General features: G+C 73.4%; 50 protein-coding genes, 1 tRNA gene and 2 pseudogenes (1 of these 53 cut by a window edge). 35 read left to right on the forward strand and 18 right to left on the reverse strand.

Annotation, left to right across the window (positions count from 1 at the left end; translation table 11 throughout):
* Positions 1-66: 66 nt before the first annotated feature.
* The 3 genes from HK417_RS12225 to HK417_RS12235 all read right to left on the reverse strand — a co-directional run bounded on the left by HK417_RS12225 (position 67) and on the right by HK417_RS12235 (position 4,756).
* On the reverse strand, positions 67-678 hold the full coding sequence (locus HK417_RS12225; RefSeq protein ID WP_222266782.1) for a hypothetical protein: 612 nt from the start codon (positions 676-678) through the stop codon (positions 67-69).
* A gap of 273 nt (positions 679-951) precedes the next feature.
* Positions 952-2,205: a hypothetical protein gene (locus HK417_RS12230; protein WP_222266783.1), complete on the reverse strand. Its 1,254-nt coding sequence runs from the start codon at positions 2,203-2,205 to the stop codon at positions 952-954.
* 331 nt (positions 2,206-2,536) lie between these two features.
* A complete protein-coding gene (locus tag HK417_RS12235; protein ID WP_222266786.1) occupies positions 2,537-4,756 on the reverse strand; it encodes a DUF5353 domain-containing protein in 2,220 nt (739 codons plus the stop codon).
* Positions 4,757-5,037: 281 nt separating this feature from the next.
* On the opposite strand from HK417_RS12235, the gene HK417_RS25350 reads away from it, so the two are divergent.
* The 3 genes and pseudogenes from HK417_RS25350 to HK417_RS12245 all read left to right on the forward strand — a co-directional run.
* Positions 5,038-5,166, forward strand: a complete 129-nt coding sequence (locus HK417_RS25350; protein ID WP_261326480.1) for a hypothetical protein — start codon at positions 5,038-5,040, stop codon at positions 5,164-5,166.
* Between the two features lie 187 nt (positions 5,167-5,353).
* A pseudogene (locus tag HK417_RS26935) lies at positions 5,354-6,046 on the forward strand (helix-turn-helix domain-containing protein); the annotation flags it as partial.
* Positions 6,047-6,110: 64 nt separating this feature from the next.
* Positions 6,111-6,503: pseudogene (locus tag HK417_RS12245) on the forward strand (integrase core domain-containing protein); the annotation flags it as partial.
* Between the two features lie 48 nt (positions 6,504-6,551).
* On the opposite strand, the gene HK417_RS12250 reads toward HK417_RS12245, so the two are convergent.
* Positions 6,552-6,636: transfer RNA gene (locus HK417_RS12250), tRNA-Leu, on the reverse strand.
* Positions 6,637-6,723: 87 nt separating this feature from the next.
* Between HK417_RS12250 and HK417_RS12255 the strand changes: the two genes are divergently transcribed.
* Entirely contained in the window at positions 6,724-8,052 is a 1,329-nt protein-coding gene (locus HK417_RS12255) for a M20/M25/M40 family metallo-hydrolase (protein ID WP_222266790.1), read from the forward strand.
* Positions 8,049-8,831: an SDR family oxidoreductase gene (locus tag HK417_RS12260; RefSeq protein ID WP_222266792.1), complete on the forward strand. Its 783-nt coding sequence runs from the start codon at positions 8,049-8,051 to the stop codon at positions 8,829-8,831. Before HK417_RS12255 ends, HK417_RS12260 begins: the two co-directional genes overlap by 4 nt.
* A 4-nt stretch (positions 8,832-8,835) precedes the next feature.
* Here the strand turns inward: HK417_RS12260 and HK417_RS12265 are convergent, their stop codons facing one another.
* Complete coding sequence (locus tag HK417_RS12265; protein ID WP_308123539.1) at positions 8,836-9,912, reverse strand: PP2C family protein-serine/threonine phosphatase; 1,077 nt, start codon at positions 9,910-9,912, stop codon at positions 8,836-8,838.
* 136 nt (positions 9,913-10,048) lie between these two features.
* Between HK417_RS12265 and HK417_RS12270 the strand changes: the two genes are divergently transcribed.
* On the forward strand, positions 10,049-11,005 hold the full coding sequence (locus HK417_RS12270) for an NADPH:quinone oxidoreductase family protein (RefSeq protein WP_222266794.1): 957 nt from the start codon (positions 10,049-10,051) through the stop codon (positions 11,003-11,005).
* A 6-nt stretch (positions 11,006-11,011) separates the two neighbouring features.
* Here the strand turns inward: HK417_RS12270 and HK417_RS12275 are convergent, their stop codons facing one another.
* Both HK417_RS12275 and HK417_RS12280 read right to left on the reverse strand, forming a co-directional pair.
* Positions 11,012-12,625 (reverse strand): M20/M25/M40 family metallo-hydrolase, encoded by a 1,614-nt coding sequence (locus HK417_RS12275; RefSeq protein ID WP_222266796.1) that lies wholly within the window; start codon positions 12,623-12,625, stop codon positions 11,012-11,014.
* A gap of 366 nt (positions 12,626-12,991) precedes the next feature.
* Positions 12,992-13,195, reverse strand: coding sequence for a DUF5703 family protein (locus HK417_RS12280; protein WP_222266798.1), 204 nt, complete (start codon positions 13,193-13,195; stop codon positions 12,992-12,994).
* Positions 13,196-13,345: 150 nt separating this feature from the next.
* Here HK417_RS12280 and HK417_RS12285 point away from each other — a divergent pair, with 150 nt between their 5' ends.
* Complete coding sequence (locus HK417_RS12285) at positions 13,346-13,600, forward strand: hypothetical protein (protein WP_222266800.1); 255 nt, start codon at positions 13,346-13,348, stop codon at positions 13,598-13,600.
* Positions 13,601-14,015: 415 nt separating this feature from the next.
* Here HK417_RS12285 and rpsD read toward each other — a convergent pair whose 3' ends face one another.
* Positions 14,016-14,618, reverse strand: coding sequence for a 30S ribosomal protein S4 (gene rpsD / locus HK417_RS12290; protein WP_222266802.1), 603 nt, complete (start codon positions 14,616-14,618; stop codon positions 14,016-14,018).
* Positions 14,619-14,686: 68 nt separating this feature from the next.
* Between rpsD and HK417_RS12295 the strand changes: the two genes are divergently transcribed.
* The gene (locus HK417_RS12295) at positions 14,687-15,481 is read left to right on the forward strand and encodes a DUF2470 domain-containing protein (protein ID WP_222266804.1); all 795 of its coding nucleotides are present in this window, start codon (positions 14,687-14,689) and stop codon (positions 15,479-15,481) included.
* A gap of 36 nt (positions 15,482-15,517) precedes the next feature.
* Here the strand turns inward: HK417_RS12295 and HK417_RS12300 are convergent, their stop codons facing one another.
* Genes HK417_RS12300 through HK417_RS12310 form a run of 3 tightly spaced genes read right to left on the reverse strand, consistent with a single transcriptional unit; the run spans position 15,518 to position 18,832 of the window.
* On the reverse strand, positions 15,518-15,793 hold the full coding sequence (locus HK417_RS12300) for a GlsB/YeaQ/YmgE family stress response membrane protein (protein WP_222266806.1): 276 nt from the start codon (positions 15,791-15,793) through the stop codon (positions 15,518-15,520).
* A 45-nt stretch (positions 15,794-15,838) separates the two neighbouring features.
* Positions 15,839-17,848, reverse strand: coding sequence for an AAA family ATPase (locus tag HK417_RS12305; protein WP_222266808.1), 2,010 nt, complete (start codon positions 17,846-17,848; stop codon positions 15,839-15,841).
* A gap of 3 nt (positions 17,849-17,851) precedes the next feature.
* A complete protein-coding gene (locus tag HK417_RS12310; RefSeq protein ID WP_222266810.1) occupies positions 17,852-18,832 on the reverse strand; it encodes an aldo/keto reductase in 981 nt (326 codons plus the stop codon).
* 158 nt (positions 18,833-18,990) lie between these two features.
* Between HK417_RS12310 and HK417_RS12315 the strand changes: the two genes are divergently transcribed.
* The 8 genes from HK417_RS12315 (at position 18,991) to HK417_RS12350 (ending at position 27,967) form a co-directional block, all read left to right on the forward strand.
* Positions 18,991-19,809 carry an undecaprenyl-diphosphate phosphatase gene (locus HK417_RS12315; RefSeq protein WP_222266812.1) on the forward strand — a complete coding sequence of 273 codons (819 nt, stop codon included), beginning with the start codon at positions 18,991-18,993 and terminating at the stop codon, positions 19,807-19,809.
* A 73-nt stretch (positions 19,810-19,882) separates the two neighbouring features.
* Positions 19,883-20,584 (forward strand): histidine phosphatase family protein, encoded by a 702-nt coding sequence (locus HK417_RS12320; RefSeq protein ID WP_222266814.1) that lies wholly within the window; start codon positions 19,883-19,885, stop codon positions 20,582-20,584.
* A gap of 22 nt (positions 20,585-20,606) precedes the next feature.
* Positions 20,607-21,158, forward strand: coding sequence for a DUF3090 family protein (locus tag HK417_RS12325; protein WP_222266816.1), 552 nt, complete (start codon positions 20,607-20,609; stop codon positions 21,156-21,158).
* Between the two features lie 16 nt (positions 21,159-21,174).
* On the forward strand, positions 21,175-21,975 hold the full coding sequence (locus tag HK417_RS12330) for an SCO1664 family protein (protein ID WP_222266818.1): 801 nt from the start codon (positions 21,175-21,177) through the stop codon (positions 21,973-21,975).
* 45 nt (positions 21,976-22,020) lie between these two features.
* Complete coding sequence (locus HK417_RS12335; protein WP_222266819.1) at positions 22,021-22,452, forward strand: VOC family protein; 432 nt, start codon at positions 22,021-22,023, stop codon at positions 22,450-22,452.
* Between the two features lies 1 nt (position 22,453).
* Positions 22,454-23,728, forward strand: coding sequence for a cysteine--1-D-myo-inosityl 2-amino-2-deoxy-alpha-D-glucopyranoside ligase (gene mshC / locus HK417_RS12340; protein WP_222266821.1), 1,275 nt, complete (start codon positions 22,454-22,456; stop codon positions 23,726-23,728).
* Positions 23,729-23,730: 2 nt separating this feature from the next.
* On the forward strand, positions 23,731-24,807 hold the full coding sequence (locus tag HK417_RS12345) for an HD domain-containing protein (RefSeq protein WP_222266823.1): 1,077 nt from the start codon (positions 23,731-23,733) through the stop codon (positions 24,805-24,807).
* Positions 24,808-25,003: 196 nt separating this feature from the next.
* The gene (locus HK417_RS12350; protein WP_222266825.1) at positions 25,004-27,967 is read left to right on the forward strand and encodes a serine/threonine-protein kinase; all 2,964 of its coding nucleotides are present in this window, start codon (positions 25,004-25,006) and stop codon (positions 27,965-27,967) included.
* 343 nt (positions 27,968-28,310) lie between these two features.
* Here the strand turns inward: HK417_RS12350 and HK417_RS12355 are convergent, their stop codons facing one another.
* Complete coding sequence (locus HK417_RS12355; protein ID WP_222266827.1) at positions 28,311-29,171, reverse strand: PAC2 family protein; 861 nt, start codon at positions 29,169-29,171, stop codon at positions 28,311-28,313.
* Positions 29,172-29,384: 213 nt separating this feature from the next.
* On the opposite strand from HK417_RS12355, the gene metH reads away from it, so the two are divergent.
* A complete protein-coding gene (gene metH, locus HK417_RS12360) occupies positions 29,385-33,179 on the forward strand; it encodes a methionine synthase (RefSeq protein WP_222266829.1) in 3,795 nt (1,264 codons plus the stop codon).
* An 8-nt stretch (positions 33,180-33,187) separates the two neighbouring features.
* Positions 33,188-33,862, forward strand: a complete 675-nt coding sequence (locus HK417_RS12365) for an HAD family hydrolase (protein ID WP_308123540.1) — start codon at positions 33,188-33,190, stop codon at positions 33,860-33,862.
* A 7-nt stretch (positions 33,863-33,869) separates the two neighbouring features.
* Here HK417_RS12365 and HK417_RS12370 read toward each other — a convergent pair whose 3' ends face one another.
* Positions 33,870-35,066, reverse strand: coding sequence for an amidohydrolase family protein (locus HK417_RS12370; protein WP_222266831.1), 1,197 nt, complete (start codon positions 35,064-35,066; stop codon positions 33,870-33,872).
* Positions 35,067-35,162: 96 nt separating this feature from the next.
* Complete coding sequence (locus tag HK417_RS12375; protein WP_222266833.1) at positions 35,163-36,095, reverse strand: RecB family exonuclease; 933 nt, start codon at positions 36,093-36,095, stop codon at positions 35,163-35,165.
* 85 nt (positions 36,096-36,180) lie between these two features.
* Here HK417_RS12375 and HK417_RS12380 point away from each other — a divergent pair, with 85 nt between their 5' ends.
* Together HK417_RS12380 and arc are read left to right on the forward strand one after the other, a co-directional pair.
* The gene (locus tag HK417_RS12380; protein ID WP_439957922.1) at positions 36,181-37,146 is read left to right on the forward strand and encodes a tRNA (adenine-N1)-methyltransferase; all 966 of its coding nucleotides are present in this window, start codon (positions 36,181-36,183) and stop codon (positions 37,144-37,146) included.
* A gap of 131 nt (positions 37,147-37,277) precedes the next feature.
* Positions 37,278-39,056: a proteasome ATPase gene (gene arc, locus HK417_RS12385; protein WP_222266835.1), complete on the forward strand. Its 1,779-nt coding sequence runs from the start codon at positions 37,278-37,280 to the stop codon at positions 39,054-39,056.
* 105 nt (positions 39,057-39,161) lie between these two features.
* Here the strand turns inward: arc and HK417_RS12390 are convergent, their stop codons facing one another.
* A complete protein-coding gene (locus HK417_RS12390; RefSeq protein WP_222266837.1) occupies positions 39,162-40,019 on the reverse strand; it encodes a hypothetical protein in 858 nt (285 codons plus the stop codon).
* A gap of 44 nt (positions 40,020-40,063) precedes the next feature.
* Here HK417_RS12390 and dop point away from each other — a divergent pair, with 44 nt between their 5' ends.
* Complete coding sequence (gene dop / locus HK417_RS12395) at positions 40,064-41,569, forward strand: depupylase/deamidase Dop (RefSeq protein ID WP_261326482.1); 1,506 nt, start codon at positions 40,064-40,066, stop codon at positions 41,567-41,569.
* On the opposite strand, the gene HK417_RS12400 is transcribed toward dop, so the two are convergent.
* Positions 41,556-42,113, reverse strand: a complete 558-nt coding sequence (locus tag HK417_RS12400; RefSeq protein ID WP_306433811.1) for a 2'-5' RNA ligase family protein — start codon at positions 42,111-42,113, stop codon at positions 41,556-41,558. The two genes, dop and HK417_RS12400, sit on opposite strands and share 14 nt — an antisense overlap.
* Positions 42,114-42,225: 112 nt before the next feature.
* On the opposite strand from HK417_RS12400, the gene HK417_RS12405 reads away from it, so the two are divergent.
* The 6 genes from HK417_RS12405 to HK417_RS12430 all read left to right on the forward strand — a co-directional run bounded on the left by HK417_RS12405 (position 42,226) and on the right by HK417_RS12430 (position 47,148).
* Positions 42,226-42,435, forward strand: coding sequence for a ubiquitin-like protein Pup (locus HK417_RS12405; RefSeq protein WP_222266841.1), 210 nt, complete (start codon positions 42,226-42,228; stop codon positions 42,433-42,435).
* 95 nt (positions 42,436-42,530) lie between these two features.
* Entirely contained in the window at positions 42,531-43,178 is a 648-nt protein-coding gene (locus HK417_RS26940) for an endonuclease domain-containing protein (RefSeq protein WP_368858524.1), read from the forward strand.
* A complete protein-coding gene (gene prcB / locus HK417_RS12415; protein WP_222266845.1) occupies positions 43,175-44,023 on the forward strand; it encodes a proteasome subunit beta in 849 nt (282 codons plus the stop codon). The genes HK417_RS26940 and prcB overlap by 4 nt, the downstream gene beginning before the upstream one ends.
* A gap of 3 nt (positions 44,024-44,026) precedes the next feature.
* Positions 44,027-44,953 (forward strand): proteasome subunit alpha, encoded by a 927-nt coding sequence (gene prcA, locus HK417_RS12420; RefSeq protein WP_222266847.1) that lies wholly within the window; start codon positions 44,027-44,029, stop codon positions 44,951-44,953.
* A gap of 73 nt (positions 44,954-45,026) precedes the next feature.
* A complete protein-coding gene (pafA, locus tag HK417_RS12425; RefSeq protein WP_222266848.1) occupies positions 45,027-46,385 on the forward strand; it encodes a Pup--protein ligase in 1,359 nt (452 codons plus the stop codon).
* A gap of 13 nt (positions 46,386-46,398) precedes the next feature.
* Positions 46,399-47,148 carry an SDR family oxidoreductase gene (locus tag HK417_RS12430; protein WP_222266850.1) on the forward strand — a complete coding sequence of 250 codons (750 nt, stop codon included), beginning with the start codon at positions 46,399-46,401 and terminating at the stop codon, positions 47,146-47,148.
* A 16-nt stretch (positions 47,149-47,164) separates the two neighbouring features.
* On the opposite strand, the gene HK417_RS12435 is transcribed toward HK417_RS12430, so the two are convergent.
* Positions 47,165-48,283, reverse strand: coding sequence for a DUF3866 family protein (locus HK417_RS12435; protein WP_222266852.1), 1,119 nt, complete (start codon positions 48,281-48,283; stop codon positions 47,165-47,167).
* An 84-nt stretch (positions 48,284-48,367) separates the two neighbouring features.
* Between HK417_RS12435 and HK417_RS12440 the strand changes: the two genes are divergently transcribed.
* From HK417_RS12440 to HK417_RS12475, 8 genes are all read left to right on the forward strand, one after another.
* Positions 48,368-49,345, forward strand: coding sequence for a helix-turn-helix transcriptional regulator (locus tag HK417_RS12440; RefSeq protein ID WP_222266854.1), 978 nt, complete (start codon positions 48,368-48,370; stop codon positions 49,343-49,345).
* Positions 49,342-50,307, forward strand: a complete 966-nt coding sequence (locus tag HK417_RS12445; RefSeq protein ID WP_222266856.1) for a helix-turn-helix transcriptional regulator — start codon at positions 49,342-49,344, stop codon at positions 50,305-50,307. Before HK417_RS12440 ends, HK417_RS12445 begins: the two co-directional genes overlap by 4 nt.
* Positions 50,308-50,357: 50 nt before the next feature.
* On the forward strand, positions 50,358-50,564 hold the full coding sequence (locus HK417_RS12450; protein WP_222266858.1) for a hypothetical protein: 207 nt from the start codon (positions 50,358-50,360) through the stop codon (positions 50,562-50,564).
* 108 nt (positions 50,565-50,672) lie between these two features.
* Positions 50,673-50,987 (forward strand): Sec-independent protein translocase subunit TatA, encoded by a 315-nt coding sequence (gene tatA, locus HK417_RS12455; RefSeq protein WP_222266860.1) that lies wholly within the window; start codon positions 50,673-50,675, stop codon positions 50,985-50,987.
* A 25-nt stretch (positions 50,988-51,012) separates the two neighbouring features.
* A complete protein-coding gene (gene tatC / locus HK417_RS12460; protein WP_261326484.1) occupies positions 51,013-51,957 on the forward strand; it encodes a twin-arginine translocase subunit TatC in 945 nt (314 codons plus the stop codon).
* Positions 51,958-51,968: 11 nt separating this feature from the next.
* Positions 51,969-52,841 carry a diacylglycerol/lipid kinase family protein gene (locus HK417_RS12465; RefSeq protein WP_308123542.1) on the forward strand — a complete coding sequence of 291 codons (873 nt, stop codon included), beginning with the start codon at positions 51,969-51,971 and terminating at the stop codon, positions 52,839-52,841.
* An 88-nt stretch (positions 52,842-52,929) separates the two neighbouring features.
* Positions 52,930-55,776 carry a DEAD/DEAH box helicase gene (locus tag HK417_RS12470; RefSeq protein WP_222266862.1) on the forward strand — a complete coding sequence of 949 codons (2,847 nt, stop codon included), beginning with the start codon at positions 52,930-52,932 and terminating at the stop codon, positions 55,774-55,776.
* A 93-nt stretch (positions 55,777-55,869) separates the two neighbouring features.
* The gene (locus HK417_RS12475; protein WP_222266864.1) at positions 55,870-56,553 is read left to right on the forward strand and encodes a DUF4333 domain-containing protein; all 684 of its coding nucleotides are present in this window, start codon (positions 55,870-55,872) and stop codon (positions 56,551-56,553) included.
* Here the strand turns inward: HK417_RS12475 and HK417_RS12480 are convergent.
* Positions 56,532-57,355, reverse strand: the 3' portion of a protein-coding gene (locus HK417_RS12480) for a 5'-3' exonuclease (protein WP_222266925.1). It continues 118 nt past the right edge of the window; only the last 824 of its 942 coding nucleotides appear in the window; its start codon lies beyond the right edge, outside the window; the stop codon is at positions 56,532-56,534. The genes HK417_RS12475 and HK417_RS12480 overlap by 22 nt on opposite strands.

The following is a 57,355-nucleotide window of genomic DNA, read 5'->3' on the forward strand; positions in this document are numbered from 1 at the left end:
CGGTTCGATGCTGTCGCATCGACTGCACCCTGCCGCCGTCCGACCCCAAGATCCGTCAGACACGCCCTAGTCCCGTATGGACACAGTGACCTGGTGGAACGTCGGCAACCATGCGTGGTCCACATGGGCTGGAGCGAAGAAGACGAGGAGTACCGGAGTGGGTCCCTCCATCAAGTACAAGTGCAGGTGCAGCACCTCGCCCGGGGTCAGTTGCAGACTCCCGTCGAAGGTGCTGGTGTCGCGGCCGGCTATCTCGGTCTGGTCGCCGGGTGGAGAGATCGTGCTGGAGGGCAAGGACGCCCGGATCTGCTCTCCCTGCTCCACTGGGTTGCTCGCGTTCAGCAGGGGCTTCTCGGCGATGTACAGGCCGACCACCGACCCGGGTTCCCGCTGAGCCGCGATGGCCGCTTCGCTCGATGTGCCCGGCTCGCCGAGGAAGATCCCGGACCAGTCGACCGGGGCGAACACGGTCTGACCCTCGATCCCCGGCCGGCGCCAAGGTTCCCAGTCGCGCGGAACGTCCGCCGAGTACCCGCCGACCTCAAGCTGCCGCGTGACCCGGTCGGGCTCCCGCTCCCACGGTCGCCAGAGCACGAGGAGCACCACGGCGGCCACCAGCAGAACCGCCCCGACGACGACCCACAGCGGCCACCGGCGTCGCTGTCGGGCGGGTGCCACCGGCTCTCCGGACGGCTCCGAGGAGGGGGCGGACGGCGTGCTGACCGGAGCAGCGTCCTCACGAGGTGGAGTCGAGGCCTCCCGGCGGGGTGCCCTCCTGTTGGCGAACGGATACACCTCCGCGGACGAACCCTCGTCGGCGCTCACGGCCGCGGCCTTTTCCCCGACCGGTCACGGCACGACGCCTGCCACTGGGTCGCCGTCGTCCGCAGCGGAGCGACGTCCATGTCTTCCCACACGACCGGGGAGCCTCGTTCCCGGACGGAGGGTGTCTTACCGGTCAGCATCTCGCGGGCCAGCGGACGCGTTCCCTGCGATGGGCGCTGATCCATCCGTCGGGCCGGACGTCCCGACGACATGGTGCTCGGCGTCGCCGGGGCTGTGGCCGGCCCCCGAGGGAGGTGCGGGCCTGTCGTCAGAGCCGGCAGGGCGGCGACGTCGTCCGATCAGCAGCCCCGCGGTCAGCGCGCCGAGCACGAGAAGCGCCACCACGCCCCACATCCACCACGGGATGCCCCCGTCGTCGGGCGTGGGGTTGCCCACGGGGTCGTCCTGGGCGGCGGCGTTGTCCTGGGCGAACGTGAGGTAGTCGCGGGCGAGAGCCGAGTCGAAGTAGGTCGTCGCCGTCTGCAGCCGCTCGGCAGCTGCCGCGTACTCCCCCCGGTTGATCTGTGCGAGCCCGTCCGCGAAAGCAATGTCGAAGCCGGATCGCGTAGCCGTGACGCCGGCGCCGACCAGCGCGGCCTGGATGCTGGCGGCCCCGACCGCGGAGACGACAAAGGACGGGTCGCAGTCGGCCAGGGCGAGCACGCCGCCGGTGGCCCGGTCGATGACGGGTCCGCCGTTGAGCCCACCGGCGAGCGAGCTCGTCAGGGTCTGGCCCCCTGTCAGCCTGCTGCCGTCCAGCCGCACCGGTTCGCCTGCGGGCTGCAGGGTGCGCGTGGCCGGATCCGACTGCGACACCTCCCATTCGAGTCCGGCGACCGCCGCGTCATCGACGGGCTCCTGGGTCGGGGTCAGGCTGGCGGTCGGCAGGCCTCCAGCGCCGATGCGCAGGAGCGCCACGTCGGTCGGGCCTGACGGTTGGTTGACGAGCGTGGCCGGCACGGGGTCCTGCGTGTCCGCGCTGAGCAACACGACCTCATAGCGTTCGTGGGGGACGACGATGCAGTGCTCGACCCGCCGGTAGCAGTGCTGGAGATGCTCGTCGATCGCGGGATCCGTCGCGTGTGTGGGGCCGGTCGTGTCGTTTCCATCCACCAACTGCGCGCCGATCTGCTCGACGAAGAGTCGGTTGGCGGCCGGGACGGTCACCGTGTCCAGGTCCTCCCGGAGCAGCCGGTACAGCGTCGCGACGACGCCGTCCCCGGTCACCAGCACCCCGGTCGCCTCAGCTTGGGGCACCTCATAGGTTTCTTGGTGGATGACCACGTCGCCGGTGGAGTGGTTGACGTGGGCGATGGTCACGTCCGCGATCACATTGATGCGCACGAGCGCGGCCTGTGTGCCCACCAGCTCGGTGTCCACTGTGACCGGCTCGTCGTCGGCCGGACTCGCCTGAGCCGCCGGTATCAGGGCGAGGAACGCGACGAGGACCGCGGCGGCGGAGCCGATGCGGCGGATGAGCGTTGTTGACATCGCTGCCCCCCAAGGGGTTCCCGCCGGTCGGAGCGGCCACCGCGTCCGGTGACCGCAGGTTCGGAAGAGGCGGATCCAGAGCCCTAGCGAGCACCGGAGCCGCACATGTCGGCACTACGTACTTGCAGCGTGTCGGTACGCCCTGCACCGAGCCCGGGTGTCGTGCGACCTCGCCCGGTGGCCGGGCAGTGTGCCGTCCGCCCCGGACGGTGTCCCGCTCTCAACGGCATGTCACGAGCCACTCGTCGACCACCCCCTCGGCGCGTTGGTGGGCCTGCACGGCCTCCGTCCCGCGCTGGACCCAGGCATCCGTCGGCTCGGCCTCCCGCAGCGCACGACCGACGTCCTGGGCGTACCGCAGGGCATCGATCTTGGCGGCCGCGGCCTGGGGGCACGAGGCCGCAGGGGTGTCCTCCGGTGCCTCCAGCTCACTGCAGGCCAGGAGCCCGCTGTTCGCGATATCGACGTACGCGTCGAGGACATCAGCTGACTCGACACCCTGCTCGAGCGTCGGCGCGCCACCCGTCCCGTCGGGAGAGGCCCCACGCAGCTCGCCGACACGCCGGTCGAAGGCGCTCTGGATGTAGGTCCCGTAGAAGTCCGTGAGCGTTTTCGCGTACTGCAGCGCTGGTTCGCACTGCTGGAAGACATCGCTGGGAAGGTGGTGGAAATCCGTCGAGGGGGGCATCGTGGTCGCGGCGGCCGCTGCCTCGGCCTCGGTCTCGGTCGTCAATGACACCACGTCCAGCGACCCGGTCTGAACGAGCCCGTAGAAGTCCGCCATGTCCTCCCCGTACTTGGTCTTCTCCTGGTACAGGCGCTCGTAGGAGTTCGCCACGCGGCCCTCCTCGTCGGCGAGGGAGTACCACGTACCGGGGCATACCGCGGTGGGGTCGCGTCGGATCTCGGAGTCCTCGGCCTTGCCCTCCAACGTGCCGGCGGGACTGATGCACGTGGCCATCCCGGACCGCTCGACCTCCGTGAGAGGAACCAACTTCGCGGGGTCGTACAGCCGCTCGCTGAGCACCTGGACCGTGTTGACGACGTGGGACCCCCAGACGAGTCGATGGAGGGTGCTCAGGTCCTCGATCGGCCACTCGACCACGGTGTAGCGGTGGGGGTAGTAGCGGGGTGACCTCGCCTGCTCGGCTTCAGGAAGCGGAGGAGCTTCGTCCGAACTCCTCGGCATGGTGAGTTCCTCGTAATACGCGTCCCGGCGTCCGATGTCCACTTCGACGGTGCTGTCAGGCTCGGTGGTGGTGTCATCAGCGCTCCCGTGGGCCTGCGCTCCGCCGGGCTGGACTGCGTCCTCGGCCGCCTTGTAGTCCCGGTACTCCTCGTTGCTCACGACCGCCTGCGGCACCATCTCCGGCCCGTGGCTCGGGACCCGCTCGAGTACCAGTCGCGATCCCTGGGCGACGGCCAGTTGTGTCCACAGTTGCAGCTCCTCCAGGCCGGGGGACCCGCTGGGTTCCTCGTGTTCCGGCACGTGGACCACCAGGTTGTGCTGGAACGTCTCCTGGGGCTCCAGCCAGGAACCGTCACGGACGACCTGTCCGAGCTGGAGTATCCGGAACGCCGTCGGCTGGCTGGTGCGGGAGATGGGGTAGACGTCCTGGGCCCTCCGGTCCCCGGCGCTGAACTGGCCGTACCGGTAGATGTGGGGCTGGTCGCACTCCGGGTCGGTCACGGGCGCCAGTTCCTCGAGGAAGCAGGCCACTTGCTGCCGTTCCCGGTCGACGTCGTTGATGCCGTCGATCTCGCCACGGAGGCCGTGGGTGACCGCCGTGACCTCGTAGAGGGAGCTGACGATCAAGACCTTCGTGGAGCTGACGTTCTGCACGGTGATCGTGCCCTCGAACATGTGCGGGTCCGACGACTCGCCGGCGTTCTCACCCGCCGTTGCCGGAGCCGGACTCAGCTCGGTCGTGACGGTCAAGGCCGCCGCGATCGTGCCCGGCTGGTACTGCTGCGTGTACCACCACTGCACCCCGCCGAAGAGCACCGTGACGGACAGCCCTCCGGCGAACAGCCGTCCACCGACCGCAGTCCAGGTCAGCTGCTCGGCGGCGTGCGCCCTGGTGCTCCACCAGCCGAGGACGGCCGCCGCCAGCGACACCACCACGATGGCGGCCCACGGCACCCACGCCGGGAACGGCGGCAGGCGACGGGGCGAGAGGCCAGGCGCCCGGTACTGCATGAGGAGCAGGTAGCCGCCGACGAACACCCCGGCGACGCCTGCGGCCACGGCCGCGACCCGGCCCCGCTTCCGCCGCCACGGCTCCCGCGCGATTACCGCGCTGCCCGCGAGCAGCACCAGCCCGGCCACCGCGAACGCAAGCCCGATCAACTTGTACTGCAGGTTGGCGGCGGACAGGAAGTCCAGCAGGCCCACCCAGGCGGCGAACACGCCGATCGCTCCGAAGAGGGCGGCGGCCACCCAAGCCACATTCGGCTGCAGAGGACGGATCAGCGCCATGGACCGTCACCACTCGGCATCATCGCCCGGACATTGCGGGCGCTACTCGGGACAGTAGGTCTAGCCCCGTCACGGCGCCGTCACCGTCTCGTCAATGCGACCCGAACTCGTCCGGCAGCATGCGGGCTGGTCGTTCGCCGACTGCATCCTCCAGGCGCGCAAGGCACTGGGGGAGGGCGACTGCCGGTGACCCGGCTGCACGACCTCCGCCACACCCACGCCACGCTGCTCGCCGACGGCGTTTGGGTGACGGTCGTCCCAGGGCTGCTGGGCACGCCAACGTCACCATAACGCTCACCGTCTACCAGCACGTGCACCCCGGCATGGGCCGCCAGGCGGCCGCCCGCTTCGCGGCGCTGCTCGAGGGCTGATCGGAGGCGCGGAGTATCACGCGGGTATCACGCGGGCCACAGGGACCCTGACAGAGAAACACCCGGGCTCCTGAGCTGCAGGAACACCGGGGTGAGGTTGTGTCCGAGGGGGTGTCTGAGTTCAGGACATCGTGCACACCTGTCTCGGGACATCGTTCACACCTGAGCCCGGGGGTGGACGATGGGGATGCCGCAGCTGGTGGTCACCGCGGTGCTGGTCGAGGGTCGGAGCAGAAGTGAGGTGGCCCGGGACTACGGCGTCTCCCGCCGCTGGGTGATCACCCTGGTCCAGCGCTACCTGGCCGAGGGCGAGGCGGGTCTGGAGCCCCGCTCCCGACGGCCGCTGCGGAGCCCGACCCGGACCGCCGACGCGCTCGAGGACGAGATCGTCGCAATCCGCAAGGACCTCGACCGGCACGAGCACGAGGCCGGCGCGGCCACCATCGCCGCCCAACTGACCCGCCGGCACGGCGCCAGCCCGGCGGTCTCCACCATCTGGCGGATCCTCACCGCCCGCGGCTTCGTCACCCCGCAGCCGCACAAGCGCCCCAAGAGCAGCTACGTCCGGTTCGAGGCCGCCCAGCCCAACGAACGGTGGCAGACCGACATCACCCACTGGCCGCTGGCCGACGGCACCGATGCCGAGATCTGCAACTGGCTCGACGACCACTCCCGCTACTGCCCGACCAGCACCGCCACCCGGCGGTTCACCACCCCGACCATCGACGCCGGCTACCGGGCCCTCGTCACCGAGTACGGAGATCCCGCCGGCGTGCTCACCGACAACGGCGCCGTCTTCACCGGCCGCTTCCGCGGCGGCGGCCGAGTCATGCTCGAGGTGACCCTGCACGCCCGCGGCGTGCTGCTCAGCCACTCCCGGCCCTACCACCCGCAGACCTGCGGCAAGGTCGAACGCTTCCACCAGACCCAGAAAAAAATGGCTCGCCAATCAGCCGATGGCCGCCAGCCTGACCGATCTGCAGCAGCTGCTGGATCAGTTCCGCGACTACTACAACACCGTCCGGCCACACCGGGCCCTGGGCCGCCGCACCCCGGCCGAGGCCTACGCCGCCCGACCCAAGGCCACCGCCACCGGCATTCCGCTGATCGACGGCCACTTCCGGATCCGCCACGACAAGATCGACACCAACGGCAAACTCAGCCTGCGCCACAACAGCCGGCTACACCACATCGGCCTAGGGCGCCGCCACGCCGGCACCACAGTGCTCGTCCTGGTCCACGACCTGCACATCCGCGTGCTCAGCACCAGCGGACGGCTCCTCCGAAACCCGACCCTCGACCCGACCCGGGACTACCAGCCACAGGCCCGAACGTGAACGATGTCGCGGGACACCTGTGAACGGTGTCCCACGACATCGCAGCTGTGTCCGAGGGGGGACTTGAACCCCCACGCCCGATAAAGGGCACTAGCACCTCAAGCTAGCGCGTCTGCCATTCCGCCACCCGGACAAGGTGGACGCACCGGAGCACGTCGGGGATGAGCATAACCGAGGCCGCCCCCGGCTCGGGACGCGGTCCGGTGGCAGGATCGTCGGCATGTCCCAGCCGACCCCCACGCCCCTCGCCGGAGCCCAGCAGGAGGTCGCCGACCTGCTGTCGGAGCTCATCCGCATCGACTCCACCAACACCGGGGACACCGCCACCAGCGCGGGGGAGCGGGCCGCCGCGGAGTGGGTCGCCGGCAAGCTCGACGAGGTCGGGATCAGCAGCGTCATCCACGAGTCCGAGCCCGGCCGGGCCAGCCTGGTCGCCCGGATCGAGGGGACCGACCGGAACCGCCCGGCACTGCTGGTGCACGGGCACCTCGACGTCGTCCCCGCCGACCCGTCGGAGTGGAGCGTCCACCCGTTCAGCGGCGAGCAGCGGGACGGCTACGTCTGGGGCCGCGGCGCGGTCGACATGAAGGACATGGACGCGATGACCCTCGCGCTGGTCCGCGACTGGGCGCGCACCGGCGTGCAGCCCGACCGGGACATCGTGCTCGCGTTCGTCGCCGACGAGGAGGCCGGCGGCCGCAAGGGCGCCCATTTCATGGTCGACCACCACGCCGACCTCTTCGAGGGCTGCACCGAGGCGATCAGCGAGGTCGGCGGGTTCAGCATCACCGTCCGCGACGACCTGCGCCTCTACCTCGTGCAGACCGCCGAGAAGGGCCTGGCCTGGATGCGGCTCACCGCCCAGGGCAAGCCCGGTCACGGCTCGTTCGTGCACGACGACAACGCCGTCACCCGGCTCGCCCAGGCCGTCTCCCGGATCGGCTCCACCCGGCTCCCGACCGTGATCACCCCGCCGATGCGCCAGTTCCTCGCCGAGGTCGGCGAGGCCTACGGCGTCCAGATCGACCCCGATGACCCGGACCAGGCGCTCGCCCGGCTCGGCGGCATCAGCCGGATGATCGGCGCGGCGCTCCGCAACACCGCCAACCCCACGATGCTCGACGCCGGCTACAAGACCAACGTCATCCCCGGCTCCGCCAGCGCGGTGGTCGACGGCCGGTTCCTCTACGGCCAGGAAGCCGAGTTCGAGAAGCAGCTCGACGAGGCCATCGGCGAGGGCGTCACCCGCGAGTGGATCACCTACGACCAGGCCGTGCAGACGACGTTCGACGGGCCCTCGGTCGACCTGATGGTGGAGGCGCTGCGGGCCGAGGACCCGGCCGCCCGCGCCGTGCCGTTCACCATGAGCGGCGGCACCGACGCCAAGAGCTTCGAGACCCTCGGCATGCGCTGCTTCGGCTTCTCCCCGCTGAAACTGCCCGCCGACCTGGACTTCGCCGCGCTGTTCCACGGCATCGACGAGCGGATCGCGGTCGACTCGCTGCACTTCGGCATCCGCGTGCTCGACCGGTTCCTGCGCAAGGCGTGACCCCCGTGCCGGGCAGCGTCGCCCTGATCACCGGCGGGACCGGCGGCTTCGGCCGTGCCCTGGCCCGCCTGCTCGCCGACCGCCACCTCACCGTCGTGCTCGCCGACCTCGACGGGAACCGGGCGCGGCAGACCGCCCGGGACCTCGGGGTGCACTTCCTCCCGCTGGACGTCACCGACCGAGCCGCCAACGCCGCGGTGGTCGCGCAGGTGGAGGCCGACCACGGCCGGCTGGACGTCGCCTTCCTCAACGCGGGCATCGCCGGCCGGTCACCGGACGCGCTGGACGTCGACGAGTTCCTGCGCGTGGTGGACGTCGACCTCTTCGGCGTCGTGTACGGCACCGAGGCGGCGCTGCCGGCCCTCCGCCGCGCCGGCGGGGGCTCGATCGTGGTCACCGCGTCCCTGGCCGGGCTGTCGCCGATGACCACCGATCCCGGCTACAGCGTCGCCAAGGCCGGCGCGGTCGCGTTCGTCCGGTCCCTCGGGCCGCGGCTGGCCGGCGACGGCATCACCATCTCCGCGATTTGCCCGGGCTTCGCCGACACCGCGATCATCGACCCGATCCGGGCCGAGTTCGAGGTGGCCGGCTTCCCGGTGCTCTCCGCCGGGGAGGTCGCCGAGGCCATGCTCGCCGCCTGGATGGGTGCCGAGCCGGGCGCGGCCTACGTCGTCCAGCCGGGGATCGGCGCGGTGCCCTACCGCTTCCAGGGCGTGCCGAGCGCGAAGACGGCGAGCGGGGAGACCGCCGTCGTCCCCGAGGCGCTGCGGCGGCGCTGACGGATCAGCAGGTCCGGACGGCGAGGACGGCGATGTCGTCGGGCACCCGGCCGGCCATCCCCTCCAGCAGCGCGTCGCACAGCACCTCCAGCGGCTGCCCGGCCAGCCCGGCGAGCGCTTCCGCCAGCCATGCAGTGCCCTCGTCCAGCGAGGCGCCGCGGCGCTCGACGAGCCCGTCGGTGTACAGCAGCAGGGTGTCGCCGCGACCCAGGTCGATCTCGTGGTCGCTCCGCACGACCGGGCAGCCGGTGCCCAGCAGCATCTCCGGCCGCCGGTCCAGCACCCGCACCCGGCCGTCGGCGCACAGCAGCACCGGCGGCGGATGGCCGGCGTTGGACCAGCGCACCCGCGCCGGACCGCCGGGGCCGGGGCGCACGGTCGCCACGGTGGAGGTCAGCACCGGGGACACCTCCAGCCGCTCGAGGGCGAGGTCCAGGGAGCTCAGCACCGCGGCGGGGGAGCCGGCGACCGTCTGCGCGATCCCGCGGAGCACGCCGCGGGCCTGGGCCATGGTCGCGGCGGCGGCGACGTCGTGGCCGGCGACGTCCCCGATGACCAGCATCGTCGTGCCGTCGGGGACGGGGAAGGCGTCGTACCAGTCACCGCCGACCTGGGCGTCCTGGACGGCGGGCAGGTAGCGGACGGCGATCTCCAGCCCCGGCACGGTCGGCGGGTCGGTGAGCAGCGCCCGCTGCAGGGTCCAGGCCATCCGGACCGCGCTGCGGGTCTCCGCTGCCTCGGCGCTGAGCCGGGTGAGCATCTCCTCCCGGCGCAGCCGCAGCGTGCAGGCGAACAGCGCCAGGCACCCGCCCACGGTCACACCCAGCAGGCGAAGCGACTGGGCGACCACCAGGCCCGCGGTGTACTGGTCCCCGACCACACCGATGAGCGCGGCGAGCACCACCGCCGCGACGGCGTACACGGCGGTCGCCCGCCGCCCGAGCACGATGGCGGCCACCAGTGGCGCCATGGCGAAGACCCCGACGACCACCTGGCCGCGTTCGCTCACCAAGTTGAGCACGCCGCAGAAGACCAGGACACCCAGGGGCAGCAGATGCCGCCTGCTCAGTGCCCGACCCACCCGCGTCCTCGCAATCTCGAGCCGGTGCCGGGGACGCGCTGGACCCACACGACTGCCGGGAGCCTAACCTCCGCCGCCCGGCCGGCGACCCGACCCGCCGGACCCGCGGGCCCGCTACTCTGGCAGATTCCCGGCCATGCGCGCATGGCGGGTCCACTCGCTCGGCGACCCGGCCGAGGTCATGTCCCTGGACGACGTCGACCGGCCCGAGCCGGGCCCGGGGCAGCTGCTGGTGCGGGTGCGGGCGGCGGGTCTGAACTTCCCGGACGTGCTCATGACGCGGGGGCAGTACCAGGAGCGCCCGCCGCTGCCGTTCACCCCCGGCGTGGAACTGTGCGGCGAAGTGGTCGGCACCGATCAGCGGGTGCTCGGGTCGCCATCGGGCGGGCCGGGCGCGTTCGCCGACTACGCCCTGATCGACGCCGCCGCGGCGTGGCCGGTGCCCGCGGACATGTCCGACGAGCAGGCCGCGTCGCTGTACCTGACCCACCAGACCGGGTACGTGGGGTTGCACCGCCGGGCCGGGCTGCAGGCGGGGGAGTGGCTGCTCGTGCACGCCGGCGCCGGGGGCGTGGGCTCGGCGGCGATCAAGCTCGGCAAGGCCGCCGGCGCGCGGGTGATCGCCACGGCGGGCGGGGAGCGCAAGACCGAGGTCTGCCGGCAGCTGGGCGCCGACCACGTCATCGACTACACGGCCGAGGACTTCGTGCCGCTGGTCAAGGAGATCACCGGCGGGCACGGTGCCGACGTCGTCTACGACCCGGTGGGCGGCGACGTCTTCGACGGGTCGCGCCGGTGCATCGCGTTCGAGGGCCGCATCGTCGTCGTCGGGTTCACCAGCGGGCGCATCCCCCAGGTGCCGGCCAACCACGCGCTGGTGAAGAACTACAGCGTCGTCGGGCTGCACTGGGGGCTGTACCGCACGCACGACCCGGCGCGGATCGGGATGGTGCACGAGGAGCTGTGCCGGTTGTTCGCCGACGGGGCGATCGACCCGCTGGTCGGGTCCGTGCTGCCGCTGGCACAGCTGCCGGCGGCGATGGCGGCGATCGCCGACCGGAGCACCGTCGGCAAGGTCGTCCTGCGCCCCTGACAACCCCTACCCGGTGGTGACGAAGGTGCCCCGCGGCCCCTCGGGCGCCGGCAGCTCGACCGCCGGGCCGGGGACGGCGCTGCCGGCGACACCGTTCACGGACTCGGTGGAGAAGGCGTAGGTCAGCACCGCGAAGGCGATCAGGTCGCTGTTGCGCTCCAGCGCGTCCTCGTTCACGTTCTCGGCGGTGTCGCAGGCCAGGTGGTAGCAGGGGTCGAACTGCTGCCCGGCCGTACCGCCCCAGATCGCCACCTGCGCGTCGGTCTTGACCCTCTCCGCGCCGGTGAAGACGCCTCCCGCGGGGATGCCCCGGTCGATGAACGCCTGGTAGTCGCTCCGGCCGTCGAACGCCTTGTCGTCGTACGGCTCCCCGACGAGCGTGTACCAGGACTCGAAGAGGTCCTCGATCGCGGCGGACCCCGGTGGGATGGTCACGCCGGTGTCGGCGGAGGGGAAGGTGGTCTCGTCGGCGTCGTAGATCATCGAGACGTGGTTGGGCGACCCGACCATGTCGAAGTTCAGGTACAGCGCGATGCGGTCGAGGTCGGCCTGCGACAGCCCGCCGACGTAGTCCGCGGAACCGAGCAGCCCGATCTCCTCGGCGGCCCAGAAGGCGAAGCGGACGGTGTTCTGCGGCTCCGAGCGCGCGATCATCAGTGCGGTCTCCAGGAGCGCCGCCGTCCCGGAGCCGTCGTCGTTGATGCCGGGCCCGTCGGTGACGCTGTCCAGGTGCGCGCCGGCCATGACGACGTTGTCCGCGTTCGTGCCGGGCAGCTCGGCGACCACGTTGTGGTCGGTCCGCCGCTCGGTGGGCAGCACCCGGACGAAGGCCGTCGAGCCCGGGGCGGAGAGGGCCTCCCCGTCGGCGAAGGAGGCCCCCACGACGGGGATCGCCGCGTCGAACGGGATCGTCTGCTCGAGGTCCAGGAACGTGACGTCGCCGACGAACACGCCCTCCCGTTCGGGGGTGTTGCCCTGGTTGAACACGATGACGGCCTCGGCGCCGGCGGTCTGGGCGTTCTGCACCTTCAGGCCGAAGGTGCAGGTGCCGCGCTGGATCAGCGCGATGTCGCTGGTCCCGCCGAGGTCCAGCCCGGTGAAGTCCTCGGCCTCGCAGCCGCTGGTCGACGCCCGATCCCCGGTCAGGTTGACGTCCACCGGGACGAGCCGGCCGGTCAGCTCGCCGGGCTCGCTGCCGGTGAAGGCGCCGGTCTCGAGGTCGGACTCGGCCGGGGTGACCTGGCGGAGCACGGCCGGGAACATGAAGTCGAACTCGACCGGGTCCAGCGTCACCTCGTACCCGGCCTCCTCCAGCAGCTCGGCGACGTGGTCGACGCTGTCGGCGTGGCCGTCGGTGCCCGCGGCCCGGCTGCCGGGGTAGTGCGGATCGGTGCTGTCCTCGGCGATCTCCTGCAGCTCGAGCTGGTGGGCCCGGACCCCCGCGAGGGTCACGCAGTCGAGCAGCTCCTCGTAGGTGTCGTTGCCGCGGTCCGCGCACCTCGGGTCGGCGGCCTGGGCGCCGGACACCGGCAGGAGCGCGGCGAGGAGGCCGACGGCCGTGCCGACGGTGACGGCTCGTGGCCCGGTCCTGGCCGTGGGCCTCGTCGAGTGCTGGCGCATGTCGTCCCCCTACGTCCCACGACCGGGTCCGTCCCGGACCCGGTGCTGCTGAGCGTGGCCCGGCCCGGCCGGGGGAGCACAGCCGGAGCCGGGTCGAGGGCCGTCGCCTGCCGAGCCGACGACGGACCGTGCTCGGCTTATCACTCAGCGGCACCGGTGGGGCGGTGGGAGGAGCCGGCCCCGGATCAGTGCGCGGGCGCCCGGCCGGGCCGGGCCACGGCGGAGTCGGCGACCAGTTCCACGAGGTGCAGGGCGCGCTGTACCGACTGGCTCAGCGTCGGCCCACTGGGGTGCCCGCCCATCTCCGCCTCTGCGATCAGGGGCAGACCATGGCAGACCGGTGGCGTCGGGGGCAGGTGTGCACGCTCAGATCATCGGGCGGGGGAGGTAGGACAGGCGCATCCGGCGGCGCATGATGATCTTGCGGGACCCGTCGGCGTGCAGCTGGAGACGGGCCAGCTCCCAGCCACCGGTGTCGGCCTGCATGCTCATCAGCTGGGCCGCGGCCGCGCGTGAGGTGTCGGCCGGGATGCGCAGCGGGGCGTACTCGTACTCGCCGGCAGCTGACACGCGCACGATTGTGCATGCCCACGGCCCCCTGGTCACGTGCCGGATCGCGCGTGATCATCGGCCGGGGTGTCACGGGACCGACATCCGGGCAGGTGGGAACGGCGAGCACCGGCGGCGAGGGCCGGGCTCCCTGACGGGAAGGAGACGGCCGTGACCGAGCCGAACGCGACCGAGGCCGACCGGCAGGAGCAGGAGGAGCTCGTGACCCCGGGCGCCCCGGAGCTCGCCGACGAGGCGACCCCGCCGGGTGACGGGGTGCCGGAGGCCGATGCGATCGAGCAGCAGCTGTCCGCGGTGCCCGGCAGCTCCGGCGGCTTCCGCGGGACCACGGCGGAGGCCGACGAGTACGACGTCCTCGAGCAGCAGGCCGTCGTCCCGGTGGACGACGAGGACCTGCGCGAGTGAGCTCCCCGCGCCGGTGACCTGCGCAGATCCTCGATCCGCGACATGATCACCGGCGTGTTACTCGCCGGGGGCTTCTGCGCCACCGCGCTCGGCTGGTGGTGACCGGCCGACCGTCCTGGCCACGGATCGCGCACGGTCGCAGGTGACCGCGGGACCGCCGCGTGGGTGGTCATCGGGGTGCTGGTCCTCGGGCTGCCGCTGCCGGCCTGATGGGTGGCGGGCGGGTCTCTGATCCCCGGCGTCGCGGCGGCCATGTCCGTCGTCCTCGAGGACGACTGGGGCGAGGTCTCCGGCACTTGTGGATGCCGGCGCTGTCGGGGCTCCTCCTGTCCCGCAGGGGCAACGCCCCCGGCTGGGCACTGCGGCTGAACAGCGGACCGGCGCCGCCGTCCGCGGACGCCGGCGCCGGGGTAGGTCAGCGGGAGTAGTACTCCACGACCAGCTGCTCCTCGCAGACGACCGGTACCTCGTCGCGCCGCGGCTCGCGCAGCACGCGGCAGACCAGGTCGGCGATAGAGACGTCCAGGTAGCCCGGGGCGACGGCGTGCGCGCCGGAGGCGGCCACCTGGAACGGCGGCTTCTGCTTGCTCTTGTCGGCGATCGCGACGACGTCACCGGCGCGCACCTTGTAGCTGGGCCGGTCGACCCGCTGCCCGTTGACGACGACGTGCTGGTGGCTGACCACCTGCCGGGCCTGGTAGATGGTGCGCGCGAAGCCGGCCCGCAGCACCGTGGCGTCCAGCCGCGACTCCAGCTGGGTGATCAGCTGCTCGCCGGTCTTTCCGCCACCACGCTTGGCCCGGTCGAACGCCGAGCGCAGCTGCGTCTCGCTGATGTCGTACTGCGCCCGCAGCCGCTGCTTCTCCAGCAGCCGGGTCTTGTAGTCGCTGGTGGTCTTCCGCTTGCGGCCGTGCTCCCCGGGCGGGAACGGGCGCCGCTCGAAGTAGCGGACGTCCTTGGGGGTGAGCGGGATGCCCAGCGCACGGCTGCGCCGGACCTTGGGGCGGGACTGGTTCACGCGGCCTCCGAGTTGGGTTAGGCTCACCTTACCCGGCGGAGAAGTCGGACCGGCAGCGGAGGAACCAGATGACGCGCTCTTTCCATCCCCAGGTCCCGGGACCGGTGTCGGACGCGCTGCGGCCCTCGATCGCCGAGCGGGCCCGCACCGTCGCCGCCCGGCCGGGCGCCGCCGTCCGCGCCGCCGGCCTCGACGGCTGCCGGGTGCTCGCGCACGCGGTGACGGGCGAGGCAGGCGTCCTGCTGGTCGTGCCCACCGACGGGGAGCTGGCCACCGCCGTGCGGCACGCTCCCGAGGGGGACCTGGCCGCCCTGCTGATGGTGACCGACCACGCGCCGGTGCGGCTGCGGGACCCGGTGCGCGCCCAGGTGTGGCTGTCGGGCTGGCTGACCCCGGTGTGGACCGGGGAGGAGCGCGCGGCGGCAGTGGCGTTCGCCGAGGTGGCGCCGGTGGGTGACCTGCTCGACGTCGGCCGGGGCACCACGCTGCTGCGGATGGACCTCGCGGAGGTCGCGCTCGGGGAGGGCGGCACGGTCGCCGAGCTCACGCCGGAGGCGTTCCTCGCCGCGGACCCCGACCCGCTGGTCGAGGTGGAGGCGGCGGTGCTGCAGCACATGGACGCGGAGCACCGTGCGGAGCTCGCGCTGCTGCGCGGCCGCATCCCGGCGTCGCAGCTCGACACGTCGGACGTCGTCCGCCCGCTGAGCCTGGACCGATGCGGGTTCCAGCTGCGGATCGAGCAGCCGCGGGGTCACCAGGACGTGCGGGTGCCCTTCGCGGCACCGATCTCGGATGCCGAGCAGCTCGCGCCCGCGGTGCACCGCCTGCTGTGTGCCGCACGCGGCGGATGCCCGGGGCACTGACCGTCGGTCAGTGCCCCGGGCGGGAACGGCCGGGCGTCAGTGACGCACGGAGCGGCGACCGCCGCTCATGCCCTCCGCGACACCGATGAGCAGGACCGCGGCGACGATCGCCACGATCGCCCCGAGGATGTTCAGCTCACCGAAGTTGCCGGTGCCCAGCGCGCTGGCGACCAGCCCGCCGATCAGCGAGCCGACGACGCCGAGCGCCAGGGTGGCCACGATGCTGAGGTTCTGTCGACCCGGCTTGATCAGCCGCGCGAGGGCCCCGACGATCAGGCCGAAGACGAGGAAACCGATGATGCCAGTGATCATGTGACCGTCTGTGCCCTCAAGATCAACGGCTCAAACGCATCGTGATCAAGTCGCTATCTCCGCGAGCAGCCGCGCCAACCGGGTGCGCCGTGGCCGCACGTCGACCTCCCGCACCGCGCGGGCCAGCGCCGCGCCACTGGCGTGCACGATCGACAGGTGCTTCTGCGCGCGGGTGAGCGCGGTGTAGACCAGCGGCCTGGACAGCATCCCGCCGGCCTCCGGCGGCAGGACGACGACCACCCCCGGCCACTCCGACCCCTGCGCGCGGTGCACGGTGATCGCCCAGCCGTGCCGCAGGTCCGGCAGCGCGTTGCCGGTGACCGTGACCGGCCCGGAGCTGAAGTCGACGTTCAGCGAACCCTCGCCGGTGCCGGTGACCACGCCCACCTCGCCGTTCGCGAACCCGATCGGCTCGAGGTCCAGGTGGTTCGCGGTCGCCACCACCCGGTCGCCCACGTCGAAGCCGAACACCGTGCCGTCGCCCGGGTTCAGCTGCGCCTTCAGCGCCTTGTTCAGCTCGATGGTGCCCGCCGGCCCGCGGTGCACCGGGGTGACGACCTGCACCGCCGCCGGGTCGATGCCCAGGGCACGAGGGATCGAGTCGGTGACCAGCTGCACCACCCGCCGCGCCGCCTCGGCGCTGCCGGTCGCCGGCACGACGACGACCTCCCGGTCGGGGGAGTCGACCTGCGGCAGCTCCCCGGCCCGCACGCCGGTGGCCAGCCGGGCGATGGCGCCGCCGGCGGCCTGGCGGTGCAGCGTGGTCAGCTCGGTGACCGGCACGCCGCCGGAGTCGATCAGGTCGCCGAGGACGTGTCCCGGGCCGATCGAGGGCAGCTGGGCCGGGTCGCCGACCAGCAGCAGGTGCGTGCCGTCGGGGCAGGCCTCCAGGAGGGCGGCGGCGAGCTCGACGTCCAGCATCGAGGCCTCATCCACGACGACGACGTCGGCGTCCAGCGGCCACTCCTCGTTGCGGGCGAACCCGCCGGTCATGCCCTGCGCGCCGAGCAGCCGGTGCACGGTCACCGCCGGGTGGTCGGTCAGCTCCTCCAGCCGCTTGGCCGCCCGACCGGTCGGCGCGGCCAGTGCCACCTCCGTTCCGCGGGACTGCAGCAGCTGGACCAGGGACGCGACCGTGCGGCTCTTGCCGGTGCCCGGCCCCCCGGTCAGCAGCGAGACCCCGGCGCTCAGCACGCCGGCCACCGCGGCCTGCTGCGCCGGGTCGAGCCCCTTGGACACCTTGCGCACCGACGCTGGGTCGGCGATCCGCTCGGCGGTGGCCATCAGGCGGTGCACGTTCTCCGCGACGGCTTCCTCGGCCATGCCGAAGCGGGCCAGCGACAGGGTGCGTGAGGCCTCGGTCGGGGTTCCCTCGCGAGCTTGCGAGTGGAGGGCGGACCGAGGTCCTTCTGCCGGCTCGGGCAGCTCGTCGTCCGGGCCCAGCGCGTCCTCGTCGACCCCGGGCTCCGGCGGGTCGTGCTGGAGCACCTCGCCGGACTCCACCGCCGACACGATCGCCGCCGCCGGGTCGGCGATGCCCTCGGCGCGCAGCGCCGCGACCACCAGGTCGACGGGCAGCACGGTGTGCCCGTCGCGGGTGGCGGTGCGCAGCGTGAGCGCGACGATCGCCCGCCCCCGGCGGGAGTCCTGCCGGTCGGCGCCCCTCAGGACGGCGATCGCCAGTCGGTCGGCGTCGTGCAGCGCCACCCCGGTCAGGCTCAGCAACGCCCACGGGTCGTCGCGCAGCCGGCGGGCGGCGTTCGGGCCCAGCGCGTCGGCGGCGTTCGTGGCCAGCTTCGCCTCCAGCCCGGCGCCGACCAGCAGCTCGACCACCTCGTAGGTCGGCTGGGCGGCCAGGAAGGAGGAGAACAGCCGCTCGGCGCGCTGCCGCCCGACGCGCGGCAGCTTGAGCAGACGGTCGGCGGTGACGTCGTCCGGGCTGGTGATGCCGGCGGCCGGCAGCTCGGCGGCGGCGCGTCTGCCGAGGCCCGGCCAGAGACCGGCGGCGGCGAAGGCGGCGAAGACCGGGTCGCCGGTCGGCGCGGGCGTGCTCATGGGTCAGTGCTCCGGGCGGTGCTCGGGATAGGAGAAGTGCGGCGCGGATACGTCGTCCAGCGCCGTGGTGATCGCCGAGGGCAGCCGGACGCCGACGGCGTCCAGGACGGCCTGCAGCTGGTGCGCGGTGCGCGCGCCGACGATCGGCGCGACGACGCCGGGTCGGTCGCGCAGCCAGGCCAGCGCCACGCCCAGCGGAGTCGTGCCCAGGCCCTCGGCGGCGGTGATCACCGCCTCCACGACGCGGTCGGCCGCCGGCGAGCGCAGCTGGTCGATGAAACCCTGCCACTGCGGGGAGGCGCCGCGGGAGTCCGACGGGGTGCTGTGCCGGTACTTGCCGGTGAGCAGCCCGCGGCCCAGCGGTGACCACGGCAGGATGCCCAGGCCCAGTGCCTCGGCGGCCGGGGCGACCTCACGCTCGATGCCGCGCTGCAGCAGCGAGTACTCGACCTGCGTGCTGACCACCGGCGCGCGCCCGGGCCAGGCCCGCTGCCAGGTGGCCGCCTGCGCGGTCTGCCAGCCGGTGTAGTTGCTGACGCCGACGTAGCGGGCCCGCCCCGAGGAGACCGCGGTGTCGCAGGCGGCGAGCGTCTCCTCCAGCGGCGTCGCGTCGTCCCACGCCTGCAGCTGCCACAGGTCCACGTGTTCCAGGCCCAGGCGTTCCAGCGAGGCGTCCAGCGCCGCCAGCAGGTGGCCGCGGGAGGAGCCTCGGCCCATCGGGCCGGGGCCGGTGCGCCCGACGGCCTTGGTGGCGACCAGCACGTCGGACCGGGGGACGACGTCGGCCAGCAACTGGCCCAGCACCCGCTCGCTCTCGCCCTGCGCGTAGACGTCCGCGGTGTCGATCAGCGTGCCCCCCGCGTCGACGAACGCCGTCAGCTGCATCGCGGCCTCGTCCTCGTCGGTGTCGCGGCCCCACGTCATCGTGCCCAGGCCCAGCCGGGAGACGACCAGACCGCTGCGTCCGAGCGCCCGCTGTTCCACGACGGACCAACCTACCGCCGGGGTGTGACGTCGCCCGGGACGCGCGGCGCACCGGGAGTCGTCCCCGGGGGTCACAGCACCGACACCTAGGGTTCCTGCGTGCAGTCGTCGACCGGACACCCCGACCGTGCCCCGGCCGAACGGTCGGGGCGCTGACCGTGGGATGGCTCGAAGCCGTCGTCCTGGGTCTCGTGCAGGGCCTCACCGAGTTCCTGCCGATCTCCTCGAGCGCCCACCTGCGCATGGTCGGCCAGCTGTTCGGCTGGGAGGACCCGGGCGCCGCGTTCACCGCCATCACGCAGATCGGCACCGAGGTCGCGGTGCTCATCTACTACCGCCGGAAGATCGGCCAGGTCATCGGCACCTGGCTGCGCTCACTGCGCGACCCGGCGCTGCGCAAGGACCCCGACGCCCGGATGGGCTGGCTCATCATCGTCGGCAGCATCCCGATCGTCGTCCTGGGCCTGCTGTTCCAGGACCGGATCGAGACCACTTTCCGTGACCTGCGCATCATCGCCATCGCCCTCGTGGCCTTCTCGCTGATCCTGTACTGGGCCGACCGGATGGGCCGCACGGACCGGGACCTGGACCACCTCACCGTCAAGCACGGGCTGCTCTACGGGCTGGCCCAGGCGATGGCGCTGATCCCGGGCGTCTCCCGCTCGGGCGGCACGATCACGATGGGCCGGTTCCTGGGCTACTCGCGCTCGGCGGCGGCCGACTACTCCTTCCTGCTGGCCATCCCGGCGGTGCTCGGCTCGGGCTTCTTCCAGATCGCCTCGTCGCTGGACGGCGGCATCGCCTGGGGCCCGACCGCCCTGGCCACCGTCATCGCCTTCGGGGTCGGGTTCGTGGTGATCACCTGGCTGCTGCGGTACCTGGCGCACGGCAGCTTCACGCCGTTCGTCGTCTACCGCGTCGTGCTCGGCCTGGTGCTGCTCGCCCTGGTCGGCTCCGGAGTGCTCGAGCCCACCTGACAAAAGACCCCGCTGCCCCCGCCACTCGCGAGCGCGCGGCGGGACCCCGCACCGGGGCCATAGGGTCGGCGGCGTGACCACCGTCATCCTGCTGCGGCACGGCCGGACCACGGCCAACGCCTCGGGCGTGCTCGCCGGCTGGACCCCCGGGGTGCAGCTCGACGACGCCGGGCAGGCCCAGGCGCAGGCGGTGGCCCAGCGGCTGGCCCCGGTGCCGCTGGCGGCGGTGGTCAGCAGCCCGCTGGAGCGCTGCCGGCAGACCGCCGGGGCGGTGCTCGCCGACCGGGACCTGGAGCTGCGGACCGACGACCGGCTCGGTGAGGCCCGGTACGGCGACTGGACCGGCCGGCCGCTGAAGCAGCTGGCCAAGGAGCCGCTCTGGAAGGTCGTGCAGCAGCACCCGTCCGCGGCGGTGTTCCCCGGACCGGAGGGGGAGGGGCTGGCGCAGACGCAGGCCCGCGCGGTGGCCGCCGTCCGGCAGTGGAACGCGGAGCTCGGGCCGGACGCCGTCTGGCTGGCGTGCAGCCACGGCGACGTCATCAAGGCGGTGCTGGCCGACGCGTTCGGCCTGCACCTGGACCAGTTCCAGCGGATCGTCGTCGACCCCGCCTCGATCTCGGTGGTGACCTACACCGAGACCCGGCCGTTCGTGGTGCGGGTCAACGACACCGGCGGCGACGTGGGCGCGCTCGTCCCACCGAAGCGGAGGCGCAGACGGCGGACGGCGGACTCCGACGCGGTCGTGGGTGGGGGTGCGGGCGACGGCCCGGCGTGATCCGCCCGCGTAACCTGAGCACGTGCCCCGTCAGGTCTACCTCTTCGACCGTCCGACCCGGTTCGTCGCCGGCACGGTCGGCCAGCCCGGCGACCGCACCTTCTACCTGCAGGCCACCGACGAGGCCGGCCGCACGATCAGCGTGGCGCTGGAGAAGTCACAGGTCCAGGTGCTCGCCGACCGGATGAGCGAGCTGCTCGACGAGGTGGCCACCCGCGCCGCCGTCGTCGTCCCGCCCGAGGCCGACATCGACGACCTGGAGCCCCTCACCGCGCCCGTGGACGAGGAGTTCCGGGTCGCCGCCATGGGACTGGCCTGGGACGGCGAGACCGACGCCGTCGTCGTCGAGGCCGTCGCCGCCTCCGACGAGCCGATCGACGAGGACGCGATCCTCTCCGACGCCGACGAGGGCCCCGACGCGCTGCGCGTGACGATCACCCCGTCCGCGGCGCGCGCCTTCGTCGCCCGGGCCCGCCGGGTGGTCGCCGCCGGGCGGCCGTCCTGCCCGTTGTGCTCCCTGCCGCTGGACCCGAGCGGCCACGTGTGCCCACGCCAGAACGGCTACCGTCGCTGAGCCGGCGCACCCGCTGATGAGCGAACAGCCGGACGAGCTGGACGGGGACGGCGAGGTCCGCGCGCTGGACCTCGGCGCCTTCGACCACGGCGACCGCCGCGCCCCCGACGGGCCCGCCGAGGCCGCGACCCTGCTGCGCGACGGCGAGCTGGACCTCGAGGGCCGGCTGCTGGACGCCAGCAACGTCACGCTCATCGGCGCGATCCGCACCGACACCCTCGCCGCCGGGTGCGTGTACAAGCCGGTGGCGGGGGAGCGGCCGCTCTGGGACTTCCCCGACGGCACCCTGGCCGGCCGGGAGATCGGCGCCTACCTGGTGTCGGAGGCGACCGGCTGGTCGATCGTGCCGCCCACCGTGCTGCGGGACGGCCCGTTCGGCACCGGCATGGTGCAGCTGTGGATCGACGGCGACCCGACCGTCGACCTGCCGCACTTCGTCCGCCGGGACGTGCCGCAGCTGCGCCGGATCGCCGTGTTCGACGCAGTGGTCAACAACGCCGACCGCAAGGGCAGCCACCTGATCCCGATGCGCGACGGCCACGTCTACGGGGTCGACCACGGCATCTGCTTCGCCACCGAGCCCAAGCTGCGCACCCTGCTGTGGCGCTGGGCCGGCCAGCCGCTGCCGGTCGAAGCGCTCACCGTGCTCGAGCGGCTCACCGACGACCTGCTCGGTGACCTGGGGGAGCAGCTGCACGAGCACCTCACCCGGCGCGAGGTGCGGCGGACCCAGCAGCGGGTGGCCGAGCTGCTGCGCACCGGGGTGCACCCGCAGCCGAGCGGGGACTGGCCCGCGCTGCCCTGGCCGCCCTTCTGAGGGAGGACCCCGCCCGACCTCGCCGGTCCTGCCAGGATGCGCCGCATGCCGCACCGCAGCCGACTGGCGATCCTGCTGCTCGACCTCCCGCCGGAGCACCACGCCGCCGGCCGTGACTTCTGGTCCGCGGCGACCGGGCTCCCGGTCCAGCCCGACGACACCGACCAGAACTGGTCCTCGCTCGGCTCCCTCGCCGACGGCTTCCACCTCGAGGTGCAGCGCACCGGGCCGGGCACGCCGCCCCGGTGGCACGTCGACGTCGAGACCGACGACATCCCGGCCGAGGTCGCCCGGCTGGAGGCGCTGGGCGCACGCCGGCTGGCCGACATGGGCCGCTTCTGGCAGATGACCGACCCGGCCGGGCTGGTCTTCTGCGTCGTCGGCGTCCAGACCGGGGACGACTTCGAGCGGCACGCCACGACATGGCCGGACCCGGGCGGCGTGCCGTCCCGTCGGTGGCCCGTCCTAGGCTCGTGACGTGCTCTCCTGGCCCGCTCCGCTCCTGCCGACCCTGCCCGGGTCCGGCTCCGCGCTACGGCTGCACGACACCGCGCGCGGTGAGGTCGTCGAGACGCAGCCGGGCCGCACCGCCCGGATGTACGTCTGCGGCATCACCCCCTACGACGCCACCCACCTCGGCCACGCCGCCACCTACCTGGCCTTCGACCTGGTCAACCGGGTGTGGCGGGACGGCCGGCGCGCCGTCCACTACGTCCAGAACGTCACCGACGTCGACGACCCGCTGTTCGAGCGGGCCGACCGGGACGGCGAGGACTGGATCGTGCTGGGCATGCGGGAGACCGCGCTCTTCCGGGAGGACATGACCGCCCTGCGCGTGCTCCCCCCGGAGGACTTCGTGGGCGCCGTCGAGGCCATCCCGCGGATCGTCGGCCACGTCGAGGCGCTCTGGGACGCGGGCCTGGCCTACCAGCTGGACGACGGCACCAGTGACGTCTACCACGACATCTCCCAGGCGCCGGGTTTCGGCAACGAGTCCGGCTACGACGAGGAGACGATGCTGCGGCTGTCCGCCGAGCGCGGCGGCGACCCCGACCGCTCCGGGAAGCGGCACCGCCTCGATCCACTGCTGTGGCGCGGCACCCGGGACGGCGAGCCCTCCTGGCCCGGCCCGCGCGGGGTCGAGGGCCGCCCCGGCTGGCACATCGAGTGCGCCTCCATCGCGCTGGACACCATCGGCATGGGCTTCGACGTGCAGGGCGGCGGCAGCGACCTGGTGTTCCCGCACCACGAGTACTCCGCCGTCCACGGTGAGGGGCTGACCGGCAGCAAGCCCTTCGCCCGCGCCTACGTGCACGCCGCGATGATCGGCCTGGACGGCGAGAAGATGAGCAAGAGCCGCGGCAACCTGGTCTTCGTCTCCCGGCTGCGCGGAGAGGGCATCGACCCGATGGCCATCCGGCTCGCCCTGCTCGCCGGGCACTACCGCACCGACCGCGCCTGGACCCCCGACCTGCTGGCAGCCGCCGAGCAGCGGCTGGCCACCTGGCGGCGCGCGGTCGAGCTGCCCGTCGGCCCACCCGCCGGCCCCGTCCTGACCGGGGTCCGGGAGCGGTTGTCCGACGACCTGGACTCCCCGGGGGCGATCGCGCTGGTCGACGCGTGGGCCGCGGCCGCGATCGCGGAGGCGGAGTCCAGCGGCGTCCCGGCGGCCCGGGCCGGCGACGACTGGGACGAGCAGTCACCCGCCGTCGTCCGCGACGTCGTCGACGCGCTGCTCGGCATCGCGCTCTGACCATGGCCCAGCACGAGGAACCCAGCAGGGCACGACGGGCGTTCCTCCGGGTCGACCGGACGGCCCGGGAGGCCGCCGAGGAGTTCCAGGCCGCCGCCGCGACCCGGTCCCGCGCCACCCGGGGCCGTACCCGCCCGGAGCCGGAGGACCCGCTGCGCACTTGTTGGGAACTCGACCGGGACCGGATCCTGCACGCCAAGGCCTTCCGCCGGCTGAAGCACAAGACGCAGGTCTTCCTGCACCCCGACGGCGACCACTTCGTCACCCGGCTCACGCACACGCTGCAGGTCACCCAGGTGGCCCGGTCGCTGGCCCGCGCGCTGGGGCTGCACGAGACCCTGGCCGAGGCCATCGCGCTCGGCCACGACGTCGGGCACTCGCCGTTCGGCCACATCGGCGAGGACGCGCTCGACCCGTACGTGCCCGGCGGCTGGCACCACGCCGCGCAGGGGGTGCGAATCGTCGAGGTGCTCGAGGACCTCAACCTCACGTGGGAGGTCCGCGACGGCATCCGGGCGCACAGCTGGAAGATCACCCCGCCGCCGGCCACCCGGGAGGCGGAGTGCGTGCGGTTCGCCGACCGGATCGGCTACCTGTCGCACGACGCCCTCGACGCCGTCCGGGCCGGAGTGCTGCGTCCCGGGGACCTCCCGGCCCGCGCCCTGGCGACCTTCGGGCCGCCCGGGGGTCCCATGGTGGGCGCGATGATCGAGGCCGTCGTCGAGGGCACGCTCGCGGCAGACGCCGCCGGCGAAGAACCCGCCGTCCGGATGGACCCCGAGGCGCTGGAGGCGATGCACGAGCTGCGCGAGTTCATGTTCGCGCGGGTCTACGAGTCCGACGTCGCGGCCGGGCAGAAGCACGTGGCGATCGACGTCATCCGGCGGCTGGTCGACCACCACCTGGCCCATCCGGAGCTGATCCCGGCCAGCTACCGCGACACCGAGGCCGACCTGGTCACCCAGGTCGTCGACCACGTCACCGGGATGACCGACCGGTTCGCCCTCGCCACCCACGACCGGCTCTTCGACGACACCGCGTCGATGCGGATGCGACCGCTGCTGGGCATCACACGGTGACCCGCGCGGCAGCGTCCGGGTCCCGGCCCACCTTGGTGGGCAAGAACGACACCTGACGAGGTCCGCGATCACCCCTGCGGTACCTGCTGCGGCACCTCGCTGCGGCCCACCCTGTGGTGGACGGATCCCCGGACACGCAGGTAGGTAGCCCAGTGCCCAGCTCATACCGCGTCCAGCAGAGCGCAGGCGGTCGGCCATGACGACCCAGCAACCGGGCGTCGTGATCGCCGGCTACCGGATCGAGTCACTGATCGGTCGCGGCGGGATGGCGGTCGTCTACCGCGCCGAGGACATGCGGCTGGGCCGCAAGGTCGCGTTGAAGCTGCTCAGCCCCCAGCTGGCGGACAACGAGCAGTTCCGGCAGCGCTTCGTCATGGAGTCCCGGCTGGCCGCATCGCTGGACCACCCGAACATCGTCCCGATCTACGAGGCGGGGGAGTCCGCCGGGCAGCTGTTCATCGCGATGCGCTACGTCGTCGGCAGCGACCTCAAGGCGCTGCTCACCGCGAGTGGTCCGCTGACCCCGGAGCGGACGCTGCAGATCCTCGGCCAGGTCGCGGACGCCCTGGACTCCGCCCACGGGGCCGGGCTGGTGCACCGGGACGTTAAGCCGGGGAACGTCCTCGTGGCGGCCGGCGCGGAGCGCCCCTGGCAGGTCCGCGGCGACCACGTCTACCTCACCGACTTCGGCCTGACCAAGCGCACCGCCGGGCTGTCGAGCGGGCTGACCGGCACCGGGCACTTCCTCGGCACCGCCGACTACGTCTCACCCGAGCAGATCCAAGGTCGGCCCGTCGGCCCGGCCACCGACATCTACGCGCTGGGCTGCGTGGCCTACGAGTGCCTGACCGGGCAGCTGCCATTCCGTCGCGAGGAGGACGCCGCGCTGCTGTGGGCGCACCTGGTCGAGCCGCCGCCGCCGGTCACCGCGGCCCGGCCAGAGGTCCCCGCGGCGGTCAACGCGGTGGTGGCCCGGGCCATGGCCAAGGAGCCCGCGGACCGGTACGGCTCCTGCGAGGAGTTCGTGGACGAGCTGGAGCTGGCCCTCGGCGGGCACGCCTCCCCGTCCGGGCCTGCCGAGCCGCGGGTCCACGGCGGCGCAGCGGCCGTTCGCCCCGACACGGCGTCGGACCGCTCCGGTCCCTTCGCGCCCATCTCCGCGTCGGTGGACCACCAGCCCGACCTGGTGGACGACGCCGGGTCGGACCGGGACGACGACGACCGAGGCGCCGGTCGGGCGCAGGAGCCCGTCGCTGCGCCGGCCGCGCTGACGGACTCGGACGACCTCCCCACGGTCGTCGGTGTGGCCGGTGCGACCCCGTCGGACGTGACTGGGGATCCGCGGCCGAGCGGCTCCCCGCGGCGTCGTCTCGCCCCGCGGATGGTCGCAGTCGGCCTGCTCACCCTCGCCCTGGGAGCCGGTGCGGTCGTGGTCGGCATGCCCGAATCGGGCAAGGCCACGGCCGTCGTGGCCGAGCCCGCGGACTCTCCCGGGAGCTACGCGTTCACCGAGCCACCCGCGCCGGGCGCCGCGGCAGCGGAGTTGACGGCGGCGTCGGTCGTCCCGGCGGAGGGCGGTGACCCGGCCGGCTCCGCCGGCGCGGTCGTGACGGTCTCCGGGGACACCGTCGGACTCTACGGCGGCATGGGTGCCGAGGCGTGCGACGCCGACGGCCTCGCCACCTACTTCGAGACCCATCCGGACCGGGCGGAGGCCTGGGCCGGTGCCCAGGACATCGAGACCGGGCAGATCCGCGACTTCCTGGCGTCGCTCACCCCGGTGGTCCTCCGCACCGACACGGCCGTCACGAACCACAGCTTCCGGGACGGCAGCGCGCAGCCCTACCAGGCCGTCCTGCAGGCCGGGAGTGCTGTGCTCATCGACGAGCGGGGCGTGCCCCGCGTCCGGTGTGCGTGCGGCAACCCGCTCCGCCCGCCAGCCGAGCTCGAAGCCGTCGAGTACACCGGCGAGCCATGGCCTGAGCTGGAGAGCAGTTCCGTGACGGTCGTCCAGCCGGCCCCGGCCACCATCCAGACCTTCGTCCTGGTCGTCGAGCAGCAGGACACGGCCGTGGTCGTCGACCGGCCGCGGGGCAGTGACGGTGCGTACGACCAGCCGGCTGCACCCGAGGTCGTCGAGGCCGCGCTGACCTTCTCCGCCGAGAACCCGGCGAGTGCCGTGTCGAGCGGCAACACATCGAGCGGTGACCAGCCCGCCGGGGAGTCCACGTCGTCGTCGACCACCAGCACGGGTGAGGACACGGACCCCGGTACGGACCCCGGGACGGGCGAGGGCACCAACCCCGGCGCGAACTCGGGTACGGACCCCGGGAGTCGTGAGGGCGCCAACTTCGGCACGGGCACCGACCCGGGTACGGGTGAGGGCACCGACCCCGGGACGGGTGAGGGCACCGACCCCGGGACGGGTGAGGGCACCGACCCCGGTACGGACCCTGGGACGGGTGAGGGCACGGACCCTGGTCCGGGCGGGGGCACCGAGCCGGGTCCGGGTGGGGGCACGGACCCTGGTCCGGGCGGGGGCACCGAGCCGGGTCCGGGTGGGGGCACCGACCCTGGTCCGGGTGGGGGCACCGAGCCGGGTCCGGGTGGGGGCACGGACCCTGGTCCGGGTGGGGGCACCGAGCCGGGTCCGGGTGAGGGCACCGACCCCGGTACGGACCCTGGGACGGGTGAGGGCACGGACCCTGGTCCGGGCGGGGGCACCGACCCCGGGACGGGTGGGGGCACGGACCCTGGTCCGGGTGGGGGCACCGAGCCGGGTCCGGGTGAGGGCACCGAGCCGGGTCCGGGTGAGGGCACCGACCCCGGGACGGGTGAGGGCACCGAGCCGGGTCCGGGTGAGGGCACCGACCCCGGGACGGGTGAGGGCACGGACCCTGGTCCGGGCGGGGGCACCGACCCCGGGACGGGTGGGGGCACGGACCCTGGTCCGGGTGGGGGCACCGAGCCGGGTCCGGGTGAGGGCACCGACCCTGGTTCCGGTGGGGGCACCGAGCCGGGTCCGGGTGAGGGCACCGACCCTGGTTCCGGTGGTGGCACCGAGGAGGGCTCGGGCTCGGGCTCTGAGGGTGGTGCCGATTCGGAGACGGACGGCGGCGCCCCGCCGGAGGAGGCTCCGCCGCCCCCGACCTCCGCGTGACTCGAACCCCACCCCGAGACGACGCTGCCCGGTCCGCCCCACGGGGCGGGCCGGGCAGCGGTTCAGCCGGGGCAGGTCGGGTCGTGCCGCCGCGGCGGCGCAGCGGAGGGACCGCCTCCCTCTCGCCCCTCGCAGGCTCGGGGCGAGCCTCCGGAGGCGGCCGGTTCAGGTCGTGCCGCCGCGGCGGCGCAGCGGAAGGACCGCCTCCCTCTCGCCCCTCGCAGGCTCGGGGCGAGCCTCCGGAGGCGGCCGGTTCAGGTCGTGCCGCCGCGGCGGCGCAGCGGAAGGACCGCCTCCCTCTCGCCCCTCGCAGGCTCGGGGCGAGCCTCCGGAGGCGGCCGGTTCAGGTCGTGCCGCCGCGGCGGCGCAGATACCTCTCGAACTCGCGGGCGATCTGGTCGCCGTTGGCCTGGGAGAGGTCGCTGGCGGTCTGCCGCTCCTCGAGGGAGCGCACGTACTCGACGACCTCGTCGTCCTCCTGGGCCATCTCCGAAACCGTCTTCACCCACTCCGCGGCCTGCTCCGGCAGGGTGCCCAGAGGCACGGTGAGCTCCAAGACCTCCTCCACGCGCTGCAGCAGCGCGACGGTCGCCTGCGGCGACGGCGGCTGGGAGACGTAGTGCGGAACGGCGGCCCAGAAGCTCAGCGAGGGCAGCCCGGCCTGCACGCAGGCGTCCTGGAACACGCCGAGGATCCCGGTGGGGCCTTCGTACCGGGAGGTCTCCAGGCCCCACTGACGCGCAGAGTCGGAGTCGTACGCCGAGCCGGTGACCGGGGTCGGCCGGGTGTGCGGGGTGTCGGCGAGCAGCGCGCCCAGCCCGATCACGGTGTGCGCGCCCAGCTCCTGGCACAGCTCGATGAGCTCCTCGCAGAAGCCGCGCCACCGCATGTTCGGCTCGATGCCCCTGATGAGGACGACGTGCCGTTCGGTGCCCGGGGGCTGCGCCACGGAGACGCGGGTGGTCGGCCACTCGATCCGCCGGCTCACCCCGTCGACCAGCGAGACGGTGGGCCGGTTGACCTGGAAGTCGTAGTAGTCCTCGGGGTCGAGCGCGGCCAGCGGGGTGGCGTCCCAGATCAGCTCCAGGTGCTCGACGGCACCGGTGGCGGCGTCCCCGGCGTCGTTCCACCCCTCGAACGCCACGACCACCACCGGGTCGTGCAGCGGGGGCAGCTCGTCTGCGGAGGGCTGGGGATCGATCACCCTTCGAGCCTACGTCGATCCGCGCGCCCGACTCCGTCCACGAGCGGCCTGTCCCCTCGAAGGGTGCCCAGGGGGCGTTCCCCTGCCGGGCGGAAGTGAGACCATGGGCAGGCCGTTCGTGGACGACGAGGCGCTGAGGCCCGTCGGAACTGCCAGAGCCCTGGCGCCGGACGCTCCCGTGACCGTGCCCGACCGAGCTCCCGAGGTCTTCCCTTGTCCGACTCCCCAGACCTGCGCCCCGACGCCACGGCGACGCTGACGGACCTGCTCCGCCGCCGGATCCTGGTGCTCGACGGCGCGATGGGCACGGCCATCCAGCGGAACCGCCCCGACGAGGCCGGCTACCGCGGGGAGCGGTTCGCCGACTGGCCCAGCGACGTGCAGGGCAACAACGACCTGCTCAGCATCACGCAGCCGGAGATCATCGCCGGCATCCACCGCGAGTACCTCGAGGCCGGCGCGGACCTCCTCGAGACCAACACGTTCAACGCCACCCGCATCTCGCTGGCCGACTACGGCATGCAGGAGCTCGCCTACGAGATCAACCTGGCCTCGGCCCGGCTCGCCCGCCGGGAGTGCGACGCGGTGAGCACCCCGGAGCGACCCCGCTGGGTGGTCGGCGCGATCGGCCCGACCAGCCGGACGGCGTCCATCTCGCCGGACGTCAACGACCCCGGGGCGCGCAACGTCTCCTTCGACGAGCTGGTCGAGGCCTACCTCGAGCAGGCCGACGGGCTGGTCGACGGCGGCGCCGACGCGCTGCTCATCGAGACGATCTTCGACACCCTGAACGCCAAGGCGGCCATCTTCGCCCTGGAGACGCTGTTCGAGCAGCGGGACCGCCGCTGGCCGGTGCTGATCTCCGGCACCATCACCGACGCCTCGGGCCGGACCCTCTCCGGCCAGGTCACCGAGGCCTTCTGGTACTCGGTGCGGCACGTCCGGCCGCTGCTGGTGGGGTTGAACTGCGCGCTCGGCGCGAAGGACATGCGGCCCTACATCGCCGAGCTGTCCCGGATGGCGGACACCTTCGTGTCCTGCTACCCGAACGCCGGGCTGCCCAACGCGTTCGGCGAGTACGACGAATCGCCCGAGGAGACCGCCGCCGTGGTCGGCGAGTTCGCCGACAGCGGCTTCGTGAACCTGGTCGGCGGCTGCTGCGGCACCACGCCCGCGCACATCGCCGCGATCGCCGGCGCGGTCGCCGGGACGGCGCCCCGCACGCCGCCCACGGTGCGCCCCGCGCTGCGGCTGTCCGGACTCGAGCCGCTGACCGTCGACGAGGACTCGCTGTTCGTCAACGTCGGCGAGCGCACGAACATCACCGGGTCCGCGCGCTTCCGGAAGCTGATCAAGGCAGGGGACTACGGCACCGCCCTCGCCGTCGCCCGCCAGCAGGTCGAGGCCGGCGCGCAGGTGATCGACGTCAACATGGACGAGGGCATGATCGACGGCGTCGCGGCGATGGACCGCTTCCTGAAGCTGGTGGCCGCCGAACCCGACATCTGCCGCGTGCCCACCATGATCGACTCCTCCAAGTGGGAGGTGATCGAGGCCGGGCTGAAGTGCGTCCAGGGCAAGGCGATCGTCAACTCCATCTCGCTCAAGAACGGTGAGGAGGAGTTCGTCCGGGAGGCCCGGCTGTGCCGGAAGTACGGCGCCGCCGTCGTGGTCATGGCCTTCGACGAGAACGGCCAGGCCGACAGCCTCGAGCGGCGCCGGCAGATCTGCCGCCGCGCCTACGACGTGCTGACCCAGCAGGTCGGGTTCCCGGCCGAGGACGTCATCTTCGACCCGAACGTCTTCGCGGTGGCGACCGGCATCGAGGAGCACGCCCGCTACGGGCTGGACTTCATCGAGGCGACCCGCTGGATCAAGGAGAACCTGCCCGGCGCGCTGGTCTCCGGCGGCGTCTCCAACGTCTCGTTCTCGTTCCGCGGCAACAACCGGGTGCGCGAGGCCATCCACGCGGTCTTCCTGTTCCACGCGATCGCGGCCGGCATGGACATGGGCATCGTCAACGCCGGTGCCCTCGAGGTCTACGACGAGGTGCCGGCCGACCTGCGGGAACGGATTGAGGACGTCATCCTCAACCGGCGCACGGACAGCACAGAGCGCCTCCTGGAGATCGCCGGGGACTACGCCGCCGGCGAGGCCACCGTCGAGCCGGCCGCCGAGGAGTGGCGCGCCCTCCCGGTCGGCGAGCGCATCACCCACGCCCTGGTGAAGGGCATCGACGAGTTCGTCGAGGCCGACACCGAGGAACTGCGCCTGGAGATCGCCGCCCGCGGTGGCCGGCCGATCGAGGTGATCGAGGGCCCGCTGATGGCCGGCATGAACGTCGTCGGCGACCTGTTCGGCGCGGGCAAGATGTTCCTGCCGCAGGTGGTCAAGTCCGCGCGGGTCATGAAGAAGGCCGTCGCGCACCTGGTCCCGTACATCGAGGCGGAGCGGCAGCCGGGCGACGTCGATCGCAGCAACGGCACGGTCGTCATGGCCACGGTGAAGGGCGACGTCCACGACATCGGGAAGAACATCGTCGGCGTCGTCCTGCAGTGCAACAACTACGACGTCGTCGACCTCGGCGTGATGGTGCCCGGGCAGAAGGTGCTCGACGCCGCCAAGGAGCACGGTGCGGACATCATCGGCCTGTCCGGGCTGATCACGCCGTCGCTGGACGAGATGGTGAACCTGGCCGGGGAGATGGAGCGGCAGGGCTTCGAGATCCCCCTGCTGATCGGCGGGGCGACCACCTCCCGGGCGCACACCGCGGTCAAGGTCGCGCAGCAGTACCACGGCCCGGTGGTCTGGGTGAAGGACGCGTCCCGATCGGTGCCGGTGGTGGCGGCGCTGCTGTCGGACGAGCAGCGGCCCGCCCTGCTGGCCGAGGTGGAGGCGGACTACGCCGCGCTGCGGGCGCGGCACGCCGCCCGGCAGGACACCCGCACCCTGCTGCCGCTGGCCGCCGCCCGGGCCGCGGCGCCGCCGATCGACTGGACCGACTACCACCCGCCTCGGCCGCGGATGCTCCTGCAGCAGACCAAGGACGTCTGCACCGGGCCGGACTGCGACCACACGCACGGCAAGGCCACCCAGTTCGTCCGGACCTTCGCGGACTACCCGCTGGAGGAGTTGCGCGAGTACATCGACTGGCAGCCGTTCTTCAACGCCTGGGAGATCCGCGGCCGGTTCCCCGACGTCCTCAACAACCCGACGACCGGAGAGGCCGCCCGCCGGCTGTACGAGGACGCGCAGGCGATGCTCGACCGGATCGTCGAGGAACGGTGGCTGAGGGCCAGCGGGGTCCTGGGTCTCTTCCCGGCCAACCGGGTGGACGGCGAGGACATCGAGGTCTACACCGACGAGTCCCGCACCGCCGTCCGGGCCACCCTGCACCAGCTCCGCCAGCAGACCGAGGGGCGGGACGGCGCACCCCGCACGTCGCTGGCCGACTTCGTCGCCCCCAAGGACTCCGGCCTCCGCGACCACGTCGGCGCGTTCGCGGTGACCGCCGGACTGGGGTCGGCGGAGAAGGTCGCGGAGTTCAAGAAGGCGAACGACGACTACAGCGCCATCCTGCTCGAGTCGCTGGCCGACCGGCTCGCCGAGGCGTTCGCCGAGCGACTGCACGAGCGGGTGCGCAGGGAGTTCTGGGGCTACGCACCCGACGAGGCGCTGGACAGCGAGGGGCTGATCGCGGAGCGGTACCACGGCATCCGCCCGGCGCCGGGGTACCCGGCGTGCCCGGAGCACACCGAGAAGCGGACCATCTGGCAGCTGCTCGACGTCGAGGCGGCCACCGGCATCCAGCTCACCGAGAGCATGGCGATGTGGCCGGGGGCCGCGGTCAGCGGCCTGTACTTCTCCCATCCGCAGTCGCGGTACTTCGTGCTCGGCCGGATCGGCCAGGACCAGGTGGAGGACTACGCCCGGCGCAAGGGCTGGTCGGTCGCCGAGGCGGAACGCTGGCTCTCGCCGAACCTCGGCTACCGGACCGTCGACGAGTGAGGAGATCAGTGCAGTCACTGGAAGCGGTGCTGTTCGACATGGACGGCACGCTGGTCGAGACCGAGCACTACTGGGACCGCTCGCTGGAATTGCTCGCCGAGGACTTGGGCGGCCGGATGTCCGCCGAGGTGCGGCCGGCGATGGTCGGCGTCGCCGTGCCGGTGTCGCTGCAGCTGCTGTACGCCGACCTCGGGGTCACCCGGACCGCGGCGGAGCAGCTGCGGGACGACGTCTTCCTCTACGAGACCACCGGTCGGCAGATCGAGGCTGGTGTGCAGGGCCGCCCGGGGGCGCTGGAGCTGCTGTCCGCCGTCCGGGCCGCCGGGCTGCGCACCGCGCTGGTGACCTCCACCCACCGCCGGCTCGCCGACCGGGTGCTGGCCCAGGTCGGACCGGAGTTCTTCGACGTCACCGTGTGCGGCGACGAGGTCCCGGCGACCAAACCCGACCCGTCGCCCTATCTGCAGGCGATGGCGGCGCTCGGGGTGGGGCCCGCGTCGTGCGTGGTCATCGAGGACTCACTGGCCGGGATCACCGCGGGCCTGGCCGCAGGCGCCACCGTGGTCGGGGTGCCGACGTTGCAGTCACTGGAACCACAGGACGGCCTGGTCCTGCGGTCCACTCTCGCCGGGCTGACCGTCGAGGACCTGCGGGCGCTGCTCGACGACCGGATCGCCGCCTGACCTCGGTCTAGTCGGGGACGGTCCCGCCGGGCCCCACGACGCGGCCACGGGACACGACCGTGCGCACCGCCCGCAGGGCCCGGATGTCGGTGAGCGGGTCGCCGTCCACCGCCAGGAGGTCGGCGTCCAGGCCGGCGGCCAGTCGGCCGGTCCGGGCGGCGAGGCCGCACGCTCGCGCGGCGGCGCTCGTCGCCGAGGCGAGCGCCTCCTCGGCGGAGGCGCCGCAGTCGACCAGGTCGATGACGGCCTCGGAGAGGACGCCGTGCGTCTTCGACGGGTTGATGCCGCCGTCCGTGCCGCTCACCAGCCGGATGCCGGCCTCCCTCAGCTCGGTCACCTGGGCCAGTCGCCGGTCCCAGGTCATCCCGAGGCGGGTGATCACCGCGAGCATCTGCGGTGCGGGCTCGACGCCCGGCGTCCTGCCCAGGGTGGGACACACCGGCGTCCCGGCTCGGGCCAGCCGGGCGGACAGGCCGGCGGGGACGGCGAAACCGTGCTCGACGAAGCAGGACCCGTGCTCGATGCCGTCCACCCCGGCGGCCGCGCACCGCTCGACGGCGGTCAGCGGGTGGGCGTGCGCGGTGACCGGGAGGCCGACGGCATGCGCCTCATCGACGACCGCGCGGAGCTCGTCGAGGGTGAACTGACAGCCGAGGACGTCGGTGGCCACGGACATCACACCGCCACTGGCCATGATCTTGACGACGTCGGCACCCCGCTCGGCCCGTTCCCGGACAGCCCGGCGGAGCTGCTCCACGCCGGTGGCCTCACCGCCCAGCCACCAGCAGTGCCCCCGCACGGAGGTGATCGGCGGGCCGGCGGCGACCACGGTGGGCCCCGGTCCGGGGCCGCGGTGCCGGTCGACCACCGCCCAGTCGGCGTCCCCCAGGTCGCGCAACGCCGTGACCCCGGCGGCCAGCTGCCGGCGCAGCGAGGTGGTGACGATCTGGTCGACCGCGCCGGCGTCGAGCTCGGCGAGCTGGTCCAGCGCGCGGGGGCCGCCGTCCGCGCAGAGGTGGACGTGCGTGTCGATCAGGCCCGGCACCAAGGTGGCGCCGGCCAGGTCGGTCACGTCGCACCCGGCCGGAGGCGTCGCGTCGGCCGGCTCGACGCCGACGATCGTGCCGTCCTCCACGAGGACCAGGGCGCCGCCGGTCAGCACCCGCTCACCGTCGAAGGCCCGTTCCGCCCGGTAGCCGTGCACGGTCTGCCTCCTGGCCCCCGTGGATCCGCCGGCGCGACCGTACCGGGACCCCCGGGTCGTCCGCCGCCCCCGGCCGCGGCAATGGTCAGCCGCGGCTCAAACCGGGCTGACCGGCAGCGTCGTGCGCCAGCCCGCGGCCGCGGCGGCCTGTGCCGGGAACGGCGGGGGAGTGCCCCCGAACGCCGGGCACAGCGCCTGGTGGTCGCACCAGCCGCACAGCCGGCTCTTGTTCGCCCGGAAGTCACCGGTGGCTACCGCGCGCTCGATCGCCGCCCAGATCGCCTGCAGGGTGCGCTCGAACCGGACCAGCTCGGCCTCGTCCGGCGCGTAGGTGAGGGCGTCGGCGTCGCCGAGGTAGAGCAGCTTGAGCTGGGCGGCCACCACGCCGCGGGTGCGCCAGAGCACCAGCGCGTAGAACTTCATCTGGAACAACGCCTTGGCCTCGAAGGCCTCGCGCGGCACCGCGCCGGTCTTGTAGTCGACCACCCGGATGGCGCCGGTGGGGGCGACGTCGAGCCGGTCGACGTAGCCGCGCAGCAGCAGCCCGTCGGGGAGGGTGACCTCGACCAGCTCCTCGCGCCCGGCCGGCTGGATGCGGGTCGGGTCCTCGAGGGTGAAATAGTTCTCGACCAGCGCGCCGGCCGAGGTCAGCCACTCCTCCAGGCCACCCGCGCCGGCCGGCTCGGTGCCGTCCTCGGCCGCGGCGAAGAGCTCCTCGACGCCGTCCTCCTGGCGGAGCTCCTCCCAGGCCGGGGCGACCAACTCGCGGGCGGTGTCCAGGGTGCGCCGGGCCGGGGGGAGGTCGTAGAGCTTCTCCAGCACGGAGTGCACCAGCGTGCCGCGGACGGCGGCCCGGCTCTTCTTCTCCGGCAGGCGGTCGATGGTGCGGAACCGGTAGAGCAGCGGACAGGACTTGAAGTCCGCGGCACGCGACGGCGACAGCGAGGGCCGCCGCGGGGTGCCGTTGGCCGCCGTCGTCCGTTCCGTGGGGCTCTCGGGGGACCGGTCGGTCGCGAGCGTCGCCGTCATGGGACCGAGGCTAGGTCGGCGCTCCGACAGTTCCGAGTCTCCGCGCCGGAGATCCCACCGGACGCCGTCCGTACGCTCGTGGCCCGTGGACCAACAGCAGGTACTGCCGCACGACCCGACCCCCGAGGCCGCCCCGGCCGCCGAGCCCACCGCGGTGGAGGTGCTCGCCGAGACCCCCCTGGAGCCCGTGGTGGTCGAGGGCGAGCCCGCCGACACCCCGGAGCCGGTGGCCGGCGCCTTCCGGATCGGTGACCGGGTGCAGCTGACCGACCCCAAGGGGCGGATGCACACCGTCGTCCTGGAGCCGGGCAAGGCCTTCCACACCCACCGCGGCGCGATCGCGCACGATGAGCTGATCGGGGCGCCCGAGGGGTCGGTCGTGTACTCGACGGCGAACACCGGCTACCTGGCGCTGCGGCCGCTGCTGGCCGACTTCGTGCTGTCCATGCCCCGGGGCGCGCAGGTCATCTACCCGAAGGACGCCGCCCAGATCGTCGGCTCCGGCGATATCGGGCCGGGGATGCGGGTGCTCGAGGCCGGCGCCGGGTCCGGCGCGCTGACCTGCTCGCTGCTGCGGGCGGTCGGCAGCGAGGGAACGGTCACCAGCTACGAGCGGCGCGAGGACTTCGCCGACGTCGCGCGCGCCAACGTGGGCGCCTTCTTCGGCGACGTGCCGGCGAACTGGTCGCTGCGGCTCGGCGACCTCGACCAGCACCCGGCGGAGGAGGTCGTGGACCGCGTCGTCCTGGACATGCTGGCGCCGTGGGACGTGCTGCCCACGGTGGCCGCGGCGCTGCGCCCCGGCGGGGTGCTCGTCGGCTACGTCGCCACGGTGACCCAGCTGTCGACCTACGTGGAGGCGTTGCGGGCGCAGGCCTGCTGGACCGAGCCCTACGCCTGGGAGTCCCTGGTCCGGCCGTGGCACGCCGTGGGTCTCGCGGTGCGCCCGGAGCACCGCATGGTGGCCCACACCGCCTTCCTCGTCACCGCCCGGCGGCTGGCCGACGGGGTCGTCGCACCCACCCGGCAGCGCCGGGCGCAGAAGGTCTGAGCCGCCCGCAGATGACGGTTCGGTGACGTATCAGCCCACCTCCCGCACCCGTCCGTGGAGGAGCGGCATTGTCGGCACCGGCGTGTATAGATTGGCTGCCTGGCTCCCCCCGATGTGTGCGGAGGTGCGTGATGGGCCTGGGTCCTGACGAGTTCCGAGCGCGGCGTGAACGTGACGTCGCCTCCCTGGTGAGCCAGATCTCCTACCTCGAGGAGGAGATCGGTCTCCTGCGGCGCAAGGTGTCCGACAGCCCGCGCCAGGTGCGCGCGCTCGAGGAACGACTGGCCGAGGCGGAGGGCCGGGCGGCCTTCCTCTCCGAGCGCAACGACAAGCTGGCCGGCACGCTGCGTGAGGCACGCGAGCAGCTGGTCACGCTGAAGGAGGAGGTCGAGCGCCTGGGCCAGCCGCCCTCGGGCTACGGCGTCTTCCTGGAGCGCTTCGAGGACGGCACGGTCGACGTCTTCACCGGCGGGCGCAAGCTGCGGGTGTCGGTGTCCCCGAACGTCGAGTTCGACGAGCTGCGGCACGGCCAGGAGGTCATGCTCAACGAGGCCATGAACGTGGTCGCCGCGCGCGGCTTCGAGCGGGCCGGCGACGTCGTGATGCTCAAGGAGCTGCTCGAGCCGGTGCCCGGCGAGCCGCGGCGGGCCCTGGTCATCGGGCACACCGACGAGGAGCGGGTCGTCCGGATCGCCGACTCGCTGACCGGCCACCCGCTGCGCAGCGGCGACTCGCTGCTGCTGGAGACCCGGTCGGGCTACGTGTACGAGCGGATCCCGAAGAGCGAGGTCGAGGAACTGATCCTCGAAGAGGTCCCCGACATCGACTACTCCGACATCGGTGGGCTGGCCCGGCAGATCGAGCAGATCCGGGACGCCGTCGAGCTGCCGTTCCTGCACGCCGACCTGTTCCGCGAGTACCAGCTGCGCCCGCCGAAGGGCATCCTGCTGTACGGCCCGCCCGGCTGCGGGAAGACGCTGATCGCCAAGGCGGTGGCCAACTCGCTGGCCAGGAAGGTCGCCGCGCTGAACGGGGACTCCGACCGGAGCCAGGGGAAGTCCTTCTTCCTCAACATCAAGGGCCCCGAGCTGCTGAACAAGTACGTGGGGGAGACCGAGCGGCACATCCGGCTGGTGTTCCAGCGGGCCAGGGAGAAGGCCAGCGAGGGCACGCCGGTCATCGTGTTCTTCGACGAGATGGACTCGATCTTCCGCACCCGCGGGTCGGGTGTGTCCTCCGACGTGGAGAGCACGATCGTCCCGCAGCTGCTCAGCGAGATCGACGGCGTCGAGGGCCTGGAGAACGTCATCGTGATCGGCGCCTCCAACCGCGAGGACATGATCGACCCGGCCATCCTGCGGCCCGGCCGGCTCGACGTGAAGATCAAGATCGAGCGTCCGGACGCCGAGGCGGCGCGGGACATCTTCAGCAAGTACCTGACGACGTCGCTGCCGATCCACCCCGACGACCTCGCCGAGCACGGCGGCAACCGCGAGTCGACGATCGCCGGGATGATCCAGCGGACCGTGGAGCGGATGTACACCGAGACGGAGGAGAACCGTTTCCTGGAGGTCACCTACGCCAACGGTGACAAGGAGGTCCTTTACTTCCGGGACTTCAACTCCGGGGCGATGCTGCAGAACATCGTCGACCGCGCCAAGAAGATGGCGATCAAGGACCTCCTCGAGACGGGTGTCGGTGGCCTGCGCGTGCAGCACCTGATGGCTGCCTGCGTCGACGAGTTCAAGGAGAACGAGGACCTGCCCAACACGACCAACCCCGACGACTGGGCGCGGATCTCGGGCAAGAAGGGCGAGCGGATCGTCTACATCCGCACGCTGATCAGCGGCAAGGGCGCGGAGAGCGGCCGCGCCATCGACACCGCCACCAACACCGGCCAGTACCTGTAGTCGAAGGACCCCCTGCCCCCACCGCTCGCAGGCTCGCGCTGGGCCCCTGCAGGGGGCCGACCGACGGCCCGGTCCCGCACTGCGGGGCCGGGCCGTCGCCGTGGTTCAGGTCAGGCGCTCGGCCAGCGCTCGCAGGTGCTCTCCACCGGCGGCGTCGTAGCTCGCCCCGGGCACGGTCCGCACGGGGTACGGCCGGCGGAGCGGCGGCTGCGGACCGACGTCGACGTGGGTCACCTCGGCGCCGAGTGCGTGCAACTCGTCGGCCATGCCGTAGTCGGAGCGGGAGTCGCCGACGGTGTGCCAGGTGGTGGGGAGGGGACCGTCCGCCCGTAGCAGGTTCAGGGCGCGGCGCGCACCGAGCGCCTTCCCCGCCCGCACCGACTCCACGTCGGTGGCGATCACCGACGGGTCGATCCGCCACGGCGTCCGGCCGTCCGCACCGGGGACGGACCGGCCGTGCAGCCGCACTCCCAGCCCCGCCGCCGCCAGCCGGGCCGCCAGGTCGGTGTCGAACGCCCGCTGCCGCTCGGCGTAGAACTCGGCGGGGACGTCGGTGCGTGCCTCCACCGTGGCCATCGTCCGCTTGGTGGCATCGACGAACATCGCGTCGCCGTAGCCGTTCCCCACCAGTTCGGCGAGGACGTCGCGGCAGATCTCCGGCACGGCCAGAGCGGCGTCGACGTGCACCTCCGCGGCGCCGTCCCGGCCGGCCGTCGTCCAGACGCCGCCCTTCTCGCAGACCGCGTGCAACCTGGCGCCGTCGGGCAGGCCGGCCGCGACGAGCGGCCGCAGGACGCGCTCGCCGACGAACGCCGCCGACCGCCCGGTGTTGAGCACGACCGGTACGCCGGCGGCCAGCAGCCGCCGCAGGTCCTCGAGCAGCGCAGGCGCTGCGGTGCGGGTGATCGGGCTGGCCACGGGGCCGTCGACGTCCAACAGGAGACCGAGGGGCGGCATGCTCACCCGTCCATCCTCCAGGCGCGTGGCTGCCGCCTAACCTGGGGCGCATGAGCGTGCGACGGGTGATGGGGACCGAGCTGGAGTACGGCATCTCCGTGCCCGGGCAGCCGGGGGCGAACCCGACGACGCTGTCCAGCCAGGTGGTGAACGCCTGGGCGGTCGCCGACGCGCCGATGCCCCGCCGGCCACGCTGGGACTTCGAGGAGGAGTCCCCACTGCGTGACGCCCGCGGCTTCGACCTGTCCCCGGCCAACGCGCTGGACCACACCGACCTCGACGAGGACGCCGGGATGGCCAACGTCATCCTCACCAACGGCGCCCGGCTCTACGTCGACCACGCGCACCCGGAGTACTCGACGCCGGAGGTCACCAACCCGCGGGACCTGGTCGTCTGGGACAAGGCGGGGGAGCAGATCATGGCGGAGGCGGCCCGGCGGGCCGCCCGCATCCCGGGCACCCAGCCGATCCAGCTCTACAAGAACAACACCGACGGGAAGGGCGCCTCCTACGGGGCGCACGAGAACTACCTGATGGACCGCCGGACGCCGTTCGTCGAGATCATCCGGGGCCTCGTCCCCTTCTTCGTCACGCGGCAGGTGTTCACCGGCGCCGGCCGGGTCGGCATCGGCACCGAGGGACGCACCCAGGGCTTCCAGCTGTCGCAGCGGGCCGACTTCTTCGAGGTCGAGGTGGGCCTGGAGACGACGCTGAAGCGGCCGATCATCAACACCCGCGACGAGCCGCACGCCAACCCCGACGAGTACCGCCGGCTGCACGTGATCATCGGCGACGCCAACCTGGCCGAGCTGTCGACGTACCTGAAGGTCGGGACGACGGCGCTCGTGCTGGCAATGATCGAGGCGCGGGCGCTGGGCAAGGACCTGAGCATCGAGGAGCCGGTCGAGGCGCTGCAGGCGATCAGCCACGACCCGTCGCTGACCCACCAGGTGCAGCTGCGCGACGGCCGGCGGCTGACCGCCATCGAGGTGCAGCGGGAGTACCTCCTGCTGGCCGAGAAGTTCGTCGCCCGGCACGGCGAGCCCGACCCGCAGACCGCCGATGTGCTGCGCCGCTGGGCCCAGGTGCTCGACGACCTCGAGACCGACCCGATGCGGCTGGCCGACCAGCTCGACTGGCCCGCGAAGCTGCGCCTCCTGGAGGGCTACCGGCAGCGCGACGGGCTCTCGTGGGGCGACGCCCGGCTCAAGCTGGTGGACCTGCAGTACTCCGACGTGCGCCCGGAGAAGGGGCTGTACCACCGCCTGGTGGCCCGCGGCTCCATGCAGCGGCTGCTCACCGACGAGGAGGTGACCCGGGCGATGACCAGCCCGCCGGCGGACACCCGGGCCTACTTCCGCGGCGAGTGCCTGCGCCGGTACCCGGCCCAGGTCGCCGCCGCGTCCTGGGACTCGGTGGTGTTCGACGTGGGCCGGGACAACCTGGTGCGGATCCCGACCATGGAACCGCTGCGGGGCACCCGGGACCACGTCGGCGCGCTGTTCGAGGCGACGTCCAGCGCCGCGGAGCTCGTGGACACCATCACCGGTAGCTGAGGCGGTCAGCCGCGGAGCGGGAACGTCGCCCGTGGCGTCCAGTGCCCGCCCGCGGCGGACTGGCCGAGCAGCACCACGGCTGCTGTTCGGCCGGTGACCGGCAGGTGGGGAGGACCTCCCGCTCGGCGGCCTCGAGCTCCGCGCGGGCATGCCCGAGGCCGATGGTCAGGTGCGGGACGACGTGGTCGTAGACCCCCTCGAACGGCGGGTGCGCGGGGAACGCGGCGTGCACCCGGGAGGTGAGGTCTCGAAAGGGCTGCGGGTCGTCGGGGGCCAGGTACACGACGTCGTCCCCGAACCCGGCGGTGCGGGAGAAGCGGTGGTCGAAGGCGCGCGTCCCGTCGGTCACCCGGGCCACCCGCTGCAGCACGACGTCGTCGAGCTGCCCGGGCGGGACGAACGGGAACAGGACCGTGACGTGCGCCGGCACGCCGAGCGCGGCGCTGGCGTCCAGCCGGGGCGCGGAGCCGCCCGACCCCGGGCTCGGCCTCCGGGACGACCACCACCAGGCCGCTCTGGGCGCGGTCCGCGGATACGGCGCCAGGGTAGGAGCCCGCCCGACTTCCGGCGTGTGTGGATCAACGTGGGCCGACTGTCACACCGCGCGGGTAACTTCTGCGGCAGCACTCGAAGCTCCACAGACCACGGAGGGCGAGATGGCAACGAGGGACAGCGGGGGTCAGCACCGCGCGACGCGTTCGCGCGAGGAGACCGAGGAGGTCGAGGCGTCGGTCGACACCGAGACCTCGGAGCGCACCAAGGAAGTGACCGAGGACGTCGACTCGCTCCTCGACGAGATCGACGGCGTCCTCGAGGAGAACGCCGAGGAGTTCGTGCGGTCCTACGTGCAGAAGGGCGGTCAGTGATCGCCTCGCTACTTTGAGTAGTAGTCGCGACGATGAAGGTCTGTCCTCGCTGTGGGGAGAGCAAGCCCGACGACGGGTTCGGCCGGAACCGTTCGATGGCGGATGGACTCTCGTTCTACTGCCTGGAGTGCAACCGACGGCGCAGCAACACCTGGTATCGACAGTCGAGGGTCGCGTTGGGGAAGACCGTCCGGGACCACAGCTGGGTTCCGGAGGGGTTCCGCTGGTGCCCGACGTGTCGTGAGGCCGTCCCCGAGGCGGACTACGTCGTCAGTCGACGGACATCGTCCGGGTTCGGCAGTCAGTGCAAACCGTGGCACCGCCAGGCTTGCAAGGACACGTACTGGCGTCGGAAGTACGGCCTCACCCTGACGGCCGTTGCGGAGCTGCGCCGTGATCAAGAGGACCGGTGTGCGATCTGCCGCGACCCGGCTCCGGAGCACCTCGATCACGATCATGACTCAGGGGAGGTGCGGGCCCTCCTCTGCCAGCGGTGCAACTTCGGCCTCGGGCTGTACCGCGACGATCCGACTCTGTTGCGTGCGGCGGCTGACTACGTAGAGGAGCACCGGGAGCGGCACCGTCGGTCCCGCCCACAACCGCTGGTCCGGCGGCGGCCGGAGGTGATCAGCCGCCCGGTCAGCCCGCCGGTAGGGTCGGCGCAGCGTCCGCCTTCGTTCCGGCGGACGGGTCTGTGCAGTCGAGGCCGCGCGTTGCTGGCGGCGAGAGGGGCGGGCGAGTGAGCGAGTCGTCAACTGGCCGGAGCGGGTTCCCGCCCGCGTACCTGGACCGGGTGGGCTCTTCGTTCACCGACTTCCTCGGCCTCACCTCACCCGACCTGCTGCCCGGCCGGCGCACGCTGCCCGCCGCGCCGCTGGGCGAGCTGGCGCCGCACGGCACCACCATCGTCGCGGTCACCTACGCCGGCGGCGTGCTCATGGGCGGCGACCGCCGGGCCACCATGGGCAACCTCATCTCCAGCCGGGACATCGAGAAGGTCTACGCGGCCGACTCGTACTCGGTGATCGGCATCGCCGGTGCCGCCGGCATCGCCATCGAGATGGTCCGGCTCTACCAGGTCGAGCTCGAGCACTACGAGAAGATCGAGGGCGTCACCATGTCCCTCGACGGCAAGGCCAACCGGCTGGCCGGCATGATCCGCGGCAACCTCGGCGCCGCGATGCAGGGCCTCGCCGTGGTCCCGCTGTTCGCCGGCTACGACCTCGACGCCGCCGAGGGCGCGAGCCCCGGCCGCATCTTCAGCTACGACGTCACCGGCGGGAACTACGAGGAGCGCGGTTACGCCTCCGTCGGCTCCGGCTCGCTGTTCGCCCGGAACTCGCTGAAGAAGACCTGGCGCACCGGGATGTCCGCCGACGCCGCGACCCGCAGCCTGGTCGAATCCCTCTACGACGCCGCCGACGACGACTCGGCCACCGGCGGCCCCGATCCGGTACGGCGGCTGTACCCGATCGTCTACCGGGTCGACGCCGAGGGCGCCGTCCGGCTCACCGACGCCGAGGTGGCCGCCGTCGCCGACACGATCATCGCCGACCGTTCCGTGGGCAACGAAGCACGGGAGGTCTGAGCCATGACCATGCCGTACTACGCCTCCGCCGAGCAGGTGATGCGGGACCGTTCGGAGTACGCCCGCAAGGGCATCTCCCGCGGCCGCAGCGTCGCCGTCCTCACCTACGTCGACGGCGTCCTGTTCATCGCCGAGAACCCCAGCGCCACGCTGCACAAGGTCAGCGAGCTCTACGACCGGATCGGCTTCGCCGCGGTCGGCCGGTACTCCGAGTTCGAGAGCCTGCGGGTGGCCGGGGTCCGGCTCGCCGACGTCCGCGGCTACTCCTACAACCGCCGGGACGTCACCGGCCGGGTCATCGCCAACGCCTACGCGCAGACCCTCGGCGCGGTCTTCACCGAGCAGCTGAAGCCCTACGAGGTCGAGCTGTGCGTCGCCGAGGTGGGTGACAGCAGCGGCGGTGACCAGCTCTACCGGCTCACGTTCGACGGCTCCATCGTCGACGAGTCCGACTTCGTCGTCATGGGCGGGCAGGCCGAGACGGTCGCGAGCCACCTCCGCGAGCACTACACCCGGGGCATGGGCCTGCGCGAGGCGCTCCGGGTGGGCGTCCGGGCGCTCTCCGCGGTCAGCGCGGCCACCGCCGCCAACGGCGGCGGGCACGACCAGCTGCCGGCCGAGCAGCTGGAGGTCGCCGTCCTGGACCGGCGGCGGCCCAAGCGGGCCTTCCGCCGGGTCGTCGGCGTCTCGCTCCGGTCGCTGCTGTCCGACGAGCCGGTCACCGGGGAACCGGCACCGGCTGCCGTGGCGACCCACGTCCACGCGCCCAGCGCGCCCGCACCGGGCACCCCGGCCGGCCTCGGCGACCCGACGGCCGTCGACACCGCCGGCGGCACGGCGGACCGCACGCTCGAGCCGGACACCCAGGACGGCGTGGGCGGCGGCACCGAGGGCGACCAACCGGAGCCCCGCACGGACGACGGGCGCTGAGCCACCGTCGGTGATCGGCGCGGCGCGTTCGGGACACGAGCCGAGCGCGCCGCGGCGGCATAGGCTCGGCGGGGTGGAACGACGGATCTTCGGCATCGAGACCGAGTACGGCGTCACCTGCACCTTCCGCGGGCAGCGCCGGCTCTCCCCGGACGAGGTCGCGCGCTACCTGTTCCGCCGGGTGGTGTCGTGGGGGCGCAGCTCCAACGTCTTCCTGCGCAACGGCTCCCGGCTCTACCTCGACGTCGGCAGCCACCCCGAGTACGCCACCGCCGAGTGCGACGACCTGGTGGAGCTCGTCGTCCACGACAAGGCGGGGGAGCGGATCCTCGAGGGCCTGATGGTCGACGCCGAGCAGCGGCTCAACGAGGAAGGCGTCACCGGCGACATCTACCTGTTCAAGAACAACACCGACTCCGCCGGCAACAGCTACGGCTGCCACGAGAACTACCTGGTCGGCCGGCACGGTGAGTTCGGCCGCCTCGCCGACGTGCTCATCCCGTTCCTGGTCAGCCGCCAGATGGTGGTCGGGGCGGGCAAGGTCCTGCAGACCCCGCGCGGCGCCGTCTACTGCGTGAGCCAGCGCGCCGAGCACATCTGGGAGGGCGTCTCCAGCGCCACCACGCGCTCCCGGCCGATCATCAACACCCGCGACGAGCCGCACGCCGACGCCGAGCGCTACCGCCGGCTGCACGTCATCGTCGGCGACTCGAACATGAACGAGACGACGACGCTGCTCAAGGTCACCATCACCGACCTGGTGCTGCGGATGATCGAGCAGGGCGTCGCCATCCGGGACATGACGCTGGAGAACCCGATCCGGGCCATCCGCGAGATCAGCCACGACCTCACCGGTCGCCGCAAGGTCCGGCTGGCCAACGGCCGGGAGATGTCGGCGCTGGAGATCCAGACCGAGTACCACGACCGGGCCGCCGAGTTCGTCGACCGCGAGGGCTACGGCCCGGTGCACCGGCAGATGCTCGAGCTGTGGGGCCGCACGCTCAAGGCGGTCGACTCCGGCGACCTCAGCCTGATCGACCGGGAGGTGGACTGGGCCAGCAAGTACAGGCTCATCGAGCGGTACCGCGCCAAGCACGACCTGCCGCTGTCCAGCCCGCGGGTCGCGCAGATGGACCTCGCCTACCACGACATCCGCCGTGGCCGCGGCCTGTACTACCTGCTGGAGAAGGCCGGCCAGGTCGACCGCGTGGCGCACGACCCGCGGATCTTCGAGGCCAAGAACGTGCCCCCGCAGACCACCCGGGCCAAGCTGCGCGGCGAGTTCATCCGCCGCGCGCAGGAGAAGCGCCGCGACTTCACCGTCGACTGGGTGCACCTCAAGCTCAACGACCAGGCCCAGCGCACCGTCCTGTGCAAGGACCCGTTCAAGGCCGTCGACGAGCGGGTGGAGAAGCTCATCGCCAGCATGTGAACCGGGGGGCGGCATGGGGACGGTCCTGATCACCGGGGTGAGCCGCCGGGCGGGGATCGGCTTCGCGATCGCCCGGCGGCTGCTCGCCCGCGGCGACCGGGTCGTGGTGCACTCCTGGACGCCGCACGACCTGGAGCAGCCGTGGGGCGCCGACGACCTCGACGCCGTCCTGACCGAGCTGGGCTCCCCGCCGCACCTGTCCGCTGACCTCGCCGACCCGCGGGCGCCCGCCGCCCTGGTGGCCGCGGCCACCGCGGTGGTCGGGCCGCTCACCGGCCTCGTCGCCAACCACGCGCGCAGCGCCGAGGGCAGCCTCGCCGACGTCACCGCCGCGGAGCTCGACCTCTGCTTCGCGGTCAACGCGCGGGGCAGCCTGCTGCTCACCCAGGCGTTCGCCGCCCAGTACGACCCGGGCGCCGGAGCCGGGGCGGTCGTCCTGTTCACCTCCGGTCAGCACCGCGGGCCGATGGCCGCCGAACTGCCGTACGCGGTGAGCAAGGGCGCGATCCAGCAGATGACCCTCTCGCTCGCCGACGCGCTGATCGACCGGGACGTCACGGTCAACTGCGTCAACCCCGGACCGACCGACACCGGCTGGGCCGGGCCGCAGCTCGCCGACACCGTCCGGCGGGCGATGCCGCGCGGCCGCTGGAACAGCCCCGAGGAGGTGGCCGCCGTCGTCGCCTGGCTCACCGGTCCCGACGCCCGCTCGGTCACCGGCCAGACGATCGACGCCGAGGGCGGCTTCCGCCGCTGGGGGTGAACCGGCGGCGGGCGACTCAGGTGGGGGGCAGCCCGAAGATCGCCAGCTGGGCCGCGTACCGGCCGGCGGCCGCCGCGGCGAGGAAGTAGGCCCGGTCCTCGGCCAGGCTGCGGCCCATCGTCGACAGCGTCACCGGGGAGGCAGCGAGCGCCTCGTCCAGCCCCTCGCTGTCCACCCACTCCACGAAGTTGCGCTCGGGCTGGCCGGCGAGGTCCTCCTCGACCTGGGCGCCCAGCGCCGAGCCCAGCCCACGCGGCGCCACCAGGATGACGCCGCCCAGCGCGACCCGGCCGAACGCGGTGAGGGAGTGGTGCGACACCCCGCGGTGCCGCGGCCGCGGGTCGGCCTCGGAGATGCGCAGCGCCCCGATCGCCTGACCGCCGAGCACGTACGTCGCGTTGCACACCTCCCCGGCGGTGACCCCGGAGAAGCCCCATGGCGTGCCGGTGCCCAGGTTCCCCGGGCCCTGGGTGACGACCGTGACGTCCGCCCCCAGCACGTACCGGGCGGCCAGCAGCCCCGTGTGCACGGTGACCGCCTCCAGGTCGCCGCCGAACGCCTGACCGACGGTGACGACGCCGGCCAGGTCGTCGGTGAGTGTGTCCAGGGTGCGGCTGAACGCGGCGGGCAGGGCCCCGCCGTCGGTCATCACGTAGGCGACCTTCAGCGCCGGGTCGGTGACGTGCACCCCGGCCAGCACCGCGGGCAGCGCGGAGTGCAGGTCGGCGACGACCACCGGCATGCCGCCGAGGTCCTCGGCGGCCGCGATCAGGTCGTGGTGCTCGGTCTCCTGCTCGTCGACGCCCTGCATGCTGACCTGCAGCGGCGAGTACCGGTTCTTCACCAGGTGCCCGGGGCCGATCGGGTCCGGCGGCAGCCGGTCAGGGACGGCGACCACCAGCGCGTACCCGCCGGTGCCCAGCTTCTGCGCCCACGCGGTCGTGTTGAGCAGGACGTCGTCGCCCACCTCGGGGGTGCCGACGACCGACGGGTGGGCGAGGGCCCGGACGGCGCCGTCCCCGGGCACCTCCACGGTCATCTCCTGCGCGTCCCGCCAGGACCGGCCGAGCTCGGTCACCCGGCCCCGGCGCCAGCGGATCCGCGAGACCGGGGCGGGGGAGGAGGCAGACGTCACGGCCGCAGGGTAGCCAGGGCGGCGGTCGCGGGCAGCCGGACGAGGGGGACGGAGGGCCCGCCGCGCGGGCCGTAACCTGTGCGCGTGGCAGCCAAGCGGGCGGAACGACTGGTCAACCTGGTCTTCGCCCTGCTGGGCACCCGGCAGTACGTCTCCGCGGCCAAGATCCGCGCGACGGTGCCCGGCTACGAGCCCGACGACGGCACCGAGCGGGCCGACGAGGCGTTCAAGCGGATGTTCGAGCGGGACAAGGCGGAGCTGCGCGAGATCGGCGTCCCGCTGGAGACCGGCCGCACCAGCATCTTCGACACCGAGGACGGCTACCGGATCGCCCGGGCCGACTACGAGCTGCCGGAGATCACGCTCACCGGCGAGGAGGCCGCCGCGGTGGGCCTGGCGCTGCGGCTGTGGCAGTCGGCCCAGCTGGCCGGCGCGGCGCAGAGCGCCCTGGTGAAGCTGCGCGCGGCGGGGGTGGAGGTCGACCAGACCCGGACCCTCCCGATCCAGCCGCGCCTGGACGCCGGGGAGCCCGCCTTCGAGCCCTGCTACGCCGCGGCCCGCGACCGCCGCGAGCTCGCCTTCGACTACCGCCGTCCCGACGAGCCGGCGCCCACCCGCCGCCGCGTGCAGCCGTGGGGTGTGGTGGCCTGGCACGGGCGCTGGTACCTCGTCGGCCACGACCTGGACCGCGCGGCGCCCCGCGTGTTCCGGCTCTCCCGGGTGGTCGGGACGCCGCGGGCCACCGGTCCGGCCGGCGCCTTCGAGCCGCCGGCCGACCTGGACCTGGCGACGGTGGTGGCCCGCTCCGAGCGCCGCGAGGAGCAGCTGGTCGTGGTGCGGGTCCGGCCGGGCGCCGCGATCGGGCTGCGCCGGCACGCGGAGTCCCTCGGCCCGGCCGAGGACGGCGAGGACCGGCTGCAGCTGCGCACCACCGAGCCCTGGGCGCTGGCCGACGAGATCGCCGCCTACGGTCCCGACGTGCTGGTCGAGGCGCCGCAGCGGATGCGGGAGGCGGTCGTGCAGCGGCTGACCCGCCTGGCGGCGCTGCGGGCGTCGGCATGACCTCCCCGAGCACCGCGGAGCGGATGACCCGGCTGCTGGCCCTGGTCCCGTACCTGCAGGCCCGCCCGGACGGCGTCCGGCTGGCCGACGCCGCCCGCGACTTCGGCGTGACCGAGGCGCAGCTGCGCCGGGACCTGGACCTGCTGTGGGTGTGCGGGCTGCCCGGCCACGGCCCCGGCGACCTCATCGACCTGGCGTTCGAGGGCGACCGGGTGCGGGTCACCTTCACCGCCGGCCTGGTCCGGCCGCTGCGGCTGACCACCGACGAGGCGGTCGCGCTGATCGTGGCGCTGCGCACGCTGCTCGAGCTGCCCGGGCTGGCCGAGGGGGAGGCGGTCAGCCGGGCGCTGGCCAAGGTCGCCGCCGCGGCCGGGCACGCCGCGGAGTCCCGGACGCCGCTGGCGGTCAGCGTGGACGCCCGGGAGCAGTCGCTCGCCGTCGTCCGCGACGGGCTGGAGCGCGGCAGGGCGCTGGACGTGCAGTACTACGTGCCCAGCCGGGACGAGCGGACCCGCCGGGTGGTCGACCCGATGCGGCTGCTGCTGGTCGACGGGCACTGGTACCTGGAGGCCTGGTGCCGCAACGTCGAGGGGGTGCGGCTGTTCCGGCTGGACCGGATGGACGACGTCACCGTCCTGGACGAGCCGGCCGCGCCTCCGCCGCAGGCCCACGAGCGCGACCTGGACAACGGCCTCTACCAGCCGGCGGCGGACCAGCCGCTGGTCCGGCTGCGGCTGGCCCGGCCGGCCCGGTGGGTCGCCGACTACTACCCGGTGGAGGAGCAGGTCGAGGTCGACGACCCGCCCGGCGGGCTGGCCGTCGCGGTCCGGACGTCGGACCTGGGCTGGGCGCGCCGGCTGGTGGCCTCCCTCGGCGGCGCGGCCACCGTCGACGAGCCGGCCGAGCTGGCCGACCAGGTGGCGGCCGAGGCCCGCGCCGCGCTCGCCCGGTACGCGGACTGACCACGGCCGGCGCACAGCCCCTGCTGGGGTGCGCCGGTTACTGTCCTCCCGTGCTGCTCGTCGTGTGGATCGCCGTGGTCGTGGTCGCGCTGGCCGTCCTGGGCGTGCTCGGGTACGGGCTGCGCGGCGCTGCCGGCCGGCTGGACCGGGAACTGCGCGGCCTGCAGGCCGACGTCGAGCCGGTGCGCGCCGACGTCGAGGAGGCCCTGCGCCGCGCCGCCGCCCAGCGCCAGGAACGACCGGCAGCCACCGACTGAACCGCAGGTGGACGGCGTGCGCACGGGCCCGCCGCCACCGTCGACCACCCCTGTCCGGCGTCCGCCCCGGCGTAGAGTCAGGCGCACCCCCACCACTGGAGGACCCCGATGAACCTCGGTCCCATGGAGATCGGCCTGATCCTCCTGGCCGTCCTGCTGCTCTTCGGCTACAAGAAGCTGCCCGACGCCTCCCGGTCGCTGGGCCGCTCGCTGCGCATCTTCAAGGGCGAGATGAAGGGCATGAAGGACGACGACGTCCGCGGCAAGGACGCGGCCACGGTGACGCCGGTGCAGGCCCAGATCGCCGCCACGGCCCCGGTCGACCTCGAGGCCGAGGCCCGCGCCGCCGAGGCGCGGGCCGCCGAGGCGCGGGCCCGCGCGGAGCAGGTCCGCTCGTCGGCGAGCACCGACGGCGCCCGCTGACCGCTCCTCCCGCACCACGACGCCCATGACCCTGGCAGCCCGCGGCAAGAAGCGGCGTCCCGAGCGGGACGCCGCCGCGACGATGACCCTCGTCGCGCATCTGCGTGAGCTGCGCAACCGCATCGGCGTCGCGCTGGTGTTCGTGCTGCTGGGCACGGCCATGGCGTTCTGGTGGTACGAGCACGGCCTGGGGGAGTTCATCCGCGCTCCCTACTGCGGGCTGGACACCGACCTGCGCGCGCTGGGCACCGGCGGCAGCGGCGACTGCGAGCTGCTGGTCACCGACGTCTTCGGCGGTGCGCTGATCCGGCTGAAGATCGCCTTCATCGTCGGGATCGTGCTGTCCGCGCCGTTCTGGCTCTACCAGCTGTGGGCGTTCATCACCCCGGGCCTGCGGAGGAACGAGAAGCGCTACGGCGTCGCATTCGTCGCCGCGTCCAGCACGCTGTTCGCGCTGGGGGCGGCGCTGGCCTACCTCTCGCTGGCCAAGGGCCTGGACCTGCTGCTCGGCCTGGCCGGGGAGGGCGTGGCGATCGCGCTCACCGCGCAGGACTACATCGGCTTCGTGATCTCCCTGCTGCTCGCCTTCGGGGTGAGCTTCGAGCTGCCGCTGATCGCGGTGGTGCTCAACCTGATCGGCGTGCTGTCCCACGCGGCGCTGGCCAAGGGCCGGCGGTGGATCTACTTCCTCACCATCCTGTTCGCCGCGTTCGTCACACCGACCCAGGACCCGTTCACCATGCTGCTCATGGCCGCGCCGATGTGCGTGCTGTTCGAGCTGGCCATCCAGATCGCCCGGCTGGTGGACAAGCGGCGGGCCAAGCGGGAGGCCGCGCTGGGCCTGACCGGCCTGGACGACGAAGCACCCTCCCCGCTCGACGCGTCGCCGTCCGCGGTGGACGCCACCCCCAGCCCCCTCGCGACCGAGCCATCCCCGCTGCCCGAGCCGGCCCCCGGACCGCACCGCTGAGCCCTCCCACCGTGGCGCTGCTGACCAGCGTCCGGCGTGGGCGCGGCGATCGGCTGGTCGCCGCGGTGACGGCGGCCCTCACCGACCGCGGCGTGGCCTGCACCCTGCTGCCCGCCCGGGACCGGGCCGAGGCGGAGGCGCAGGCCGGCGAGGCGGTGGCCGCCGGTGCGGCGGCCGTCGCCGCACTGGGGGGTGACGGCTGCGCGCACGCCGCCCTGCAGGCCGTCGCCGGGACACCGGCCGCGCTGGCGGTGCTCCCCGCGGGCTCGGGCAACGACCTGGCCGCCGCGCTCGGCATGCCGGCCGACCCGGTCGCGGCCGCCCGGGCCGCCGCCGGGGACCTGCTGGAGGGCCGGCGCCGGATCCTGGACGCCGGCCGCACCGGCGACCGCTGGTGGGCCACGGTGCTGTGCTGCGGGTTCGACTCGGCCGTCACCGACCGGGCCAACCGGCTGCGCTGGCCGCGCGGGCCCCGCCGGTACGACGTGGCGCTCCTCGCCGAGCTGGCCCGGCTGCGGCCGCGGGCGGTCGGCCTGAACGTCGACGGGGACGCCCGGGAGCTGGCGGTCACCCTGGTCGCGGTCGCCAACACCCCGCGCTACGGCGGCGGGCTGCGGATCGCCCCGGCGGCGGACCCGGCCGACGGCCTGCTGGACGTGGTCGTGGTCGGCCCGGTCGGCCGGCGGGAGCTGCTGCGCACCCGGCCGCGGCTGGTCGCCGGAACCCACGTCGACCACCCGGCGGTCACGGTGCTGCGCGGCCGGGAGGTCACCCTGCAGGGGGCGGGGCTGGTCACCTACGCCGACGGCGAGCCGGTCGCCGCACTGCCGGCGGTCTCGGTGTGCATCCCCGGCGCGCTGACGGTCATCGGCACCGCCCGCTGAAGAAGGACCCTCTTCTCCCCACCCCTCGCGAGCTCGGGGTGGGCCCCTGAAGAGGGCCGAAAGACCGGGACGCGCTTACGGTGGGGGCATGTCCAGCCCTGCTGAGCGGTACGCAGCGGCCCGGCGACGGAACGCCCACCCCACCCTGTCGGACTTCACCGCCGATCTCGGGTTCTCCCTCGACCCGTTCCAGGTGGAGGCGTGCGAGGCGCTGGAGCAGGGCTCGGGTGTGCTGGTCTGCGCCCCCACCGGCGCGGGGAAGACGGTGGTCGGGGAGTTCGCCGTCCACAAGGCGCTGCAGGAGGGCCGCAAGGCCTTTTACACGACGCCCATCAAGGCGCTGTCCAACCAGAAGTACAACGACCTCGTCGACCGGTACGGCAGCGCCAAGGTCGGCCTGCTCACCGGCGACAACGCCATCAACGGCGACGCCCCGGTGGTCGTGATGACCACCGAGGTCCTGCGCAACATGCTCTACGTCGACTCCCCGGCGCTCACCGACCTCGCCTACGTCGTGATGGACGAGGTGCACTACCTCGCCGACCGGTTCCGCGGGGCCGTGTGGGAAGAGGTGATCATCCACCTGCCCGAGCACGTCCGGCTGGTGTCGCTGTCGGCGACGGTCAGCAACGCCGAGGAGTTCGCCGACTGGCTGGTCACCGTGCGCGGACACACCCGGATCGTGGTCAGCGAGGTGCGACCGATCCCGCTGTGGCAGCACATGCTGGTCAGCGGCCGGGTGTTCGACCTGTTCGCGCTGCGCCCGGCCGCGCACGCGGGGGAGTGGGAGGACACACCGCGCGGGCTGTCCACCCGCGACCGCGGCGCGGCCGTGGTCGACCCGGAGCTGGTCCGGTACGTCAAGGAGCAAGAGCGCCGCTTCGACTCCTGGTCCGGCGGCGGAGGCGGCACCCGCGGCGGCTTCAGCCACAAGCCGCGGTTCAAGCCGCCGTCGCGGCCCGACGTCGTCGAGCGGCTGGACCGCGCCGGCCTGCTGCCCGCGATCACCTTCATCTTCAGCCGCAACGGCTGCGACGCCGCCGTCCACCAGTGCCTCGGCTCGGGGATGCGGCTGACCGACGAGAGCGAGCGCGCCGCGATCGCCGAGGTGGTCGACCGGCGCACCGGGGCGCTGCCGGAGGAGGACCTGCACGTCCTCGGGTTCTGGGAATGGCGGGAAGGTCTGCTCGCCGGGTTCGCCGCCCACCACGCGGGCCTGGTGCCGGCGTTCAAGGAGACCGTCGAGGAGTGCTTCGTCCGCGGACTGGTGAAGGCCGTGTTCGCCACCGAGACACTGGCGCTGGGGATCAACATGCCGGCCCGCACCGTCGTCCTCGAGCGGCTCGTGAAGTGGAACGGCGAGGCGCACGTCGACGTCACGCCGGGGGAGTACACCCAGCTCACCGGGCGGGCCGGGCGGCGCGGCATCGACATCGAGGGGCACGCCGTCGTGGTGTGGGCGCCGGGGGTCGACCCGGCCCTGGTCGCGGGTCTGGCGAGCACCCGCACGTATCCGCTGCGCTCGTCGTTCCGGCCCAGCTACAACATGGCGGTCAACCTCGTCGGCGCGTTCGGCCGGGAGCGGGCACGGGACCTGCTCGCCTCCTCCTTCGCCCAGTTCCAGGCCGACCGCTCGGTGGTCGGGTTGGCCCGTGCCGCCGCCCGGCACGAGGAGGCGGCGGCGCGGCTGCAGACCGAGATGCTCGGCGGGCTGTCCAACGCCGCGCTCGACGTCGCCGGGTACGCCCGGCTGCGGATGGAGACCTCCGAGCGGGAGAAGGCGCTGTCCCGCGACTCGCAGGCCAAGCGCCGGCTCGAGGCCGCCGAGTCGCTGGAGGCGCTGCGCACCGGGGACGTGATCCGGGTGCCGTCGGGACGGCGGCAGGGGCTCGCGGTCGTCCTCGACCCCGGGATCACCGAGCTGGCCGACCCGCGCCCGCTCGTGCTCACCGAGGACCGGTGGGCCGGCCGGCTCGCGGCGGTCGACTTCCCGACCCCGGTGACACCGCTGGCCCGGGTCAAGGTGCCCAAGAACTTCAACCACCGCAGCCCGCACGCCCGCCGCGACCTGGCCTCCACGCTGCGCACCGCCCGGGTGGAGAACGAGCTCGGCGCGCGGCGCACCCGGGGGCGGTCGGCGGCCGCCGACGACCCGGTGCTGGCCGACCTGCGGCACGCCATGCGCGCCCATCCGGTGCACGGCCTGCCCGACCGGGAGGAGCGGGTGCGCGCCGCGGACCGCTGGCTGCGGGAGCTGCGCGACGCCGAGCGGCTGCACCGCCAGATGGCCGACCGCACCGGATCGCTCACCGCGCAGTTCGACCGCACCTGCGACGTGCTGGCCGAGCTGGGCTACCTGCACCCGGAGCTGCCGGTGCCCGCCGCCGAGGACGGCCTCCCGCCGGACGAGTCCCCGGCCGTGACCGAGGTGGGCCGGCGGCTGGGCCGGATCTGGTCGGAGGCCGACCTGCTCACCGCCGAGTGCCTGCGCGCCGGGGTGTTCCGCGGGCTCACCCCCGCCGAGCTCGCCGCGGTGGTCTCCGCGCTGGTGTTCGAGGCCCGCCGGGAGAGCCCGGGCCAGCCGGCGGTGCCGGCCGGGAAGGTGGCCGGTGCCCTCGCCGAGATGCGCCGCATCCGGACCCGGCTGCAGGACGTCGAGGCCGAGCACCAGGTGCCGCTGACCCGCGACCTGGATCTCGGCTTCGTCTGGGCCGCCTACCGCTGGGCCGACGGGCAGACGCTGGACCGGGTGCTGGCCGGCGCCGAGCAGGCGGGCACCGAGCTCTCCGGCGGGGACTTCGTGCGCTGGGCCCGGCAGCTGATCGACCTGCTCGACCAGCTGGCGAAGGTCGCCGACGAGCCGGTGGCCGGAGTCGCCCGGGCCGCGGTGGGGCGGGTGCGCCGCGGTGTCGTCGCGGTCGCGGTCAGCGGCTGACCAGCGCGTGGCCGCTGTCCCGTCCGGCCCGGTGGGACACAATCGGGCACCACGGCGAGCGCGCCGCGGCCGGGTCCGGATCGAGGAGGGCGCATGAGCCAGCCGCCGCAGGGCGAGGACCCCTGGGCCCAGGGACAGGGCGGTCGCCCGCCCGCGCCCGGCTGGGGGCAGCCGTCCGGGGGATGGGGACCGCCGTCCGGGGGATGGGGTCCGCCGTCCGGGGGATGGGGTCCGCCGTCCGCCGGACCGTACGGACAGCCGGGCCCCTACGAGCCTCCCGGCCAGTACGCCCAGCCCGGCCCGTACGGCTCGCCGAGCCGGTACGGCACACCGAGCCAGTACGGCGACCCCGGTCAGTACGGGGGCGCCTACGGGCAGCCCGGCCCCTACGGCGGCCACCCCGGCCCGGCGTCGCCGTACGGCTACGGGGAGCAGCCGGCGTGGGGTCAGCCCGGGCGGGCCCCGGCGCAGCCCGCGCACGAGCCGCGCCGCAGCCTGGCCACCCTGGTCTTCCTGGCCGTGATCATCGCCGGGGTCGTCGTCTACGTGCTGACCACCGGCGCGACCCGGCTCGACCCGGACGCCGTCGAGCGGGACGTCGCGGCCCAGTACGAGCAGCGGGAGGGCGTGTCCCTCGACCTCTCCTGCGATCAGGCCATGAACGTGCGCAGCGGCCGGACCTACGAGTGCGCCGGGACGACCGGCGACGGCCGGGACGTCACGATCACGATCGAGGTGCTCAGCACCGACGGGGACTACACCTGGTCCGACCGCTGACCTGCGCCCAGGACGTCCTCCGGCCAGCGGAGGGCCGCGCCCAGCCGGCGCACCGAGCTCTCCAGGCCGTGCGCCTCGGCCAGACCGGCCAGGGAGTCGGGGTCGGCCGGACGGCGGGGCAGCTCGCCGTCGACCGGTGGCAGGTCGATGCCGGTGGCGACGGCGACGACGGTGGGTGCGGCGTCGAGGTAGTCCGACGCGGCGTGCAGCCTCTTCAGGACGGCGGCGGTCAGCGGCGCCCGGGGGACCGTCGTCCGGGCCACCGCCGCCCGGATGCCGGCCAGTGACCCGAACTCGGTGATCAGCGCGGCCGCCGTCTTGGCGCCCACGCCGGTCACCCCGGGCAGCCCGTCACTGGGGTCGCCGCGCAGCACCGCGAAGTCGGCGTACGCCCGTCCCGGGATGCCGTACTTCGCCGCGACGGCGGCCTCGTCGACGAACTCGATGTCGGTGATGCCCCGGGCGGTGTAGAGCACCCGCACCTGTCGCTCGTCGTCGACCAGCTGGAACAGGTCCCGGTCGCCGGTGACGACGTCGACCGGCCCGCGGGCCCTCGTCGCCAGCGTGCCGATGACGTCGTCGGCCTCGTAGCCGGGCGCACCGATGCGGGCCAGCCCGGCGGCGGCGAGCACCTCGACCAGGACCGGCACCTGGGGGCCCAGCTCGTCGGGGGTCTCCTCACCGCCGTCCGGAGCCAGCCGGTGCGCCTTGTAGCTCGGGATCGCGTCGACCCGGAAGGCCGGCCGCCAGTCGTCGTCCCAGCAGGCCACCAGCCGGTCGGGGGCGTGGGTGGTGACCAGTC

The sequence above is a fragment of the Modestobacter marinus genome (assembly GCF_019799945.1).
Lineage (GTDB): Bacteria > Actinomycetota > Actinomycetes > Mycobacteriales > Geodermatophilaceae > Modestobacter > Modestobacter marinus_B.

Excerpts from the sequence above, each read along its gene's own strand:
- HK417_RS12255 (WP_222266790.1), top strand. The coding sequence starts at position 6,724 with ATGTCCCAGCCGACCCCCACGCCCCTCGCCGGAGCCCAGCAGGAGGTC.
- HK417_RS12270 (WP_222266794.1), top strand. The coding sequence starts at position 10,049 with ATGCGCGCATGGCGGGTCCACTCGCTCGGCGACCCGGCCGAGGTCATG.
- HK417_RS12275 (WP_222266796.1), bottom strand. The coding sequence starts at position 12,625 with ATGCGCCAGCACTCGACGAGGCCCACGGCCAGGACCGGGCCACGAGCC.
- HK417_RS12295 (WP_222266804.1), top strand. The coding sequence starts at position 14,687 with ATGACGCGCTCTTTCCATCCCCAGGTCCCGGGACCGGTGTCGGACGCG.
- HK417_RS12300 (WP_222266806.1), bottom strand. The coding sequence starts at position 15,793 with ATGATCACTGGCATCATCGGTTTCCTCGTCTTCGGCCTGATCGTCGGG.
- HK417_RS12305 (WP_222266808.1), bottom strand. The coding sequence starts at position 17,848 with ATGAGCACGCCCGCGCCGACCGGCGACCCGGTCTTCGCCGCCTTCGCC.
- HK417_RS12330 (WP_222266818.1), top strand. The coding sequence starts at position 21,175 with ATGAGCGAACAGCCGGACGAGCTGGACGGGGACGGCGAGGTCCGCGCG.
- HK417_RS12335 (WP_222266819.1), top strand. The coding sequence starts at position 22,021 with ATGCCGCACCGCAGCCGACTGGCGATCCTGCTGCTCGACCTCCCGCCG.
- HK417_RS12345 (WP_222266823.1), top strand. The coding sequence starts at position 23,731 with ATGGCCCAGCACGAGGAACCCAGCAGGGCACGACGGGCGTTCCTCCGG.
- HK417_RS12350 (WP_222266825.1), top strand. The coding sequence starts at position 25,004 with ATGACGACCCAGCAACCGGGCGTCGTGATCGCCGGCTACCGGATCGAG.
- HK417_RS12375 (WP_222266833.1), bottom strand. The coding sequence starts at position 36,095 with ATGACGGCGACGCTCGCGACCGACCGGTCCCCCGAGAGCCCCACGGAA.
- arc (WP_222266835.1), top strand. The coding sequence starts at position 37,278 with ATGGGCCTGGGTCCTGACGAGTTCCGAGCGCGGCGTGAACGTGACGTC.
- dop (WP_261326482.1), top strand. The coding sequence starts at position 40,064 with ATGAGCGTGCGACGGGTGATGGGGACCGAGCTGGAGTACGGCATCTCC.
- HK417_RS12405 (WP_222266841.1), top strand. The coding sequence starts at position 42,226 with ATGGCAACGAGGGACAGCGGGGGTCAGCACCGCGCGACGCGTTCGCGC.
- HK417_RS26940 (WP_368858524.1), top strand. The coding sequence starts at position 42,531 with ATGGCGGATGGACTCTCGTTCTACTGCCTGGAGTGCAACCGACGGCGC.
- prcA (WP_222266847.1), top strand. The coding sequence starts at position 44,027 with ATGACCATGCCGTACTACGCCTCCGCCGAGCAGGTGATGCGGGACCGT.
- HK417_RS12430 (WP_222266850.1), top strand. The coding sequence starts at position 46,399 with ATGGGGACGGTCCTGATCACCGGGGTGAGCCGCCGGGCGGGGATCGGC.
- HK417_RS12445 (WP_222266856.1), top strand. The coding sequence starts at position 49,342 with ATGACCTCCCCGAGCACCGCGGAGCGGATGACCCGGCTGCTGGCCCTG.
- tatA (WP_222266860.1), top strand. The coding sequence starts at position 50,673 with ATGAACCTCGGTCCCATGGAGATCGGCCTGATCCTCCTGGCCGTCCTG.
- tatC (WP_261326484.1), top strand. The coding sequence starts at position 51,013 with ATGACCCTGGCAGCCCGCGGCAAGAAGCGGCGTCCCGAGCGGGACGCC.
- HK417_RS12470 (WP_222266862.1), top strand. The coding sequence starts at position 52,930 with ATGTCCAGCCCTGCTGAGCGGTACGCAGCGGCCCGGCGACGGAACGCC.
- HK417_RS12475 (WP_222266864.1), top strand. The coding sequence starts at position 55,870 with ATGAGCCAGCCGCCGCAGGGCGAGGACCCCTGGGCCCAGGGACAGGGC.